Annotated in this window: 39 protein-coding genes (1 of these 39 running past the window's edge); 25 read left to right on the top strand and 14 right to left on the bottom strand. The window is 63.6% G+C overall.

Annotated features, from left to right (window positions below; genetic code table 11):
- The 3 genes from ACO1XS_RS13065 to ACO1XS_RS13075 form a co-directional block, all read right to left on the bottom strand.
- On the bottom strand, positions 1-887 hold an 887-nt coding region (locus ACO1XS_RS13065; protein ID WP_486390847.1), incomplete at its 3' end, for a cytochrome P450.
- An 88-nt stretch (positions 888-975) separates the two neighbouring features.
- Positions 976-1,722 carry a spermine/spermidine synthase domain-containing protein gene (locus ACO1XS_RS13070; RefSeq protein WP_331571134.1) on the bottom strand — a complete coding sequence of 249 codons (747 nt, stop codon included), beginning with the start codon at positions 1,720-1,722 and terminating at the stop codon, positions 976-978.
- A gap of 92 nt (positions 1,723-1,814) precedes the next feature.
- Positions 1,815-3,092 (bottom strand): hypothetical protein, encoded by a 1,278-nt coding sequence (locus tag ACO1XS_RS13075; RefSeq protein WP_486390848.1) that lies wholly within the window; start codon positions 3,090-3,092, stop codon positions 1,815-1,817.
- 441 nt (positions 3,093-3,533) lie between these two features.
- Here ACO1XS_RS13075 and ACO1XS_RS13080 point away from each other — a divergent pair, with 441 nt between their 5' ends.
- On the top strand, positions 3,534-5,183 hold the full coding sequence (locus ACO1XS_RS13080) for a hypothetical protein (protein ID WP_486390849.1): 1,650 nt from the start codon (positions 3,534-3,536) through the stop codon (positions 5,181-5,183).
- A 47-nt stretch (positions 5,184-5,230) separates the two neighbouring features.
- Here ACO1XS_RS13080 and ACO1XS_RS13085 read toward each other — a convergent pair whose 3' ends face one another.
- Both ACO1XS_RS13085 and ACO1XS_RS13090 read right to left on the bottom strand, forming a co-directional pair.
- A complete protein-coding gene (locus ACO1XS_RS13085) occupies positions 5,231-5,653 on the bottom strand; it encodes a type II toxin-antitoxin system VapC family toxin (protein ID WP_486390850.1) in 423 nt (140 codons plus the stop codon).
- Complete coding sequence (locus ACO1XS_RS13090; protein WP_486390851.1) at positions 5,653-5,976, bottom strand: hypothetical protein; 324 nt, start codon at positions 5,974-5,976, stop codon at positions 5,653-5,655. The genes ACO1XS_RS13085 and ACO1XS_RS13090 overlap by 1 nt, the downstream gene beginning before the upstream one ends.
- 353 nt (positions 5,977-6,329) lie before the next feature.
- Between ACO1XS_RS13090 and leuC the strand changes: the two genes are divergently transcribed.
- The 23 genes from leuC (at position 6,330) to ACO1XS_RS13205 (ending at position 38,321) form a co-directional block, all read left to right on the top strand.
- Complete coding sequence (leuC, locus tag ACO1XS_RS13095) at positions 6,330-7,739, top strand: 3-isopropylmalate dehydratase large subunit (protein WP_173256631.1); 1,410 nt, start codon at positions 6,330-6,332, stop codon at positions 7,737-7,739.
- 16 nt (positions 7,740-7,755) lie between these two features.
- Positions 7,756-8,406 carry a 3-isopropylmalate dehydratase small subunit gene (leuD, locus tag ACO1XS_RS13100; protein WP_331573247.1) on the top strand — a complete coding sequence of 217 codons (651 nt, stop codon included), beginning with the start codon at positions 7,756-7,758 and terminating at the stop codon, positions 8,404-8,406.
- A 78-nt stretch (positions 8,407-8,484) separates the two neighbouring features.
- Positions 8,485-9,552 carry a 3-isopropylmalate dehydrogenase gene (gene leuB / locus ACO1XS_RS13105; RefSeq protein ID WP_331573249.1) on the top strand — a complete coding sequence of 356 codons (1,068 nt, stop codon included), beginning with the start codon at positions 8,485-8,487 and terminating at the stop codon, positions 9,550-9,552.
- A 253-nt stretch (positions 9,553-9,805) separates the two neighbouring features.
- Positions 9,806-10,927, top strand: coding sequence for an aspartate-semialdehyde dehydrogenase (gene asd / locus ACO1XS_RS13110; RefSeq protein ID WP_331573251.1), 1,122 nt, complete (start codon positions 9,806-9,808; stop codon positions 10,925-10,927).
- A 281-nt stretch (positions 10,928-11,208) separates the two neighbouring features.
- Entirely contained in the window at positions 11,209-13,821 is a 2,613-nt protein-coding gene (locus tag ACO1XS_RS13115) for a motility hub landmark protein FimV (protein ID WP_486390852.1), read from the top strand.
- Between the two features lie 16 nt (positions 13,822-13,837).
- Positions 13,838-14,635, top strand: coding sequence for a tRNA pseudouridine(38-40) synthase TruA (gene truA / locus ACO1XS_RS13120; RefSeq protein ID WP_331568571.1), 798 nt, complete (start codon positions 13,838-13,840; stop codon positions 14,633-14,635).
- Position 14,636: 1 nt separating this feature from the next.
- On the top strand, positions 14,637-15,335 hold the full coding sequence (locus tag ACO1XS_RS13125) for a phosphoribosylanthranilate isomerase (RefSeq protein ID WP_331568569.1): 699 nt from the start codon (positions 14,637-14,639) through the stop codon (positions 15,333-15,335).
- A 61-nt stretch (positions 15,336-15,396) separates the two neighbouring features.
- Positions 15,397-16,590: a tryptophan synthase subunit beta gene (gene trpB / locus ACO1XS_RS13130; RefSeq protein WP_173256639.1), complete on the top strand. Its 1,194-nt coding sequence runs from the start codon at positions 15,397-15,399 to the stop codon at positions 16,588-16,590.
- A gap of 11 nt (positions 16,591-16,601) precedes the next feature.
- On the top strand, positions 16,602-17,510 hold the full coding sequence (locus ACO1XS_RS13135) for a DNA-methyltransferase (RefSeq protein WP_486390853.1): 909 nt from the start codon (positions 16,602-16,604) through the stop codon (positions 17,508-17,510).
- A gap of 64 nt (positions 17,511-17,574) precedes the next feature.
- Positions 17,575-18,375 carry a tryptophan synthase subunit alpha gene (gene trpA / locus ACO1XS_RS13140; RefSeq protein ID WP_331568567.1) on the top strand — a complete coding sequence of 267 codons (801 nt, stop codon included), beginning with the start codon at positions 17,575-17,577 and terminating at the stop codon, positions 18,373-18,375.
- Between the two features lie 145 nt (positions 18,376-18,520).
- Positions 18,521-19,393: an acetyl-CoA carboxylase, carboxyltransferase subunit beta gene (gene accD / locus ACO1XS_RS13145; RefSeq protein ID WP_486390854.1), complete on the top strand. Its 873-nt coding sequence runs from the start codon at positions 18,521-18,523 to the stop codon at positions 19,391-19,393.
- On the top strand, positions 19,390-20,700 hold the full coding sequence (gene folC / locus ACO1XS_RS13150) for a bifunctional tetrahydrofolate synthase/dihydrofolate synthase (RefSeq protein ID WP_486390855.1): 1,311 nt from the start codon (positions 19,390-19,392) through the stop codon (positions 20,698-20,700). Before accD ends, folC begins: the two co-directional genes overlap by 4 nt.
- 35 nt (positions 20,701-20,735) lie before the next feature.
- Positions 20,736-21,608 (top strand): SPOR domain-containing protein, encoded by an 873-nt coding sequence (locus ACO1XS_RS13155; RefSeq protein WP_331568561.1) that lies wholly within the window; start codon positions 20,736-20,738, stop codon positions 21,606-21,608.
- A 10-nt stretch (positions 21,609-21,618) separates the two neighbouring features.
- Positions 21,619-22,113, top strand: a complete 495-nt coding sequence (locus tag ACO1XS_RS13160) for a CvpA family protein (protein ID WP_331568559.1) — start codon at positions 21,619-21,621, stop codon at positions 22,111-22,113.
- A 24-nt stretch (positions 22,114-22,137) separates the two neighbouring features.
- Positions 22,138-23,685, top strand: a complete 1,548-nt coding sequence (gene purF / locus ACO1XS_RS13165; protein ID WP_331568557.1) for an amidophosphoribosyltransferase — start codon at positions 22,138-22,140, stop codon at positions 23,683-23,685.
- A gap of 225 nt (positions 23,686-23,910) precedes the next feature.
- The gene (locus tag ACO1XS_RS13170; protein ID WP_331568555.1) at positions 23,911-25,662 is read left to right on the top strand and encodes a hypothetical protein; all 1,752 of its coding nucleotides are present in this window, start codon (positions 23,911-23,913) and stop codon (positions 25,660-25,662) included.
- A gap of 72 nt (positions 25,663-25,734) precedes the next feature.
- Complete coding sequence (locus tag ACO1XS_RS13175; RefSeq protein WP_331568553.1) at positions 25,735-26,493, top strand: hypothetical protein; 759 nt, start codon at positions 25,735-25,737, stop codon at positions 26,491-26,493.
- A 33-nt stretch (positions 26,494-26,526) separates the two neighbouring features.
- The gene (locus ACO1XS_RS13180; protein WP_331568551.1) at positions 26,527-28,152 is read left to right on the top strand and encodes a hypothetical protein; all 1,626 of its coding nucleotides are present in this window, start codon (positions 26,527-26,529) and stop codon (positions 28,150-28,152) included.
- Positions 28,153-28,182: 30 nt separating this feature from the next.
- Positions 28,183-28,866 carry a hypothetical protein gene (locus ACO1XS_RS13185; RefSeq protein WP_331568549.1) on the top strand — a complete coding sequence of 228 codons (684 nt, stop codon included), beginning with the start codon at positions 28,183-28,185 and terminating at the stop codon, positions 28,864-28,866.
- 11 nt (positions 28,867-28,877) lie between these two features.
- On the top strand, positions 28,878-34,202 hold the full coding sequence (locus ACO1XS_RS13190) for an autotransporter outer membrane beta-barrel domain-containing protein (RefSeq protein WP_331568547.1): 5,325 nt from the start codon (positions 28,878-28,880) through the stop codon (positions 34,200-34,202).
- A 15-nt stretch (positions 34,203-34,217) separates the two neighbouring features.
- Positions 34,218-35,072: a hypothetical protein gene (locus ACO1XS_RS13195; protein ID WP_331568546.1), complete on the top strand. Its 855-nt coding sequence runs from the start codon at positions 34,218-34,220 to the stop codon at positions 35,070-35,072.
- Positions 35,069-37,027 (top strand): fascin domain-containing protein, encoded by a 1,959-nt coding sequence (locus ACO1XS_RS13200; protein WP_331568544.1) that lies wholly within the window; start codon positions 35,069-35,071, stop codon positions 37,025-37,027. The genes ACO1XS_RS13195 and ACO1XS_RS13200 overlap by 4 nt, the downstream gene beginning before the upstream one ends.
- Positions 37,028-37,130: 103 nt before the next feature.
- Positions 37,131-38,321: an O-succinylhomoserine sulfhydrylase gene (locus tag ACO1XS_RS13205; RefSeq protein ID WP_331568542.1), complete on the top strand. Its 1,191-nt coding sequence runs from the start codon at positions 37,131-37,133 to the stop codon at positions 38,319-38,321.
- On the opposite strand, the gene ACO1XS_RS13210 is transcribed toward ACO1XS_RS13205, so the two are convergent.
- Positions 38,301-39,134, bottom strand: coding sequence for a helix-turn-helix transcriptional regulator (locus ACO1XS_RS13210; protein ID WP_331568540.1), 834 nt, complete (start codon positions 39,132-39,134; stop codon positions 38,301-38,303). The genes ACO1XS_RS13205 and ACO1XS_RS13210 overlap by 21 nt on opposite strands.
- A gap of 59 nt (positions 39,135-39,193) precedes the next feature.
- Positions 39,194-39,535, bottom strand: a complete 342-nt coding sequence (locus ACO1XS_RS13215; RefSeq protein WP_173256657.1) for an FKBP-type peptidyl-prolyl cis-trans isomerase — start codon at positions 39,533-39,535, stop codon at positions 39,194-39,196.
- 187 nt (positions 39,536-39,722) lie between these two features.
- Here ACO1XS_RS13215 and ACO1XS_RS13220 point away from each other — a divergent pair, with 187 nt between their 5' ends.
- Positions 39,723-40,499: a sensor histidine kinase gene (locus tag ACO1XS_RS13220; RefSeq protein ID WP_440561452.1), complete on the top strand. Its 777-nt coding sequence runs from the start codon at positions 39,723-39,725 to the stop codon at positions 40,497-40,499.
- Between the two features lie 105 nt (positions 40,500-40,604).
- On the opposite strand, the gene treY is transcribed toward ACO1XS_RS13220, so the two are convergent.
- The 7 genes in view from treY to ACO1XS_RS13255 are tightly spaced (at most 53 nt apart) and all read right to left on the bottom strand, a layout consistent with a single transcriptional unit that may run on beyond the window.
- Positions 40,605-43,496 carry a malto-oligosyltrehalose synthase gene (gene treY, locus ACO1XS_RS13225; RefSeq protein WP_486390856.1) on the bottom strand — a complete coding sequence of 964 codons (2,892 nt, stop codon included), beginning with the start codon at positions 43,494-43,496 and terminating at the stop codon, positions 40,605-40,607.
- Positions 43,493-45,727: a 4-alpha-glucanotransferase gene (gene malQ / locus ACO1XS_RS13230; RefSeq protein ID WP_331568536.1), complete on the bottom strand. Its 2,235-nt coding sequence runs from the start codon at positions 45,725-45,727 to the stop codon at positions 43,493-43,495. Before malQ ends, treY begins: the two co-directional genes overlap by 4 nt.
- A gap of 8 nt (positions 45,728-45,735) precedes the next feature.
- Positions 45,736-47,685, bottom strand: a complete 1,950-nt coding sequence (gene treZ, locus ACO1XS_RS13235) for a malto-oligosyltrehalose trehalohydrolase (protein ID WP_486390857.1) — start codon at positions 47,683-47,685, stop codon at positions 45,736-45,738.
- A gap of 16 nt (positions 47,686-47,701) precedes the next feature.
- Positions 47,702-49,855, bottom strand: coding sequence for a glycogen debranching protein GlgX (glgX, locus tag ACO1XS_RS13240; RefSeq protein ID WP_486390858.1), 2,154 nt, complete (start codon positions 49,853-49,855; stop codon positions 47,702-47,704).
- A gap of 53 nt (positions 49,856-49,908) precedes the next feature.
- Complete coding sequence (gene glgB, locus ACO1XS_RS13245) at positions 49,909-52,152, bottom strand: 1,4-alpha-glucan branching protein GlgB (protein WP_486390859.1); 2,244 nt, start codon at positions 52,150-52,152, stop codon at positions 49,909-49,911.
- A 17-nt stretch (positions 52,153-52,169) separates the two neighbouring features.
- On the bottom strand, positions 52,170-55,634 hold the full coding sequence (treS, locus tag ACO1XS_RS13250) for a maltose alpha-D-glucosyltransferase (protein WP_331568529.1): 3,465 nt from the start codon (positions 55,632-55,634) through the stop codon (positions 52,170-52,172).
- Positions 55,624-57,671 carry the 3' portion of a maltotransferase domain-containing protein gene (locus ACO1XS_RS13255; protein WP_486390860.1) on the bottom strand. 1,420 nt of this gene lie beyond the right edge of the window, so the window shows 2,048 of its 3,468 coding nt (coding positions 1,421-3,468); its start codon lies off the right edge, out of view; its stop codon occupies positions 55,624-55,626. The genes treS and ACO1XS_RS13255 overlap by 11 nt, the downstream gene beginning before the upstream one ends.

The following is a 57,671-nucleotide window of genomic DNA, read 5'->3' on the forward strand; positions in this document are numbered from 1 at the left end:
ACATCCTCCATGGCAGTACGCATGGTCATCTGGACGGAGCCGTCATAACGCGTGCATTCGAGCACGGCATTCGGCATTTTCTCCGGATGCCGCTTAAGCAAATCGAGCTGCTGCGGATTGCGATGCAGCGCGATCAACGCGTTGCCGATCATGTTCGACGTCGTTTCGTGGCCGGCGATGAACAGCAGGATGACGTTGGAGACGATTTCGTCGTGGGTCAGCGTGTCGCCCGCTTCTTCGACGCGCAGCAGCATGGAGATCAGATCGCTGCCGGGGCGCATGCGGCGGGCTTCGGTGGTTTGACCGAAATACCGTGCGAGTTCGTCATAAGCGGCGCTTGTCTGCGCCAGCGCTTCGGCATTCATCGGTGCGGGATCGAAGACCTTCGCCACTTTGCCGACGGTATCGCCGAGCGCCGTTGCTTCTTCCACGGGAATATCGAGCATCCGGCAGATGATGAGCAGCGGAAGCGGAAAGGCGAATTCGGCTACGAGGTCGGCCTGTTTGCGCGGAGCGAGTCCGTCGACCAGTTCATGGGCCGTGGCGAGTGCCAGTTCGCGCATCGTTTCGACCTGTCGCGCGTTGAATGCCTTCATCATCAGCGCTCGCACGCGCGTGTGCGCCGGCGGATTGAGCATTAAGAACATCCTGCCGACGCCCTGAAACAGCGGCATATTCGGACCATCGTCGCCATAGCGCACGCGGACACTTTCCAAATAGCTCTTGCCCATCGACCTGTTTTGCAGCAGCGCATCGACAATGCCATAGCGCCCGGTCATCAACGCGTTCGGCGCGACGCGTACGAACGGGGCCTGTTCACGCAGTGTTTTGTAGAGCGGGTAGGGATCTTCGAGGAATGCGGGGGTGGACAGATCGGCTAGCTTCATCGAGGTTGGATGAAAAGGGATGGAGAACGTCACGCGGGCAGATGGCAATACGTGGCAACGATGAGCGCGATGATACCCGGCAAACGGTTCACTCGTTTTTCAAGCCATCGACAAATGCCGAAAAGCCGAGCCCGGTCTTGCTGTCCAACCGCGCTGCTCGATCGCCGATCGCGTCCCAATCGAGGTCGGGGCGGTCTTTCCAAAGTGCCATGACGCCTTGGACGGGCGAGATCGCAATGAATTTTCTGCACGTGAAGACGCTCGATACAGTCGACATGAATCGAGCGGCCCACTCGGCGGTCGGCTCGTAGACATTCACCGTCATCACACCGCCCGTGCGCAAGATTCGATGACATTCCCGGTAAAAGTCCGGCGTGTGCAACGCATCGACCGGGCGGTAGCCCTCGCCGAACGCATCCGACAGAATCAAGTCGCACTGTTCGTCGCCATGGTTTCGAACAAAGTCGGCGCCATCCTGGACCACTACACGCAATCGATCGTCGTCAGGGGGAAGCCCGAAATGCGTGCGCGCGAGTTCGACCACTTCTGCGTCTATCTCCAATCCAATCGTTCGCAGCTCGGGCAGGTATCGGTGAATGAATTTGGCCTGCTGGCCTCCGCCGAGTCCGATCAGCAACACGTCGGTCGCTGAGGGGATGAAGGCCAGCGGCAGCAACATCTTTCGCGTGTAGAGAGCGGGAAGATCGTTCGGCTGCGCGAGTTCCATGACCGTCATGGCACCGTTCTCGTCGTTCGCCAAATGCAGAAAGAGGCGCCCATCGCTCATCTGGACGCGATATTTCTCCGTCCTCTCCACGCAGGAATCGTCAGCCATCGTTCGGGTAGCCTCAGTCAGTGTTCGACATGAACGAACCCTAATCTGCGCGATGGATTGCTTCGCTGCCACGAGGCGAACATTGCGGTTCGTCAGCGAACCGGGCGCCAGCCGGAAGCGAGCAGCGTTTCCGACGCCTCCTTGACCTCCGCGATCGTCGTATCGCGCGTTGCCGCACGAATGCCCAATCCGAAGTGCCTCGCGACGCCTGCCGCACGGACATCCGCCATGATCGATGCTGGCTGATCCGTCGCACGCCCGGGCCGCGTTTGCGCGTCCCTTACGGCTTGAACGAATACATGGCTGAGTACCGACATCGGCGAATAAGCCCCGCGGATTGTCTCGAAGTTCACGCCGGGTCGCGACGCTAAGCGGACCCATTTCGATGTCGTACGCCGCGCGGTATCTTCGAACGTCCGCATGATTCGCCGATCGTTTTGCATCGCATTCGCCATCTTCCCGACGCCGCTCGCAAACAACCGGGCGCTCGGCTGGGTCAGGGCAAGGTCCAGCGTGACATCGCCTATGACGACCGGCTGATACGGGCTGCCGTCCTGCGTAGGCGGCGAATTCGACGCGACATGCGGCCCCTGACGACGAGAGTCCTCGGCAAGTATTGCGGGCCCCTCCGCCCATGAGTCGAGAATCACCTGTTGTCCTGCGCCGCGCCTTCGTTCGACGTTCGCCCACGTATGTGGAAAAGGCGAATAGGCCCCGACGATCGTCAGCATCTCTCGTGCGCCCGCTTTTGGCGCATGCTGGACCAGCGACACATAGGCATGAGCGTCGCAGTATCCGCTTTCGTTCACGATGGAGCCGGCGGCGAGCGCCATGTAGGAACCCATGGCGGCGACACGGCCTGGGGCATCCCCAGTCAGGCCAGTGATCTCTTCTTGCGGCAGCGTATTCGATAGACGCACGCCGGCCGGGTCTTTGCTACGGCTCTGGAGCACCGATTGCAGCGCGCGCTGCCCTTCGAGTGCGGCCTGCGAGCGGCCCACCGCCACGAAATTCGTTTTCCGGTTGTCGTCGATGACGTTGCCGCGCCCTTTGCCGAGGATCGCCCTGGTTTCCGTCAGCGTGTCTTGCCCGTCGATCAGCGAGGCGGCGTCTTGCGCATCGATCGTTCTTCGAATGGATGCTCGCGCATACAAATATCCGGCGAGCGGTAGACGGGCACGGCCGATCGCCGGTTGCGCGATCTGGGAACCGGATTCGCCCTCGGTGCGATCCGCGCGGGGCCGCAGATTCTCGAAGACGGACGATGTCGCGGCACGCGCCGCGTTGCCGCCCACATGCTGCGCGACGGCGTTCTCGATCGCCGGATTGCTGCTGCTCGTCTGTGAAGACGTAGCGCCTATTCTCTGCACATCAAGACTCCTTAGGACGGCGTCGGTCAAGCTGCCGCCCGGAGCCGATGGCCCGGTTTGCCGCGGGGGGCGTGGGCTCGACGTGCAGCGCGGCGCAAGGCGTCCAACGTAGCTTTGAATAGTGTGTCTATCGATTGCGCTCGGCGAAATAACGGAGAAAAACGCGAGATGACCGCGGTTGCAAACGCACCTCGACGACTGCCATTCGCCGAACTCCCATCTATTTCGCTCGTTGGCCCGAACGGACGCGTGCGCATTGCTAAGGTCGGTCCGTCATCGTTGTAGGCACCGGCCGTCAGCGCGGAGAAAAACATGAGCAAAGATGTGCGCCTTAGCTCTGCGCAACCTCTAACCAATGACGAATCCTCGATAACGAGCGAACGGCGGACTGCAGATAAGGGTGACGGGCGTTCATCGTCCCGGGCACGGAGCGTCTCATCGATGCTGGCGCGGCTCAATCCGCTGCGTCGCGCGGGCAAAAAAGCAGGTGCTGCCGAGAACCCTGGCCCGCTCGCTCAGCCAGTTGCGGCTGCCGCTCTCTTGCAGAGCCAGACGACCGGACGCCCTCGGGCTTCGCTACAAGATTTGCTTGAAGAAGAGGCGCGGCAAGGCACCGCACCTGCTGGAACGACCGGTGCTGCCGCCGAAGCGGAACAGGCGCAATCGGCCCATCGTTCGGATCTCATGACGCCGCAGGCAACGGCGCTCGGGCGCGGCACCGGTGGTCCGAGCCGGTCGCTCGATGTGCTCGCCGAGGACGATGAGGAGGAAGTCGACGATGACAGCGGCACCGAACACGGGCCACCATCCGCAGCCCCTTCGCCGACGCGCGACATGTCTCCACGCGAGGATTTCGGCCTCGCGGGTGGGGTGCATCTTCATCACGTCGAGCGACATGAGGAGCTCCCGCTAGCCGGCTATCTGCTGGCGCGCGAGATCGACGGCCGCGCCGTGCCGGAGCACGAGCTTGGGCGCCTGAGGTCCGCCCACGAAACCGTCGTGCAGACGCGCAAGCTCCTTCCATGGGGACGCGGCAACGTGCGTTCGGACGTCGAAGCCACCGGTGGCGAGTCTCTCGCGCGCGCGTATCTCGCTCAGGAACTGGCCCAGGACCTGGCGAAAGGCAAGGCACCCGGATTCGAAGATGCACCGAACGTTGCAGGTGCGGCGATGTTCGCGCGGGCCGGTGTCTGCAGCAACCACGCTGCTGTCGCCATGCATCTGCACGCTGGGAAGCTGGATGCCCCGGACGAAGCCGTCCATTTCGCAGGGCGCCCGTTGGTCGACCATGCCTGGAGCGAATTGCGCAAGGGCCGGGGCCGCAAGAACGTGATCGTCATGGACGCCTGGGCGGAAGGTTCCGCGGTGTACGCCGAAGACGCGCGCCACACCCGCGTGGCGCTCGGGGTGAAGAGCTACGGCCGCTATGGTGCTTCAAACGGTCCGGCCGCGGCCGACCGGGCCTTCGAGGCGGCGGCGAAACTCACCGAACTTGCGCCTCACGAAACGATCGATGAAATTCGTCACGCGCTCAAGGAGGAGCCGCCGAGCGACAACAAGATGCGCGACGCCCGAACGGTGCTGGACAAGCGGTTCACGCAGCGGGTCGAAAAGAAGATGGCCGCGCCGCTGACGGCGACCCAGGCCCAGCAGATCGGGCGCAATCGTTCGGGACTCGGCGGTGCATTGAAGGGCAGCCTCTCGGCGCTAGGCATCGCGAAGCGCGATCCGAGCGGGCGGCCGCGCGGCGCGGAACTCGAGCGGGAGGCTCGGCAAATTGCGACGCGACGCATGCAGCGGGCTTCGGGCGCGCCGCGTGGAACCGATTGGGCGACGGCTCAACGCGAAGCGAAAGCGCAACTGCGCACCGACTACGCGAAGGCAGAAAAGCGCTTTGCCACCGCGCAGGCAAGCGTTCGAAACGATATCAAGGCAATCGGGGTGGCTCGCTCGCTTGGCTGGGCGGCGACAGTGAAGGATGCCGTCGCCGATGCAAAGGAAATCGTTGCCGCGGCCCGTGATCCGGAGCGTGCGACGCGCGCGCAAACGCTGCCGAAAGCAGGGGCCCCGCAGCAAGACGAGGAGACATGAGCCGAATGCCGGCGCGTGTGGCACAAGTCGCCTTTGCGGCCCTCGGCTCAGTTTCGATAGAGCATATCGACCCCGCGTGCCGCGCAGACATCGTAAAAGTCGCCAGGGTTGAATCCGACAAACGCATCTATCGAAAGCTGGACATCCTGAATCATGGATCGAATTATATGGTCCGTTAAGCTGAACGTATGATTGGTTTCTTCAAGTACAAAATGCAGAGATTTGTGTCGATACGGCGAGTCGTCGACTAACGCGGTGCGCGGACGTAGTAGCAGTTGTTTGAATCGAATCGCCGAATCCTTTCGGCGTGCCAATCGGGTATCGACGCATTCAAATAGCGTGGGCCACGGAATCAAGAGAGTATGGATGGACAGATCGTCCTCCAACACTCGTGCGGTCGTGTGATGCCTGTCTCTTTCGTTGAACAGTGCAATCCAATACCCTGTATCGATAAGAATATTTTTTGCCATCAAAGGTCATCCTCGCCAGGCTCGATCTCCCCATATCCTTGCCATGGAGATGCTTTCCGCTTGCCGATGATGAACCGTCCTTTATTGGAGCCATCGCCATTCGTCCATACTATGTATACGCGATCTGTTTTCGAAAATTCAACGTTTGATTCGAGCTCCGTCTTGATGAAGTCCGGCACGGATTCGTTATCGGCGATATCGACCTTGAAATAGGCGACGCTATCGCCGCATTCCATGGCCTTTACGTTGTCTAGCCACCGATACAGATTGGCGTAATCGCCTTTGACACCGAGATCATAGGAAAGCCAAACCGTTTTTTGCATACGACCGAAACTCCCCAAAACAAATGACGATGCGCGCGTATCCCTGCTACGACGAGGCACTTCTGTCGCTTGGCAACGGTACGGGCTCCACGAGGGTCTCATGTTACCGTCGCTGGCGGAGCGGCGGAGGTCGACCGAAAGTACTAGTCAAATTGGACGTCCTGGTGCCGCGAAGCGCCAGTCCGGCGCCAGGCCCCGCAGACATGGTAGTAGCGATCCAGGTACCGCGACTACCACCATAACCCACTGTTTTTTATCACTTTTTTCATCCATCCAGTACCCCGCGAGCGGTCTGCGTGGCATAATCGACCGAACCGAAACGCCCGTGATTCGATTCACTTCCCCCGCATACCATGCCAAAGACTCTTTACGACAAGCTCTGGGATTCGCACGTCGTTCACACCGAAGAAGACGGCACCACCCTGCTTTACATCGATCGCCAACTGCTGCATGAAGTCACGAGCCCGCAAGCGTTCGAAGGCCTCAAGCTGGCCGAGCGTCCCGTCTGGCGCGTCAGCGCGAACCTGGCGGTGTCGGACCACAACGTGCCGACCACGGACCGCAGCCACGGCATTGCCGATCCGGTTTCGAAGCTGCAAGTCGATACGCTCGACGCCAACTGCGACGCCTTCGGCATCACCCAGTTCAAGATGAACGACCTGCGTCAGGGCATCGTTCATATCATCGGGCCCGAACAAGGCGCGACGCTGCCAGGCATGACGATCGTCTGCGGAGATTCGCACACGTCGACGCACGGCGCATTCGGCGCGCTTGCGCACGGCATCGGCACGTCGGAAGTGGAGCACGTGCTTGCCACGCAAACGCTGCTGCAGAAAAAGAGCAAGAACATGCTCGTCAAAGTCGAGGGGCAACTGCCGCGCGGCTGTACGGCGAAAGACATCGTGCTCGCGATCATCGGCAAGATCGGTACCGCGGGCGGCACCGGCTATGCCATCGAATTCGGCGGCTCGACCATTCGCGCACTCTCGATGGAAGGCCGCATGACCGTCTGCAACATGGCGATCGAAGCGGGCGCACGCGCCGGCATGGTCGCCGTGGACGACACGACGATCGACTACCTGAAAGGCCGCCCGTTCTCGCCGCAGGGCGCCGAATGGGACGTCGCCGTCGAGTACTGGCGCACGTTCACATCGGACCCGGGTGCCGTGTTCGATCGCGTGGTCGAACTCGATGCGACTCAGATCGTGCCGCAAGTCACGTGGGGCACCTCGCCTGAAATGGTCACGCCGATCGATTCGCGCGTGCCCGATCCCGAGCGCGAGAAAGACCCCGTCAAACGCGCGGCGATGGAACGGGCGCTGCAATATATGGCGCTCGAGCCGAACGTGCCGATGGAATCGATCAAGCTCGACAAGATCTTCATCGGCTCGTGCACGAACGCGCGCATCGAAGATCTGCGTGCCGCGGCGTATGTCGTCAAGAAACTCGGCCGCAAGGTGGCATCCAATATCCGGCTCGCGATGGTCGTCCCGGGCTCGGGTCTCGTGAAGGCGCAAGCCGAGCGCGAAGGGCTCGACAAGGTGTTCCGGGAAGCAGGTTTCGAGTGGCGCGAGCCGGGCTGCTCGATGTGCCTCGCGATGAACGCCGACAGGCTGGAGCCGGGCGAGCGCTGCGCCTCCACGTCGAATCGCAATTTCGAAGGGCGGCAGGGCGCGGGCGGCCGCACCCATCTCGTGAGCCCGGCGATGGCGGCTGCCGCGGCCATCGAGGGACATTTCGTCGATATTCGCAAGCTGGGCTGAGGCGGAGCAACTGAACATGGATAAGTTCATCGTACATACGGGCATCGTCGCTCCCCTCGATCGTGAAAACGTCGATACGGACGCGATCATGCCGAAGCAGTTTTTGAAGTCGATCAAGCGCGCGGGCTTCGGTCCGAATCTGTTCGACGAGTGGCGCTATCTCGACCACGGCGAGCCGGGACAGGACAATTCGCGCCGCCCGCTCAACCCCGATTTCGTGCTCAATCAGCCGCGCTATCAAGGCGCGTCGGTTCTGCTCGCACGCAAGAATTTCGGCTGCGGCAGCTCGCGCGAACACGCGCCTTGGGCGTTGGAACAATACGGCTTTCGTGCGCTGATCGCGCCGAGTTTTGCCGATATTTTCTTCAACAACTGCTTCAAGAACGGTCTGCTTCCGATCGTCCTGACGGAGCAGCAGGTCGATCACCTGTTCAACGAGACGTATGCGTTCAACGGCTATCAACTAACGATCGATCTCGCTGCGCAATGCGTTCGCACGCCGGACGGCCGCGAATATTCGTTCGAAGTCGACGCGTTCCGTAAGTACTGCTTATTGAACGGCCTCGACGACATCGGGCTGACGCTGCGGCAGGCCGACAAGATCCGCGCGTTCGAGGCGGAGCGGCTGGCAAAGCAGCCGTGGCTCGCTCACCGGATCGTCGGCTGAACTTCCCTCGGGGCCCGCGGTTCAAGTGGCTGCGGCAGTCCCTCAGACAACCCAACATCACGTACACAGGAAGGATGCATGAAGATTGCAGTGCTGCCCGGTGACGGCATCGGTCCGGAAATCGTCAAGGAAGCGGTCAAAGTGCTCGGCGCGCTCGGCGAGTCGTTCGAACTCGAGGAGGCGCCCGTCGGCGGCGCCGGCTACGAGGCACATGGCCACCCGCTGCCCGAGTCCACACTTGCGCTCGCGAAGGAGGCGGATGCCATCCTGTTCGGCGCCGTCGGCGATTGGAAATACGATTCGCTCGAACGCGCATTGCGTCCCGAGCAGGCCATTCTCGGTCTGCGCAAGCATCTGCAGCTCTTTGCCAACTTCCGTCCGGCGATCTGCTATCCCCAGCTGACCGGCGCATCGTCGCTCAAGCCCGAGATCGTCTCGGGGCTCGACATCCTGATCGTGCGCGAGCTCAACGGCGACATCTATTTCGGCGCGCCGCGCGGCATTCGCCCGGCACCCGACGGTGCATTCGAAGGGGAGCGCGAAGGCTTCGACACGATGCGCTACTCCGAGCCCGAAGTGCGCCGCATCGCGCATGTCGCGTTCCAGGCGGCGCAAAAGCGCGGCAAGCGGCTGACTTCGGTGGACAAGGCGAACGTGCTCGAAACGTCGCAGCTCTGGAAGGAAGTCATGATCGAGGTCGCCAAGGCGTACCCCGACGTGGAGCTTTCGCATATGTACGTCGACAATGCGGCGATGCAGCTCGTCAAGGCGCCGAAGTCGTTCGATGTGATCGTCACGGGCAACATGTTCGGCGACATCCTGTCGGACGAAGCGGCGATGTTGACGGGATCGATCGGCATGCTGCCGTCGGCTTCGCTCGACAAGAACAACAAGGGTCTTTACGAGCCCTCGCATGGTTCGGCGCCCGATATCGCGGGCAAGGGCGTGGCCAATCCGCTCGCCACGATTCTGTCGGCCGCGATGATGCTGCGCTATTCGCTGAACAAGGCGGAGCAAGCCGAGCGCATCGAAAAGGCGGTGCAAAAGGTGCTCGAAGCCGGATACCGGACGGGCGACATCGCGACACCGGGCTGCCGCCAGGTCGGCACGGCCGAGATGGGCGATGCGGTGCGCGCGGCATTGTAAGGACGTTTTCGTGTAGACTGTCGCGATGCTGCGAATCCCCTCTATCCCCTCGATAGCAACGCTCGTTGGCGCAACGCTCGGTGCGCAGGGATTCGCCATTGCCGGCGCCATTGGCGTGGCCGGCATCATTTCGATCAAAACGATTACCCCCAAAACGATCACGAAAAGCTGATCGTCCGCCGTGTCCGCCCGTCTTCCCCGCGCGGTCACGCCGGGCAAGGTTGCGGGGAAGCGTCCATTCGAAGGGATAATCATGAACGTAGGTCTCGTAGGTTGGCGCGGTATGGTCGGCAGCGTCCTGATGCAGCGTATGCAGCAAGAGGGCGATTTCGAGCTGATCGAGCCCGTTTTTTTCAGCACGAGCAACGCGGGCGGCAAAGCGCCGGCGTTCGCCAGGAACGAGACCCGGCTCAAAGACGCGACGAATATCGATGAGCTGAAAAAGTGCGATGTCGTCATCACGTGCCAGGGCGGCGACTACACGAACGAGGTCTTTCCGAAGCTGCGGGCGGCGGGCTGGAACGGATACTGGATCGATGCCGCATCGTCACTGCGGATGAAAGACGATGCCGTCATCATTCTCGATCCCGTGAACCTCGACGTCATCAAGGATGCGCTCGTCAAGGGCACGAAAAATTTCATCGGCGGCAACTGCACCGTCAGCTTGATGCTGATGGCGCTGGGCGGCCTCTTCCGCGAAAACCTCGTCGACTGGATGACGGCCATGACCTATCAGGCCGCATCGGGTGCCGGCGCGCAGAACATGCGTGAGCTGCTCGCGCAAATGGGCACGCTGCATGGCGCGGCCAAGGATGCGCTGGCCGATCCGTCGTCGGCCATTCTCGATATCGACCGCAGCGTGCTGGCGGCGATGACGAGCGACGCCATGCCGACCGACCACTTCGGCGTGCCGCTTGCCGGCTCGCTGATCCCGTGGATCGACAAGGACCTCGGCAACGGCATGTCCAAGGAAGAATGGAAGGGCGGCGCCGAGACGAACAAGATTCTGGGCAAGCCCGCGATGGGACAGCCGGGCTCGATTCCTGTCGACGGTCTTTGCGTGCGTATCGGTGCGATGCGGTGCCATTCGCAGGCGCTGACGATCAAGCTCAAGAAGGACGTCCCGCTCGACGAGATCGACGGCATCCTCGCGTCCGCCAACGATTGGGTGAAGGTCGTGCCGAACGAGCGCGAAGCGTCGATGCGCGAACTGTCGCCGGCCGTGGTCACGGGCACGCTTTCGGTGCCGGTCGGGCGGCTGCGCAAGCTGGCGATGGGCGGCGAATATCTATCGGCATTCACGGTGGGCGATCAGTTGCTCTGGGGCGCCGCGGAGCCGCTGCGCCGCATGCTGCGGATTTTGCTCGACAAGTGAAGCGTCATCGCAGGCTGGCGCGGTGGTCTTGCCGCGCTTCCTAACGTAAACTACGCGTTTGCGGCGTAGGACTGTAAAGGCGTCGCGCCGGTCGCGGCGCTTTTTTTTTGCCGATGGCGGTGAGCGCTTCTCCTGTCGGCCCGGAGGAAGTGCGGCAGGTGCTTCGAGCACCCATGGCCTCATGCAGAGCACATGTTCCAACCCATGCAAAGCTGCCGTATCAGATATTGTCCCTTTCCAAACGACATTCATGGCCGCGCCGCGATGCGCGGAACAACCACATGACAGCACGTTCGACCTCTCGCGCGCCTGTGTTGCGGACTGATGCCGATGCGCCGTACGCGCGCGGCGCGGCCGTTGGCATCGCCACTGCCACGGTGTTCGCGATTGCGGTCGCCACGACGGTCTTCGCGTCGCCGCGGGCCTTCGCAGCCGATTCGGCGAGCGCAGCCGCGGCGGCATCCGTCCCGGGTGCCGAGTCCGCGACCCAGGTTACGGTGAAGCCCGGGCAATCGCTGAACGACGTTGCCATTGCCGTCACGCAATCGCACGATCGCGCCGTGTTGTCTCGCGCGTCGAAAGCGATTTTCGATGCGAACCCTTCCTCGTTCATGCGAGGCGATCCGAGCCTCATGAAGCTCGGCGCGATCCTCACTATCCCGCCGCTCGATTCGACGGGGGCCGTCGTTGCCCAGGCTCCCGCGCCGGCGAGCGCGCCCAGCGCTGCCTCCGCGCCTGCCGCAACTGCGGCGAGCGCATCTCGCGGCGCAACGCCTGCGCCGTCAGGCGTTGCTGCGTCGTCGTCGGGCGCCAGCGTGCCCGCGCACGGGGCGCGCCCCGAAGCAAGCGCCGTGGGCGGGGCGGTGGCGTCGCCGAACGCCGCCAGCGCGCCGGGCGAGCCGGCGGCGCCTCGGGCCGCCGCGCAGTCTCCGAACGGTGCGGCGCCGGCAAGCACTCCGGCGGCGCCGGCCGCGGGCGCTCACGCCTGGACTGGAGCTATTCAGCAGGCGCCGACCGTTCCGGCGGCGTCCGAGGCATCGGGGGCTGGCGCGAGCGGGTCAGCCGCATCCGTGCCCGGCGCCGCATCGACGGCAGCGGTCGCGACGGCGCCGGCTAGCGCTCCCGCAACGGCGGCACGCCCGCATCCGTTCTCGAGTCTGCAGCAGCTGCTCGCGTTCAAGAACCGCGTGTTGATGGATCTGCAACGGCACGGGTTCGGCTCGAAAGCCGCACGGGAATCGGGCAGCTCAGCGGCTGCGAGCGGCGCGTCGGTTGCCGTGCCAGCGCAGGCCCCCAAGCAGACCGGGCCGGCGGCCGTGCCGGCGCCGCGTGCGCCGCAATCGGGCGAGCGTTTCATCGGTATCGGCGGCTACGGCATCAGCGTCGCGCGCGCGTCGGTACCGGCGATCGCAGCAGTTGCGTCGGCTGTCGTCGCGGCGTTGCTCGTCCTGATCGTTGCCCTCGCGATGAGCGGGCGCAAACGCCGTGCGGCGCGCGCGACGGCCGCGCCGGCACCGGCACCGGCGTCGGGAACTGCGTCGGCAGGTGCAGCCGTCGAGCGCGAGCCCGTACCGGCGCACGCCGAGGGGCCGCGAGACCCGGTCGAGGCCGAGCACCTGTCCACGCTGGCGCGCACGCCGACGAGCAAGCGCGCACTGATGGGTCTCGCCGGACATTACGCCGAACGCGGTAACGCGCGCGGCTTCGACGAAATCGCCCAGCGCATCATGCATTTGTCGGGCGGACGCGGGCCGAATTGGCTGCATATCGCGGCGCTCGGGCGGCAGCTCGACCCGCACAATCCGCTGTACGCCATTTCCGCGGAGCAGACCGAGGATACGCTCGACGAATCGGTGGCCGGCGAGGACGTGCTGCCGCCGCATTCGGCGCGAGCTCAAAGCGACGAGCACGAGTCGGACGTCGAAGTGAAATTGTCGGGAGCCGGGTATCCGGATTTGCCGGCGGAATCGTCGACTATCGAGACGGAGGAAGCCGAATCGAGCACGCATGCTGCCGCCGAGGCGCCGCGCGAGCCGCATGAGGACGAGGCAGCCGTCCGCCCCGCGCCATCGCCCGAGGCCAGCGAAGAGGCCCCGACCGTCCAGCGGGCCGCCGGTCCGGAGGAACGGACAGTGGCAGGCATGCGCGAGCCGCGTTTCCCCGAAGAAGCGATTGCAGCACTCAACGATCTCGATCTGGGGCTGCCGCCGCGCGTCGAAGCGGCGCCGGGGCACGGCGCGGAACCCACGCGGCATGAGGACGGAATGGCGCAAACGGGCGCTGCCGAACGGATCGAGCCTGGGTTCACGGCCGAGCCGGAAGACGCGCGCGGTCCAGAGCCGGAGCAGGAACCGCACGATGCTCAAGCGCATCTCCCAGCGCACGACGCTGAACCCGGGCACCCGCCCGGATTCGCGGATCATGTCGAGCACGAGCACGAGCACGAGCACGAGCACGAGCACGAGCACGAGCCGGAACCCGATCTCGATCGCGACCCCGAGCCTCACGCGGCGCCCGCGTCCGAAGCCATTGGCGAACCCGAATCCCCGCCAAAGACCCAGCACGAGCCGACCCACGAGCCGGCCGCGGCCATGCCCCCTGCCGTAGCCGGTCTCGGGGCGGCGCGTTTCGGCCCGCTCAAGCTCGCATTCGACCTGGACCTGCCGGCTGACGATTCAACCGGGGCCGCGGCGTCGACACCGCCGCAACCCGCGTTCACCCCCGAAGAGATTGCGAGGATCGCACGCAACAAGCTCGAGCTGGCGGCTGAATATATCGAGCTCGGCGATCTGGGCGGCGCCCGCACGCTGATCCATGAGGTGATCGAATCGAACGATCCGGCGACGCGAGACGACGCGCGTGCGCTGCTCGCGACGCTCGCGCCGCTTTCCTGAAGGACCGCGTTCGCCAATGCGCATCGCTCTGGGCATTCAATACGACGGCACGGCATTCAACGGCTGGCAATCGCAGCCGCACGGCAAGACCGTTCAGGACGTGCTCGAGCGCGCATTGGCCGAGTTCGCGCGTACGCCGCTGCAGACCGTCGTGGCCGGGCGAACCGATACGGGCGTGCACGGCCTCGGGCAGGTCGTTCATTTCGATACCGAACTCGACCGGACGGCATTTTCATGGGTGCGGGGCACGAACGCGTTCTTGCCGCGCACGGTAGCCGTGCAATGGGCGAAGCCCATGCCGGATACGTTTCACGCGCGGTTTTCCGCGTTCGAGCGCACCTACTACTATGTGTTGCATGTGCATCCGGTGCGCTCCCCGATGCTCGCGGGCCGCGCAGGCTGGATCCATACGCCGCTCGACATCGACGCGATGCGCGAGGCGTCGCGATGTCTGATCGGCGAGCACGATTTTTCGGCGTTTCGTTCGTCCGAGTGTCAGTCGAAAACGCCGGTCAAGCATCTGTATCAGATCGACATCCGGGCCGCGGGCGAGATCGTTCATTTGCGTTTTCGAGCCAACGCGTTCCTGCATCATATGGTGCGCAACCTGATGGGTTGCCTCGTGGCGGTCGGGCGGGGGCGCTATCCCGCCGCCTGGATGGCCGATGTGCTGGCGAGCCGGGACCGCGGCCGCGCAGCGCCCACTTTCATGCCCGAGGGGCTTTATCTGGCGCGCGTGGGATATCCCGAGCCGTTCGCGGTGCCGCCCGCGTCGCTCGGCAGCATGCCTTTCGGCGGTATTTGGAGCGAATGACATGAACTCAACGACAGCAGCCTCGCCGGAACCGGCAGGCCACATGCCGCATCGCACCCGCATCAAGCTGTGCGGGCTGTCGCGTCGCAGCGATATCGCGCTCGCGGTCGAGTTGGGTGCCGACGCGATCGGCCTCGTCTTCTACCCGCCGAGCCCGCGGGCGGTCGGCGTGGCCGAGGCGATCAACCTCGTGGCGGGATTGCCGCCTTTCGTGACGGCCGTCGGGCTGTTCGTCAACGCCACCGAGGAATGGATCGGCGAAGTGACCAGCAACGTGCCGCTTGGCATGCTGCAGTTCCACGGCGACGAGACGCCGGGGCAATGCGAACGGCTCGGCAACGTCGCCGGTTTGCCGTGGCTGCGCGCGCTACGCATCGCGGCCGAGACAACGCCGGCCGATTTGGTAGAATCGGCGCTTAACTATTCAGCAGCCGGCGGCCTGCTTTTCGATACCCATGTCGAAGGCTATGGCGGCGGCGGGAAGACTTTCGATTGGTCACTTATCCCTGCAGAGCTCGCGCGTCGGGCCGTTTTGAGTGGTGGGTTGAACGCGCAAAACGTCGGTGAGGCGATTCATCGCTTGCGCCCGTATGCGGTCGATGTCTCCAGCGGCATCGAAGTGCCGGGCGCCAAGGGCATGAAGGATCCTGCCCGAATGGCGGCATTCGTGCGCGCGGTGCGCGAGGCGGATGCTCAGTGAATCGACGCGGCGCGGCAAAGCCTTCAGTGGCCCGCGCGCCGCTTCTGCAAGAGTGACGAATATGTACAACCTTCCCGATCAGCAGGGCCATTTCGGCCCGTATGGCGGCACGTTCGTGGCCGAGACACTCGTTCACGCGCTCGATGAGCTGCGTGCTGCCTATGAACATTTTCGCCAGGACCCGGCGTTCATCGCCGAGTACGAGCGCGAGCTCAAATATTTCGTCGGCCGTCCTTCTCCGATCTATCACGCTCAGCGCTGGAGCGAGCTGCTCGGCGGTGCGCAGCTCTATTTGAAACGTGAAGATCTGAATCATACCGGCGCCCACAAGATCAACAACGTGATCGGTCAGGCGCTGCTGGCCAAGCGCATGGGCAAGGCACGTGTCATTGCCGAAACCGGCGCCGGCCAACACGGCGTGGCCACAGCGACGATCGCGGCCCGCTTCGGCATGGAGTGCGTCGTCTACATGGGCGCGGAAGACGTACGCCGGCAAGCGGCCAACGTCTATCGGATGAAGCTGCTCGGTGCGACGGTCGTCCCGGTCGAATCGGGCTCGCGCACGCTCAAGGATGCCCTCAACGAGGCGATGCGCGACTGGGTGACCCATGTCGAAAACACGTTCTACATCATCGGCACGGTGGCCGGGCCGCACCCGTACCCGATGATGGTGCGCGATTTCCAGCGCGTGATCGGCGATGAATGCCGCGTGCAGATGCCCGAGCTGACCGGCCGCCAGCCCGATGCCGTGATCGCGTGCGTCGGTGGCGGCTCGAACGCGATGGGCATCTTCTATCCTTACATCGACGATACCGCCGTGAAGCTCATCGGCGTCGAAGCAGCGGGCGATGGGCTCGAAACGGGGCGCCACGCCGCATCGCTGATCGGCGGCAGCCCGGGCGTGCTGCACGGCAACCGCACGTATTTGCTGCAGGACGACGACGGGCAGATCATCGAAACGCATTCGGTCTCGGCGGGGCTCGATTACCCGGGCGTCGGCCCTGAACATGCGTGGCTCAAGGATAGCGGCCGGGCGCAGTATGTCGCGATCACCGACGAAGAGGCGCTCAAGGCGTTTCACGACTGCTGCCGCATCGAAGGGATCATCCCGGCGCTCGAATCGAGCCATGCGCTTGCCTATGCAGCCAAGCTCGCCCCCACGCTGGCGCGTGACAAGTACCTGCTCGTGAACCTGTCCGGTCGCGGCGATAAGGACATGCACACGGTGGCCGAGCGCTCGGGCATCCGCTTTTAGAGCGCGCCGCGATGCGTGAGGTGATCGACGACTTCGAGGAGCCGCAGCCCGGCGCGGGCGGCACGCCCATGCCGACGCCGGGCCGGGCGGCCGATCGCCCGCTTGCGGCCGCGCAAGCGGCCCATGCGGGCATCGAGCTGCACAACCGCGATTTTCTGGTCGATGCGGCGAATCTGCCCGATGCATCGGTGGACCTCATCGTGGCCGATCCGCCTTACGCGCTCGGCAAGGACTACGGTAACGACTCGGACATGCTGACGGGTGAGGCATTCCTCGCCTGGACGCGCTGCTGGCTGGAGCTCGCCATCCCCAAGCTCAAAGCGACGGGTTCGCTCTACGTTTTTTGCACCTGGCAGTACGCGCCCGAGATTTTCTCGTTTCTCAAGACCAGGCTGACGATGGTCAACGAGATCATCTGGGACCGACGGGTGCCGAGCATGGGCGGCACGACGCGGCGTTTCACTTCGGTGCACGACAATATCGGGTTTTTCGCGGCATCGAAGCAGTATTACTTCGATCTCGATCCCGTCCGGATTCCGTACGACGCCGCAACGAAGAAAGCGCGTTCGCGCAAGCTGTTCGAAGGCAGCAAGTGGCTCGAGGTCGGCTATAACCCGAAGGATGTCTGGTCCGTGTCGCGCTTGCATCGCCAACATGCCGAGCGTGTCGATCACCCCACGCAAAAGCCGCTCGAGATCGTCGAGCGCATGGTGCTCGCAAGCTGTCCGCCGGGCGGACGCGTGTTGGACCCGTTCATGGGCAGCGGCACGACGGCCGTGGCCTGTGCGCGTCACGGACGCGAGTTCGTCGGCTACGAGATCAACGAAACTTATTGCGCAATCGCGCGCGAGCGTGTGGGCGCGGTCAGGCGCGAGCCTTTGGCTGCAACCGCCGCGGTGCCTGAGTCGATGCCCCGATGACCCGCGGTGCCGCTTCGTTCACGCCCACGGCACGACCGGCGCAACCCTTACAAGAGAACTCATCATGTCCCGTATTGAAAAAACATTCGCGGCGCTTGCCGAGCAAGGCCGCAAGGGGTTGATCCCGTTCATGACGGCGGGCGACCCCGATCCCGCCCGGACAGTCGAATTCATGCACGCGCTGGTGGCGGGCGGTGCCGATGTCATCGAGCTCGGCGTGCCGTTTTCGGATCCGATGGCCGATGGCCCCGTGATTCAGCGTTCGTCGGAGCGCGCATTGGCGCGAGGCGTCTCGCTGCGCAATGTGTTGGACGACGTGAAGCGCTTTCGCGAGCGCGACAGCGAGACCCCCGTGGTGCTGATGGGCTATGCGAATCCGATCGAGCACATGGGCACGGCAGCGTTCGCGGCGGCCGCGACGAAAGCCGGTGTCGACGGCGTGCTCGTCGTCGACTATCCGCCCGAGGAGTCGATCGATTTCGCGGCGGCGATGCGCTCGGCCGGCATCGATCCGATCTTCCTGCTTGCGCCGACTTCGACGGACGAACGGATTGCATCCGTCGGCAAGGTGGCGAGCGGTTACGTCTACTACGTCTCGCTCAAAGGCGTGACGGGAGCGGCAAATCTGGACGTTTCCAGCATCGCGAGTAAAATCCCGGCCATCAAGTCGCATGTTCGGCTGCCGGTCGGCGTGGGTTTCGGCATCCGCGATGCCAGTACGGCTCGTGCGGTGGCCGAGGTTTCCGATGCCGTCGTGATCGGCAGCCGTATCGTGCAATTGCTCGAAGAAACACCGCCCGAGGCCGCCGCGAGCGCGCTGACGGCGTTCGTCGCCGAGGTGCGTCGCGCCCTCGACGGACAGTAGCCGCGAAAAATCACAAATGGGGCGGGATCTTTTCCGGTCCACGCGACGCACGAGCGGTGCCCGAAGAATGCCAAGAACGTTAACCGACGCCGGCCTGCCCGAGACGGGGCAGGCCGCGGCCGGGAGACCATTGAAAGGAACGAGTATGAGCTGGCTCGACAAACTGCTGCCACCGAAGATCAAACAGACCGACCCGAAAAGCCGCAAGGGCATTCCGGAAGGGCTCTGGGTGAAATGCCCCTCGTGCGAAGCGGTGTTGTATCGCAACGACGTGGAAGCGAATCTGCATGTTTGCCCGAAGTGCAGCCATCACATGCGTATCGGCGCGCGGGCGCGACTCGATGCACTGCTCGATGCCGAAGGCCGCTATGAAATCGGTCAGGAGATCGTGCCGGTCGACGCGCTCAAATTCAAGGACAGCCGCAAGTACCCGGACCGCATCAAGGATGCGATGGACGACACGGGCGAAACCGACGCGATGGTGGTCATGGGCGGTGCCATTCATACGCTGCCGGTCGTGATCTCCTGCTTCGAGTTCGCGTTCATGGGCGGCTCGATGGGTTCGGTCGTCGGCGAGCGCTTCGTGCGCGGGGCCCAAAATGCGCTCGAGCAGCAGGTGCCGTTCATCTGCGTGACGGCGTCGGGCGGTGCTCGCATGCAGGAAAGCCTGTTGTCGCTGATGCAAATGGCGAAGACGACGGCCATGCTGACGAAGCTGTCCGAGGCCAAGCTGCCGTTCATTTCCGTGCTGACCGATCCGACGATGGGCGGCGTGTCGGCCAGTTTTGCGTTCCTGGGGGATGTGGTCATCGCCGAGCCGAAGGCGCTGATCGGCTTTGCCGGCCCGCGCGTGATCGAGCAGACAGTGCGCGAAAAACTGCCGGAAGGGTTCCAGCGCGCCGAATTCCTGCTGCAAAAAGGTGCGATCGACATGATTGTCGACCGGCGCAAGCTGCGCGAAGAGCTGGCGCGGCTGATCGCTTTGCTCACGCGCCAGCCGGCGGATGCGGTCGCGTGACGACTTACGCCAGTCTCGACGCCTGGCTCGCGCATCTCGAGTCGGCGCACCCCGTCGGCATCGACATGGGGCTCGCCCGGATCGGCAAGGTCAAGGAGGCGCTCGGCCTGAGCTTCGCGTGCCCGGTCATCACGGTCGGCGGCACGAACGGCAAGGGCTCGACCTGCGCGATTCTCGAATCGATTCTGCTGCGCGCCGGCTATAAGGTCGGATGCCATACGTCGCCGCACCTGCTCGAGTTCAACGAGCGCGCGCGCATCAACGGGGAAAACGCGGCCGATGCCGTGCTGCTGCCGCATTTCGAGGCAGTCGAGGCGGCACGCACGAGCCTGCCCGAGCCGGTTTCGCTGACCTACTTCGAATTCACGACACTCGCGATCATGCATTGCTTCGCGGCGAGCGGGCTCGATGCGGTGATTCTCGAAGTCGGGCTCGGCGGGCGGCTCGATGCGGTCAATATCGTGGATGCCGATTGCGCGGTGGTGACGAGCATCGATCTCGATCATGTCGACTATCTCGGCGATACGCGCGAGAAAATCGGCTTCGAGAAGGCCGGGATCTTCCGGGGCGGCAGGCCGGCGATCTGCGCCGATCCGGCGCCTCCGCAGACGCTCGTCAACCACGCGGCCGCCATCGGCGCCGAGCTGTGGCTCTTTGGACGCGATTTCCGCTACGAAGGCCAGGCCGGCAGCGAGCGCCAGCAATGGAGCTATGTTGGACCGACGATGCGACGCTCCGCGCTCGCCTATCCGGCGTTGCGCGGCGCGAACCAGCTGATCAACACATCGGCGGCGCTGGCTGCGCTCGAGGCGCTGCGCGAGCGGCTGCCCGTTTCAGCGCAGGACGTGCGCCTCGGACTGGCCAACGTCGAATTGCCGGGACGCTTTCAGGTGCTGCCCGGACGGCCGGCGATCGTGCTCGACGTCGCCCACAACCCCCACGCGGCTGCCGCGCTTGCGCAAAACCTCGGCGGCATGGGCTTTTTCCGCTACACCTATGCCGTGTTCGGAGCCATGCGCGACAAGGATATCGCCGGTGTCGTCAAGCATCTGAAAGGTGAAGTCGACCACTGGTGCGTGACGGATCTGCCGACACCGCGCGCCGCTTCGGCCGAAGCGCTCGAAGCCGAACTGCGCGGCCTGGGCATCGCCGATGGGCCCGACAGCAGCGTCAAGCGCTTTGCAACGCCGGCGCTGGCGTTCGAAGATGCCGTAAGCCGAGCGACGGACGATGATAGAATCGTGGTTTTCGGCAGTTTCTTCACGGTCGGCGGCGTGATGGCCTACCGCAAGTCGCGGCAACATTGACCGGATTCGGGCGCGGGCCAGGATTTCAGCAATTCATGGGACTTTTTTCGTTCGGCAATAAAGACGACGCGCCGCGTCGGCGTGGCGCCAATGTCCGATCGGCGCGCACCGAAGGCAGCCGCCGTCGCACCGAGCGCGCGGCCGATGCGGACGCGATGCTGCTCGATCCCACACTTCCCGAAAAGCAGCGTGCTCGGCGCCGGCTCGTCGGCGCAATTGCGCTCGTGATCGGGGCCGTCGTGGTTCTGCCGATGGTGCTCGATTCGCACCCGAGGCCTGTAACTGACGATATCGCCATCGATATCCCCAACCGCCCCGCCACGGTGCCCTCGCATGCAAACGACGATACGGCTCGCAAACGCGACGTGACGGCGGACGTGGCACCGGATAGCGCGAGCGGCGCGGCTGCCGCAGCGGCAAGCGCGTCGGCGGCACGCTCTGTAACCCGCACCGAGGAAACCGGCGGCTCGGACAAATCCACTCCATCCGACAAATCGGACAAAGCGGCGCAGCCCGCCGTGAAATCGGCCGGTGCGGCCCGTAGCCAAGGTTCCTCGAAAGCCGCTGGGTCGGCCGCAAAGACCTCGTCCGGCAAAGAGGCCACCGCCGCGGCCGATGCCACGAACGCGACGACGAATGAGCCGAATACCGGTTCGGCAGCGGCAACGGCCGCGCCGGGTGCGCGCTTTGCGGTGCAACTCGGCGTATTTGCCGACGACGCGAACGCGAAGCGGTGGGAAAGCAAGCTCAAGGCGGCCGGCGTGCCGGCCTATATCGAACATCGCAAGCAAGCGGATGGCTCGACACGCTCGATGCTGCGCGCGGGGCCGTTCGCCGATCGGGCGGCGGCGTCCTCGGCCATCGCCAAGGTGCGTGAAGCCGGGCTGACGGCCAATTCGGCGCAGTGACGGCGTGGCGATGCTGACTGCGTTCGATTATGCCGCGCTGGCCGTGATCGGCCTGTCGGCGCTGCGTGGCGCGTGGCGCGGCCTGCTTGCGGAGGTATTTGGGCTGATTGGCTGGGTGGCGGCTTTTTTTGTGGCCAGCCGCTATGTTGGGGTCCTGGTGCCCTATATTCCAGCTAACTGGCCGGGTGGCGCGTTGACGCAGTGGTTATTGGCGTTCGCGGCGGTCATGGTGGGCGTGGTGCTCGTCGCCGGCATCGTGAGCGCGCTGATTTCGCGCCTCGTTGCGGCAAGCGGGTTGGACGGCGTGGACCGTTCGCTCGGCATGATGTTCGGGATCGTGCGCGGGATCCTGCTGGTTCTCGTGCTCGTCGTGCTGGCGGGGTTGACCGATCTGCCGAAACAGGAATTCTGGCGTAACGCTTTGCTGCGGCCCTATGCCGTGGAAGGCGTGCACAAGCTGAAACCGCTGCTTCCCGAGGCGCTTGCTCAGTACGTGCGAATCTGATTTCGTATCTTTGAAGGACCTGCCATGTGCGGCATCGTAGGCGTAGTCTCTCACTCTCCCGTCAACCAGCTGATCTACGACAGTCTGCTGCTTTTGCAGCATCGCGGCCAGGACGCAGCCGGCATCGCGACGGCGAACGGCAGTACATTCCACATGTCGAAAGCCAACGGAATGGTCCGCGACGTGTTCCGCACGCGCAACATGCGCAGCCTGCCGGGCACTTCGGGCATCGGGCAGGTGCGCTATCCGACGGCCGGCTCGGCATCGAGCGAAGAGGAGGCCCAGCCGTTTTACGTGAACGCGCCTTTCGGCATCATCCTCGCGCATAACGGCAATCTCACGAATTGGCAGCAGCTGAAAGACGAGATGTTTCGTATCGATCGGCGCCACGTGAACACGAATTCCGACACCGAAGTCTTGCTGAACGTGCTCGCGCACGAGGTGCAGCTTGCGACATCGGGCCTTCAGCTCGACCCGGCGACGGTTTTCAAGGCCGTTGCCGGCGTGCATCGCCGCGTACGCGGCTCCTACGCCATCGTTTCGTTGATCGCGGGCTACGGCCTGCTTGCCTTCCGGGATCCGTTCGGCATTCGTCCGCTTTGCATCGGCAAGCTCGAAACGGACGAGGGCGTCGAGTGGATGGTGGCCTCGGAATCGGTTGCCGTCGAGGGCATCGGCTTCGAATTCGTGCGCGATGTTGCGCCCGGCGAAGCGATCTTCATCGATCAGGAAGGCCGGCTGCACGCTCAGCAGTGCTCGGACAAACCGAGCCTCAATCCCTGCATCTTCGAATACGTCTATCTCGCGCGGCCCGATTCGGTGCTCGATGGCGTGCCGGTCTATAACGTGCGGCTGCGCATGGGCGATTATCTTGCCGAAAAGATCAAGCGCGAGTTGCCCGATGTGCCGATCGACGTAGTCATGCCAATTCCCGATTCGTCGCGGCCTGCGGCGATGCAGGTGGCCGCGAAGCTCGGCATCGAGTATCGCGAGGGTTTTTTCAAGAACCGTTATGTCGGCCGCACGTTCATCATGCCCGGTCAGGCTGTGCGCAAGAAATCGGTCCGCCAGAAGCTCAACGCCATGGCGATCGAATTCAAGGGCAAGAATGTGCTGATCGTCGACGATTCGATCGTACGCGGCACGACCTCGCATGAAATCGTCCAAATGGCGCGCGATGCGGGCGCGAACAAAGTCATCTTTGCCTCCGCGGCACCGCCGGTGAAGTTTCCGAACGTCTACGGCATCGACATGCCCACGCGCGGCGAGCTCGTCGCGCATGGCCGTACGGATGATGAAGTCGCGAAGATCATCGGCGCGGATCACCTCGTTTATCAGGATGTCGAAGCGTTGAAGCAGGCGGTGCGCGATATCAATCCGTCGCTTGCCCGTTTCGAGGCATCGTGTTTCGATGGCGATTACATCACCGGCGATATCACGACCGAATATCTCGACGTCATCGAACGCGCACGGACGGAGCCGGCATCGCAAGCCGACCGCGACTCGGCCGGGGATGTCAACGACAGCACCGTGACACGGTCCCAGCTGCATTTGCAGTTGTCGGTGGAGTGAGTCGGACCGGGATCATACCCGGGCCGTTCGCCTGAACGATTTCAACGAAGCCCGCTTCGGCCAATGCCGAAGCGGGCTTTTCTCATGTATGGCTCGGCATTTCAAGTCCGGCCGGATCGTAGGCGATTGCGCCGCGAATCTCGCGCCGGTCGCCAGACTCCGCAAATAACGATCCTATTAAAACCGTTGGGATAGATCCACTTCAACCGGATGTATCGTGGTTCCATGCCGTCGAAAATCGGCGCCGGGCCTGGAATCCGCGCAGGCTCGCTCCAGCAAAAGGATTGCTGGCAGACCTTTCCGGAGATCGAGAAAATGGAAGACCAACAAGTGGAATCTAACGGTTCGACGAGCGCAACGATCGAGCACCGGGCCGCTACGTCGAAGGCGCCAGGCGGCAACCCCCTCGGCGATCCGACACCTCGCGTTGATACGATTGTGTACGAAGGGCAGAAAGTGCCGATCAGTATCAACACGAATAACCTGGCCGGCGATAGCTATACCGACGTCCAATTCTGCGTGGCTGTGGATGACGAGAAACATCCATTGCAGAATCCAGATGGTATAAGCCCGACGGGCACTGCGGTCCATCCGGATTCGATGGGTAAGTTGATTCAGCCAGTGGTTGCCGGTCAATCTGACTACGGAATCGACATTGTTATCCAAGGCAAAGGGGGTGAAATTGCGACTTGGAACGTCTATATCACGGGGAGTGGGGCAACCCCCCCGACCCCGCTGAAATATAATCCCGACGTCCAATATGTAACCAAGGATGTGTCTCTCAACCCGCTTTGGGCGTATGAATTCTTGCTGCCGGGAAACAATACGCAGGCGACTAACGATGACGGACTGCACATCAGCGCTTACCAGGTCATGGACGAAACGGGCGCTGCGGTGCAGAAGCCGTTTTCCGCGAGAATCTTCCTGAGCCCGGGTAGCGAGCAAGCTGATCTGACGTGCCTCCACTTCTTCGACGCAAGCAAAACCGAAATTCGCCCCACTGCCGACAAGCAGTCGGTATGGATCGATAGCGACGCGCAGGGCGTACTCGACTTCTACGTTACAGCGAATACGCCGCTCACGAGTTGGAACCTCGTGACGCTGACCATGGACGTCGGAACGGAGGGCATCGTCCTTCCGGGGCTGATCATCGTCGATCTCGCACAAGTTCCGAAGGATGCGCAAGTGGATCCCCCGGCGATCGACGGGGCGAGCGGTCAGGTCAATATCGACCCGTCCGGTCCGCCGATGGGTGTCATCGTGCCAAGTACCACCATTTCGAATGGGCAAATACACGTCGACGATACATTGTTCCTCGGCGTCAATGGAACCATCCTGCCGGAAACGGGAAAGAAAGTCGTGCCCAACGACAAAAATTTGATCCTGAGCAACCAGCCATTTTTTCAAATCGCTCCAAGTTTGTTGAACTATTCGAATACGGGTGGCGATAATAAGATGCTGATTTTGATCGTCAGACCGGAAAATGGAGCGGTCAAATCGACAGAATACACGTTCTCTGCATTTGGGGATGAAGGTGATTCTGGAACTGTCTCGCCATTCCCGGTTGGTGATCAGAAATTTCCTCCGTTGAGCATTGTCGAGTTTAACGCGAGCCATGTCATCAATGCGCAAGATATCAAAAATGGTCTTACCGCAAAAATCAGCTGGGCATCATGGTTGCCGCAATACAAGCCTAGCTTGAATGACACGTTTACGATCTATGGTCTGATCGCAGGATATGATCGCTTTAGTAATTTTACGCCTGTGATCTTTAATGTTACGAGTCTCCCTGTAACGCAGGACAATCTCAACAGTGACTCTATCGAGACGCGGATCGACTCGCCAAGCCTGCGAGGATGGAGCGTTGGTCCTAATGGAGAGAAATCCACCATCATTTTCCAATTCAAGGCGGGCAACGAATACTCGAAAGCAACGCCTCAATACACGATCTATACGCTCCGTGCCGGCGGGGTATGACAAACGTATCGCGGTGCGGCCTGCAATCGAGGTCTTTTGACGTCGGCGGCTGCACTATTGACGGGGCGGATCATGAGAGTTGCGTTCAACGGTCCGGGCGTGGGCCAGAACACCTTGTTGTCGCCGCCGGGTCTGCCGCAGGCCCAAGGCGGGATCCTCGATCTCGGGTCGCCGGACATCACGGCCGAGGGTGCGATAAAGGTGGAGATACCGGCCTACGCGCAGCTCGGATGGGGCGATCGCGTAACGGTCGTATTCAGAGATGAATACGACAGGTCGATCGTCAGACTCGCATATCTGCCGAATCCGGCGCAATTCAAGGACGAAGCGTACGTTGCCGAAGTGCGTGTCCGTCCGTTATCGGCGTTGGCGTCCGGCAGCTATCACGTTGCGTATTCGGTTGCGAGCCGGACAGGAAACATCTCGAACTCGGAGGCGATCCCGGTGACAGTCACCCATTCGTCGTATGCCGGTGGCGGGCCCGTGACCACCGTCGGTACGGCATTTTTTGGCACCTATGTCTGCGGCGTGATCGGGAGCTGGGTTGTGCCCGCGGACTATTCGCTCTCGACGAATAGCGACATAGTCGTGCGTTCGTTGAACGGATTCGCCCCGCCTGGGGCGACCACCACCGACGTTCGGTTGAAGATTCAACGAATTCCTCCCGATGGTGGGACCGAGTCGATTGCCGTCGTGCAATCGAGCGACGGCAATGAATGGACGGTGAGCGCGGTGGGCAACACGAATGTCGACCTTCATAAAGAGGACCTCATTTCCATCGAACTGGATGGGCTGAGTAACGCGCGCTTCTTCGTTGCACTGGCGCTATAGCGGAGCAGGTTTTTCATTTTCGACGAGAGATTCATGCCGCTGACGCTTACAACGGATTGCCTTTCGCAGGAGACCGGCGGGGAATACGCCTTTTACAACTATCAACGCGTGATATTGACGGCAACGCTCGATCACGCGGAAGGCGACATCGTCGACGGTACGCTCGTATATTTTTCGCACGTTGGCGAATACGAGCAGCTGCAGCCGGTCGGCAACAATTGGGTGCCCGTGGACGGTGAGTTCGCTGTCGGTGTGCCGCTACTGAGAGCGCCCGATGCCGGAGAAAAATGGTACGCAAAACTGGTTGTTCGGGTGACAGGCCGGGATCTCGGCAATGGCATGACCTACGCCTATCTCGACAACAGCCGTCGATCCGCCGATCTGCCCTATACGATCAACCCTGTTTCCTGCGTCTGCCCGAGCTACATCGACGGATTCGGGCTGGCTTATCCCGAAGAGAATCAATCGTCCGACTTCTGGCTCGATTATGCCGAGCAGGATCAGTCGCCCGATAACCCGGGCAACAACTATCTCTACTATCGCTTTCAAGTCACCGATCCCGAAAGCCAGGTGGGCCTGCCCAACGTCTTCGTGCGGGTGACCTCGAGCATGTCCACTCCGGAGTTGATCAAGGGCAGGCAGATTCTCTTGTACGACCGCTATAGCGGAGCGCGCGCGCTGAACGGCGATGCGGCTTATGACGACGACTCCGTCTACCTCTATACCGACGATAACGGCGTGGCGGAGCTCTATCTGTGTCCGAAGGGCAAGACCTCGAGTATCGGTGCGTTGACGTACCAGATCGGGACGAACGCAGGCGGATTGGGACCTTATCTGATCGTCGATCCGAATGCTCAGTGGTCGACCCTCGAGTCGCCTCAGACCGACGACCCGGTTCAACTGAGCGGGCCCTCCTACGAGTTGGCGGACATCCCTCAATACGTGGACATCGGTGCGGATCAATGGCTCTTCCTGCTTTGCAACGGCAGGTTTCAAAGCTCGAAAAGGCTCCGGCAAGCAGACATCGGGGGCGACGCCGACATTACGATGCCGTTCCAGAATTCCGTGCTGCGCTCGCAGACGGCCCCGTTCGACGACGCCACGCGAAATTCGATGATCTATGTCGTCTATAGCCTGGTCATACGCGTATCGAGCAGTTGGGACTTCAACGCAACCGGTACGCCTCCGCCCGCATCCTCCAATGAGGAAGGGAATCGAACGCTGAATGCGCCGCAGCTTCGCGAGAGCCTGGACGGTTGGCCCATCAACGCCGCGCTGCTGTCGCGCGAATTGCATATCCGTGTGCCACTCGATCAGGCACAAATCGAAATCGGCGATGAAATTCGTATTCACATCTATTTGAACGCTTACCGGCGCGGTTCGGATGAACCGCTGGGTGTATCCCTCGGCGGCCCGTTCAATTGGTATGTCACGCGGTTCGACATCGAGAACGGGTTCGTCGAGTGGCCGTTCCTGCCGCAGCCGTTCTGGGGCCTGGGCCAGGAGCAGTCTACGGGCGACGTCGGAACGATCCGTGTGAATTACGACGTGGTGCGCGGCACCCACGTGGAAATAAAACGCATCGCCTATTCGTCTCAGGACCTTTTGATCGGCATCGACACCATTTTGCCGAACGGATACACCGCCGAGCTGTTTTGACGAAGCGATCGATTCCGTCATGGGGGAACAGTGAAAATCGAAGCCAACGCTGCACTGCCATCGGTCCGGCTTTTTCAAGCCACGGACGGCGTGCTCGATCTGCAGCGCCTCAATCCGCCCAACCCCGATATCGTCAACGACCCTGGCGACCCGGTGGTGGTCAGCGTTCTCGTGCCGTACGGGCAAGGAGGAGAAGTCGTCGTTTGGTTCGGCGACAAGAGCCAGAATTTTCCGGTTAACGATTCGAAGCGCGCCGTACAGGATATCTGCTTTACCAAGGATCGATTGCCGGCACCAGGGCAGTGCTACGACGTTTACTACGAATTCGGCGGGAAGCGTTCGGAGCCCGTTCAAATCACGCTGATCGATTCGGGCGAGCGGCCTCCCGTCGTGGCGCGTCACACGTGCAGCCTCTTTGGCACCTACGCCAAAGGCGTCGTCGCGGCCTGGGTGATCCCTGCGCCGCGGACATTGACGAGTGCCGATCCGGTCATTCGCTCGCTTCCAGGCGGCAGCCCATCGGAAGGCGCCAGCCTTGCGCTGCTTTTGCAGTCGGAAGCGAGCCAACCCGCCCGGATCGGCGAAATCGTTTATGGGCACGACGAATGGTCGATCACGCTCGATCAAGAGGTCATGCAACTGAACCGTTCGGATGTTTTGGCCTTGCAGGCCAGTGCCGATCGGACCTTTTTGAATTTTTCTCTCGACATGTAGCACGACCTGCAATGCGAAACAAAACCCCACATCGTCAACGATTGAAATATAGCGCGCTCTTTGCATCGCTGATTTCAGCCGGCGTGGTCTATACACCGGCACGAGCGGCATGCACAAACGGCTACACGTGGGTCGGCAATTCGGTAACGAGCAATCTAGGCGTGTGCCAGGCGGTCTATTTCAGAGACACGCGGACGCAGAACCTTTTCTCGAACGACGACACCGGGACGACGATTACCGCGAGCGGCGACGACATGTACACGGATCAGCGTGGACCCAACGCCGGCGATGGTGCGTCGGCCGTTGCGACGTTCATCGCCGTCAACTCGAATTCGCTGAATACGGCGATCGAGTTGCAGGGCTCGCAAAAGATTGTGGGTCTCGCCACGAGCGGCACGGAGACGGGGATATCCGTTGGGGGCTCGAGTGCCGGTTCGACGGCAGCGTTATTGCTGAACGGCGCGGACTTGCAGATCAACCTGCTTACGCGCGCGGGAACCGGGATTTTCATTTCGGGGAATGGTGTTGCTCCATTGGCCGGGCCCTACTCGGCGTCTGCCACGCTGACGGGGGGCACGAAGGTGGCAATCGATGCATGGCTTCTAGGCATCTACGTGGAGAAGGGCGGGGCATGGAACGGCAACGATCCGACGGGCTCGTTGACGATCGGCGCGGCGATCCCGCCCAACGACGGGATCAAGCTGGTGAACGCGGGCAGCTTCGTGTCCACTTCGAGCATCAACGTCAATGCGAATCACAGTGGCATATCGGTGGGCAATGCCGAGCGGTTCTCGTTGGACGGCGGAGATCAGACGAGGAGTGCGGTCAATGTTCGCGGCTGGAGTGCGAGCGGGACATACGCTTACGAAACCGGGATCGACTATTCCGACGCGGGGATAGCGACGGGACTCGTCAAGAACGTGACGATCAATATGCTCGATATCGGAGCCAACGGCTTTTACGGCAACGGATACGGCGTCAATATGCAACAGGGCAGCCTCGCGCTCGATCACGTGACGATCAATTCGCAAAATATCGACGGTGCGGCAGTGACCGGTATCGGCGGTACGCTGAATGCCACAGCGCTCACGATCAACGCGCAGGGTAAGGGAACAGCGGGCATTCAGTCCGAGCGTCACTCGCCCAATTCGATGTCGTTCACGCTTGGCGGTGCGACGACGAACACGGTGCAAACAAACGGCGACGCCGATCCATCGAGCACGGCATTCGGCAACTATAAATACGCAGCGGGCATCAATCTGCTCGACGGGACCGTCAATGTTTCGAATACGAACGTCATCACGACCGGGACGCAGGCCTATGGAATCTATCTAAGTCAGGGGAGACTCAATGCTCACTTGTTCGCGGGGCCAGGAACGGGAGTCAGCATTCAAACGAGCGGGGCGGGTGCGGACGGTGTGGTTTACAACCCGCAGAATGCGAATACGGCGGGGCTTTCCGTCGCGTTCGATCCGAGCACGAAGATTTCGACAACAGGCGAGAACGCCAATGGCTTCGCGGCTGACGGCGAAAACCTGAACCGTACGACGAGCCCGTTCTCGCTCTCGTTCGATTCTCTCGGCCTCGATTTCGCGAGCTTCTCGCTTTCGGGTGCCGGCGCGGCGGCAATCGACGCACGCAACGGCGCTGAGGTCGTGCTCGGTACGGGCAATCTCGGCGCGGCGACGCTATCGCCCGGTGCGTTCGGCGCCAAGGCCGAAGCGCTCGGCAAGGTGACGTTCACCAACGCTACCCGCACCGGTGGCGCGGCGCTGTGGGCAGCGCAAGGCGGTACGCTTGCCTTCAATGGAACGTCGGATGCGTCAGGCTCGACCATCGTGCTCGATCAGGGCGCGAACTCGCAAGGTGGTGGGCTGCTGGATCTCAGCAGCCGGAGTTCCGATCTGACGGTCGGGCTGCTCGAATCGAACGGATCGGGCGCGCTCGATGGCGTCGTCAATCTGGGTAGCAACAGTCTTGTCCTCGACGGCGCCGGAGTCGCATCGCCGTTTCAGGGAGCGATTCAAGGCTCGGGTGGACTGACGATGGCCGGTACCGGCACGCAGGTCCTATCCGGTGCGCATGTGTTCGATTACACGGGTGCCACCCGCATTCAGAGCGGCACGCTTGCTGTGCAAAACGCCGCGATCGGCAAAGACGCGGCCGGCAACTGGAAAGTGTTTCAGATCGGTGCGCCGGGGCAGCCAGGCGGTACGCTCGATGTCAGCGACAACGGCGGCGTGTTCGAGTTGGGCGGCATTTCCGGCGCAGGCACGGTCAAGCTCGGCACGATGGGCAGTCCCGTTTCGACGCTCGCACTGGCGGATGCCGGTACGAGTCTGTTCTCCGGGACGATCGCGGGCGATGGCGGCGTGACGCTGCAAGGCGGAACTCAAACATTCTCCGGTTCGAATGTCTTCGACTACACGGGTGAAACCCAGATTGCCGGGGGCACGCTCAAGGTCGGCGGGGCCGGCGGCAACCACGTGGCATCGAGCCTCTTCCGTTTCACATCGACGGGCGGCACGCTCGACGTCAGCGGCGGTGGTTTCACATTGGGCGGCATCGCTACTGACGATGGCGCCACGAATGCAACGGTCACGCTCGGCAGCCCGAGCGCACCGGCGAATTTGACGATAGCGGGATCCGGCAACTACGCCTACGCCGGCACGATCTCGGGCACCGGCGATATCGTCAAGAGCGGCACGGGTGTCCAGACCCTTTCCGGCACTGCCGCCTTTGCGAACACCGGCAAAACCGTCGTGCAAGACGGCGTGCTCGAAATCCGAAACATCAGCAATCCGGCGCAGTTCAATTACACGGTCGAGTTGAACGGTGGCTGGCTCGATCTATCGGACAGCTCGTTCGATCCAACCGGTGCGACAGCGACGCAGTGGGCCCAATTGCATGTCACCGATGGCGCGAACGCGGCGCGCGGCGGCATTCTCGCCGGTAACGACAAGATCACGCTGGGCCAGAACGGTGCGGATCAAAGCGAAGCGGCACAGATCGGCGGGGACGGCTCGAACGTGAACCAGCAGGGTGTGTTCGTCGTCAAGTCGGGCTCGAATACCGTCACGCTCGCGGGCGATAACCATTACGTCGGTTATACGCGTATCGCCGGCGGGACCCTGAAGGTCTCGCAAGACAGCAATCTCGGCGAGACGAATTGCTCCGTCAGCACCGCATGCGAGCGCGAGGTGATACTCGACGGCGGCAACCTCGAGATTGCCGGCGACTTCACGTCGCAACGTCAACTCCAATTGCGGCAAGACGGCCAGGTTCGCGTCGATGCACCCGGCGTGGCAGCGACGACCGCCACATTGGGCAGTGTCGCGGGTGAGGACAGGAAGCTGACGAAAACCGGCGCAGGCACACTGGTTTTGACGGGCGAAAGCTTCCTCGGCCACGCGGATGTGCAGCAAGGGGCGCTCGACTTGGGGCCGGCCGTCGTCGATGCGACGAAGATGGCCGGCTCGAACGCGATCACGCAAGCCGAGGGTACGACGGTCAACGTCGCGAGCGGCGCCATTTCGAGCGCGACCGACGCCATCGTGGCCAATGGAACGAGCACGGTCAATCTGTCGAGCGGGACGACGGTGACGGCGGGCGTGGGCAGTGCGCTGTATCGCGTGACCAGCGGAACGGGCACGCTGAACGCGACCTCCGTCGAATTGACCGGCCTCTTGCAGGCGCAGGGGGCGGGCAGCCAGCTCGCGCTTCATCTCGCGGGAGGCAGCGTCTATACCGGCACGCCGAGCGTGGTCAACGGCGCAACGGCGAGCTTGTCGACCGATGCCACGAGTACCTGGAACGCGACCGGGGATGCGGCGCTGACCGGGCTCGACAATCAAGGCACGATCGTCTTTGCGGATGCAGCCGCTACAGGACAAGGCGTCGGCCGCGCCGCAATGAAGGCCGCGCAGACGAGTGTGCCGGCTTATCACGCCATTACGGTCGACGGCAATTACACCGGTGGCGGTACGGTGAAGATGCGGACCGATCTGAGCAACATTGCGACGGCTGGGAATCCCAATACCGACCGTTTGCTGATCTCGGGCAGCGCAAGCGGGCAAACCACGCTCAGCGTATCGGTCTCCGGAAGCGGTGCCATCGTGGCACCTGCGTCCACCGGACAGCCCACGTCGACGCAAGGCATCTCGCTCGTGCAGGTCGGCGGGTCCGCCGGTGCGAATTCGTTCAAGCTGGCGGGCGACTATGTCGCCGTGCCGGGCAGCCCGTTTCAGTATCGGCTTTTCTCCTACGGTCCAAGCGGCGAGGGTCTGCCTGATTACACGCAGAGTGCCTTGCCCGCAGGGCAGGCGCAGCAGTGGGACTATCGGCTCGAGGCCGCCTACGACGATCCGACGCCCACGTCGGGGCGGCTCGCGCTCGTGCCTCAAGGCAGCACCTATTTGACTGCGCCGCTCGCGCTCCAGCACTACGAGGCAACGATCGTCGACAACCTGTATCGCCGCCTCGGCGATATTCGTCATGGCGTGTCCGATCCCAGCGGCGCCGAGGCCGAAGTCTTTGCGCGAACGATCGATTCGCGCAGCGCTTATCACAGCGACCTACCGTATCAAAGCTACGGATTCAACTTCAACCAAACCATTACCGCACTGCAATTCGGCGGCGATTGGCTGCACCGATCGAGCCCAGACCACGACATGCGTCTCGGCGTTGCTTTCACGCTGGGCCACACGTCGGTGACGCCGCAGGCCGCAGCGGCGAGCGCGAGTACCGCCTCCATCGACACCTACGGGCTTGCGCTGACGGGCACATGGCAGCGCCACGACGGGTGGTATGTCGACGGTGTCCTGTCGGTCGGGCGGTACGTCGGTACGGTGAACTCGGAGCAGCGAGGCGAGGTGGGCCGCTTTTCGGCGAACGGATACGACGCGTCGGTGGAGACCGGGCGCACGTTCGGTTTGCCCTATGGCATCGAAATGGAGCCGCATGTGCAGTGGCTCGCTCAAGCCCTTCGATTCGACAGTGGAAAGGATAAAGACGATGTCGTCGACTCGACGAGCGACCTCTTCGCATTGACCGGGCGGCTCGGCGTGCGCTTTTCCGTGGCGGCTCCAGGAACGCTTTCGTGGAGACCGTATATGCGCATCGACCTGTTGCATACCTGGATGAACTCGCCGAAGGCCACGCTGTCGGGCCAATCGTTCGAGATCGGCAAGCCGGGCAGCGCCATGGAGCTCGGCATTGGTGCAACCGGCATGCTCACGCCGGCATTGTCGATCTATGGCGAATTTTCGGGAAGACAGCGGCTCGGGCGCGGATTCAGCGATATCGGCGCAACGCTCGGCGTGCGTTATTCGTTTTAAGCGAGGAGAACATCGATGTTGCCAATTGCCACAAAGAACGACTTGGGTGCGGTGAAGATTGGGGCAGGGCTGCAAACGGATGACGCGGGGACGTTGAGTGTGGTCGACGAGGGCAGCGCACACAGCGTGATGTCGATGATCGTGACGTACGGCAGCCCCCGAGCCGATCCTTCGATGGCCACGTGGCTTCCGGCCAACATCGTCAGCGTGTATGGACCGCCGGGCCTGCCGGTGCTCGTTACCGTGACCGACGGTGCCACGCTCGTCGACCCCGATCCCGGTTCCGCCGACATGAAATCGCTGCAGCTCTCGGCTCGGGGTACGGCGCAGGCTCAGGTCCAGCTCGCAGCCGGTTCCGGCGACCGTGCGGTATCGGTCGTTGCCGCACCTTATATTCAGCCCGCGGACGTAGTCGGCGCCGAAGTGCTTGCGGCGCTGGCCGTCGCCGGCCCCGTGCAATGCCCGGCGTTCTTTTATCCGACGATGCATGACGCGTCATGGACGTTCTTCGAGACGTTCGGCTATACGCGAGGCGCGCCGAGCGATGGCGTGACCCCGTGCGTGGTCACTGTGTTCGTGGACTTTCTCTCGGCCAAGGACAGTGACATCACGAAGCTCCAGATGCAAGTGACGAGCGGCGACGCCGTGTTCGATATGGATAAGGGATCGCAAACCGCCGCTCCCGCAATCATCCAGGCTACGCAGGATTTCGGCATGGCAACGGCGAATATTTATAGCGCGTCGCCGGGGGGTTCGACGATCGAGGTTTCCGTGCCCAACGATGTTTTTCCTGACAAGGCGCTCGTCTATGTGTCATTCGTCGCGCCGCCGGTCAATGAAGCAGTCCAGCATGTATCGGAGGACGTGTGAACGACGACCGCGATTTGCAAATCAAGCTCGATATCCGAAACGATCCTCAACCTGCCGATGACACGAGCCTCATCTGGATCAGGGCGCAAGTCTATACGGTTGTCGGGAGCGAGACGTATATTCCGCCGCCGCAGGACGTGACGTTCAAAATCGAAGATGGCGCCGAGGGACAAAGCAATGCCGAGTTCGTGGGCACTGGCACGAAACAAGCCCATGGAAAAAGCAATGAAACGACAGGCTGGACGTCGTGGCAGTACTTCAAGAGCGGGCAGGACGGCATCGGTACCGTGAAGGCGTCTCTGACCGCGAATACGAGCGTGTTCGATACCAAGCCGTTTTCGTTCGTGCCGGTCGTCGGGATCTTGCCGTCGAGCGGGATCCTGGAAGTGTTCGGGCAAGCTTATTACTGGACGAGCGAGTTCTCCTACTTACCGAATATCATCGGCGCATACGCCCCGAACCGGTACGCCGCCTCCGCGTTCTTTTTCGAGCCAGCGGGAACGAATGCGGTGAAGATTCGGGATTCGCGCAATCGCTACGTGAACGTGAGTTCCGGTCAGTCACTCCTCACCATGGACGGGCCAGGAACCGCTTTCACGGTCGGCGTCGTAAAAGGTCAGAACGCCGTTATGACGCTCGAGGCGAACGGTCGTTATGTCTGTGCTTACTCGGCGAAAGATGACGGTTGGGATGGTTACAATCTCCTGGCGATCGGCACGAACCCCGACGATCAGGCGGCGTTTTTCCAGGTTCAGCCTAAGCCCCTGCCGCCGTATGACCTGAAGATCACGAGGTGTCCCGGTGCGATGAAATTGGGCGAAAGCGCCCAGGTATCGGGCACGCTCACGGGGCCGAACGGTCCGGTGGCATCGGCCGTTTGCAACGTGAACTATCGAAACACGTTGAAGGGGCCCTCGACGACGCAATGCACCGATGGGAAGTTTTCATTTACGGTTACCGCGGATGCAATGCCCGAGCAATCGGAAGCCTTCGTCGCCGTCAGTTATCAGACACCCGAATATACGGCGGCGGACGCAAGATGGATCAAGATCATTGCGCGGCAAGTCGCGATTCACCTGAAGGGAACGCCTTACTACTGGTCCTGCTCGCAGGACCCGTTCACGCCGGGAAAGATCGTTGCCGACGCAACGAGTCCGGCGGACGCGCGAGCCAAATTCACGTTGGAGATCGTACGGCAGGTCGCGCCGGACGTTCAGGCAGTCAAGATTCGAGACGACAAGGCATGTTACGTCAAGGTGGAGGGCAACGTTCTCTACGCGACTGGCCTCGACGCGACGGTCTTCCGGATGGCGACCGTCAATGGCTCGACAGTCAGGTTTCAGCAATCCAACGATGAATATGTGTACGGAATCGCAAAGGGCGCTGACGACGGTTATGACCTCTACGCGGACGGGCGAGGCGGCGACGGGGCGCTCATCGATTTCGAGCTCGTCGATACGTCGATGCCGACTTCGATTACGCTCCAGTCGGTTCCGCTCCAACTGGGGCTGCACGGTTACGCATCGAACTTTGGGTTAGCCAATGTCATCGCCGCCGACACTGTTGCCGACCCGGCAGGCAGCGTGTTTCAGATCATTGACGCCGGTGGCGGAAACATTGCGTTGAAGGCCAGCAACGGTCTATTCATCGGTGCCTTCGATGGATCCTCGGGTGCGCTCATGCCGATTTGCTACAACGATGTCATGTGCGCGAACGTCGAGTCGAGCGACGATCCGAATGCTGCTGTGCGCGTCGATGTCGTCAGCGGGGATCTCGGGTATGGAAGTGTCGTCAGGCTCGTTCACCAACAGTCAGGCAAGTATTACAAAGTCGTCCTGTATCGAAACGACTACTGCGTCCAGGCCATAACGACCGACCCCGATGATGTTTTCACGCAGTTCCATATCGGCAACCCGAATGCCGTATCGGCTGCAAGCGAAGATTCGGACAGTTAGCATGGCAGCGGGGCGGGGCACCGTCATGGCGCCCCGCATGGCCTGCCGTGGTGCGAGGAGGTATCATCCCCTATTCGCCGACTCTCTCGTAGCCATTGCGACCATGAACGACCCTTTTAATCTGGACACGCTCGCCGTGCGCGCCGGCACGGTTCGCACCGAATACAACGAACACTCCGAAGCGCTATTCCTGACATCGAGCTTTTGCTTCAAGAGCGCGGCCGAAGCGGCCGAGCGCTTCAAGCATTCCGAGGACTACTACACGTACTCGCGGTTCACGAACCCGACCGTCACGATGTTCCAGGACCGTCTTGCCGCGCTGGAAGGCGGCGAGGCTTGCATTGCGACGGCCTCGGGCATGAGTGCGATTCTTTCGGTGGTGATGGCGGCGCTGCAAGCCGGCGACCACATCGTCAGCTCGCGTGCGTTGTTCGGCTCCACGCTCGGTCTGTTCACGCAGATCTTCGGCCGCTTCGGCATCGCAACGACCTACGTCGATCCGAACGATCTCGACGCGTGGCGCGCTGCCGTACGTCCTGAAACGAAGCTGTTCTTCGTCGAAACACCGTCGAATCCGTTGACCGAGTTGTGCGATATCGAGGCCATCGGCCAGATTTCGAAGGCGGCCGGTGCACTGTTCGTCGTCGACAATTCGTTTTGCAGCCCAGCCGTTCAGCAGCCGTTGAAACTCGGCGCCGATGTCGTCATGCACTCGGCCACGAAGCTCATCGACGGGCAAGGGCGCGTGCTCGGCGGGGCGCTCGTCGGTACGCGCCAGTTCATCATGGAGAAAGTGTTTCCGTTCGTGCGCACGGCGGGCCCGACGCTGTCCGCCTTCAACGCGTGGGTTTTGCTCAAAGGCCTCGAGACGCTTTCCCTGCGGGCTGAGCGCCATTCGGCCAGTGCCCTGACGCTCGCGCGCTGGCTCGAAGCGCATCCGCGCGTCAAGCGCGTCTACTACCCGGGACTCGAGTCGCACCCGCAGTATGCGATCGCGCAACGACAGCAGCGCTCGGGTGGATCGGTGCTTGCGTTCGAAGTCATCGGCGACACACCCGATGCTCAACGTGCGAATGCGTGGCGCGTCATCGACGGTACGCGATTGTGTTCGATCACGGCCAACCTCGGCGATACGCGCACGACGATCACCCATCCGGCCACGACGACGCATAGCCGTATCACGCCCGAAGCGCGGGCGGCCGCGGGGATCACCGAAGCGCTGCTGCGCGTGGCCGTCGGACTCGAGGATGCGGGCGATATCTGCGCGGATCTCTCACACGGTCTCGGTGAGTGAGCGGTTCCGTTCCACTGTCCGGGCTCCGGGCGTGGCTCGCCATTGCCCGGGCGCGATGCCGAAGCGGCGCGTGAAGGCATGCGTGAACGCGCTTTGATCGCCAAAGCCGACGCCAAGCGCCACCTCGGCCAGCGAGTTGCGCGGATCGCGCAATAGTGCGAGCGACGTGTCGAGCCGCAATCGCTGCAAATAGCGATGTGGCGTCGTGCCGAACGCCTCGTCGAAAAGCTGATGAAAACGACGCACACCGAAGCCGCAATACGCCGCGAGATCGGCCACGCGCAGCGGCTCAGATAAACGTGCGCGCAGCCAGCCGTCGATGCGTGCGAAGTCGAGCCCCGCAGCCGGCGCGGCGTCGGTCAGGCCACCCAGCGTGGCGAGTGCCGAGGCGAGACGTGTGGCGGCCTCCCATCCGAATCGACGCGCCGGCCACGATCGGTCGGTGTCTGCCGCGCCCGCCAGCCCCATCTGCGCACGCGCTCGCACGACATCGGCAACGAGCGCCGTCATCGCCTCGTCGAGCGTCAATACCAGCGCTCGCGCAAAGAGCCGCTCGGGAATGGCGAGCGAGGCAGGCGGTAGATCGACCACGAGTTGCCGGTTCTCGCCGATGCCGGCGTACTCGTGCAATGCGCCTGCGGGAACGAGCCAGGCGCGGCCGCGGTCGATGCGCTCGCCGATGCCATCGACCGTCATCTCCATCGCACCATCGGAGCCGATGACGACCTGATGGAACGCATGCTCGTCGCAGGCGCGGGATTGCCCGAAGCGCCGCAGCGAAACGCCCGGTGACGAAAGGACGGGTGTGCTCATATCAGCCCGCGCGATGGCGATATGCGGATCGATACGAATCGCGACGAATGGACCGTCGATCAGACGTCCAGCAATTCCACTTCGAATACGAGCGTTGCATTGGGCGGAATCACGCCGCCGGCGCCGCGTGCACCGTAACCGAGCTGCGGCGGAATCGTCAGGCGTCTGACCCCGCCGACCTTCATGCCTTGCACGCCCTCGTCCCAGCCCTTGATGACCATTCCGCCGCCGAGTACGAATGCGAATGGGTCGTTGCGGTCCTTGCTCGAATCGAATTTTTGTCCGTCGGTCAGCCAGCCGGTGTAATGGACGCTGACGGTGCGGCCGGCCGTGGCTTCGGCGCCGCTGCCTTCGGTCAGATCTTCGTATTGGAGGCCCGACGCGGTGGTCACGCTCGACATGAGATTGCTCCTCGAATCGCAATGGAAAACCGCCATTGTAGGCGCTTGCCGTCAGGCAAGGTGCCTATAATGTGGTTTCCCGACATACCCGGGTCCTTCGGGAGTCGCCGACGCCAATGTCGCGATCGTGCCGCGCAGGGGCGCGCAACTCGGGGCAACCGGACACCCATCCATCCAGAGGCCGATCGTGTCGACGTCTTTCAATGCCGTTGCCGCTGCCACATCCGATGAACGCTTCGCGCGCATGCGCGCGGAGACGGCGCTGTTCATGCGCGATCACGTACTGTCGATCGTGTCTCACGATCTGCGCAGCCCGCTGAACGCGATTCATAGTTGGGCGTATGTGCTCGAACGCAAGATCGATCCGAACGATCCGGCTGGGCTGCGCGCCCTCGCGGGGATCCGTTCCGGTGTCGAACAACAAGTCAAGCTGCTCGAAGACGCTGTCGACGGTACGCGCGCCGAGACGAAAGCGTTGCCCATCGAGCGTGCCGCTTTCCAGTTGCGCCCGGTGCTCGAACGCGGCCTCGACGAGCTCAGGCGCTCGCTTGCCGAGGCGCGAGGCGTGTCGTTCAGTTTCGATTCGCCGCTCGACGGCGAGCAATGCGATGGCGACAAGGAGCGCCTGCTGCAAGCCGTATGGGTGATGCTCGCGTTCGGCGTCGAGGGCAGTGCGCCCGGCACGGTCGTGACGCTCCAAAGCAGTATCGACGGCGGCTTTTGGCGCACCGAGGTCAGCCATACGATCAACGCGGCCGCGCTGACGGATGCGGAACTGCCGCACGCGTTCGAGCCGTTCGCGCGCAAGCAGGTGTTGCTGCCGCGCGAAGCAGGCCGCGTTGCGTGGGTGCTCGCGCTGCCTCAGCGCGTGGCGCTCGCGCACGGCGGCACGTTCGAGCAGAGCGGCGCCGGTGAGGGCGAAATATCGCGGCTTTCGCTGCGCGTTCCGCTGATCGCGGTCTGACAGCCGGGGGGCGGATGTCAGCCGCCGTTATCGCCTGACGAAACGCGCAAACGTGCTAACGCGCAACGCGCGGACGCACGGCGCAGCGCACGTTGCGCCGGGCCGTCATCGGCCCGGCACGCCTTCCTCGACAAGCAACGCAACGGGCAATGCGCTCAGCACATCGCGCACGAAAAGGCGGCCGTCGTCGCCCACCTTCGGCGCCGCGGGGCTCAACCAATCGAATAGCGCACGGCCGGCTAGCGCGAGCGGCAACTCGATCGACGTATCGTCCCACCGCAGCGGATCGACGAGCGGCAGATCGCGTTGCGGCGAAAGCAGGGCGGCGGCGAGCCGTGTTCCGACGACGATGGCATAGGCATCGCCGTGTCGGCGCGCGAATGCGACCACGTGCCGCGCGCCGCTGCCATGCACGCGCAACGGTAGATAGGCACCCGCGAGAAAGAGCGCCGGCGAGACGGCGCGCAGCGCCAGCGCGCGGTGAACGATACCGAGCTTCACGCGCGCATCGCGCCACGTGCCAAGTCGTTCGCTCGGTGGCGTATCCGCGAGTGCGGCACGGCGTGCCTCGAAGTCGACGGGCCGGCGATTGTCGGGATCGACGAGGCTGAAATCCCAAAGCTCGGTGCCCTGGTAAAGGTCGGGGACGCCCGGCGATGCAATGCGCACGATGGTTTGCAACAGACTGTTCACCGCTCCCGCGGGCGCGATGCGCGCGACGAACGAGGCAAGCTCGTTCAAGAAGCCGTCGCGGCGCTGCGGAGCGAGGATATCGAAGAGAAATGCGCGCGAGGCTGCTTCGTAGTCCAGATCGGGCGCCTGCCAGCTCGTGCGCAGCTTGGCCTCGCGCAGGGCTTTCAGTTGCCACGTGGCCACTCGCTCGGCGAAGGCCTCGACGCCCCGAGCGTCGGACGGGTCGAGCTCGAGCGGCCAGCAGCCCACGAGCGTCTGATAGAGCATCGCCTCGGCGCACGCGCCGGGCGCCCACTCGCGCGATGCGGCCGCTCCAGGCGCGGCCGCATCGGCGGCCAACTCCCCTGTCGCGGTACGTCGATGCGGCGCGTTGAGTGCCGACCACGCACGCTGTACGGCGCACCATTCGCTCGCGATTTCACTGAGCACGGCGAGCCGCGCCCGTACATCCTCGCCGCGCTTGTGGTCATGTGTGGCAGTTGTGACAAGACCGTGCGGGAAGCGCTGGGCACGCTCGAGGTTCGCCGCATGGAATTGCTCGACCGTGAACGCGAATACGCCGGGGTCGGCGCCGACCTCGTTGCGCGACAATAGCCGTCCATAGCGGTAAAACGCCGTGTCTTCGACGGCCTTGGCGGCCAGCGGCGCGCTCAGTTGCGCGAAATAGGCGCAGGCTGTGCGGCGTTCCCGGCCCGCTGCGCCGGCGCCCGCGCCGGCGCTTGGAGTGCCCGCCTGCTCGTCGCGTCCATCGTGTCCGCCGAGCCACAGATCGATTTGATCGAGTACGGCCGAGTAGCTTGCCGGCAGCGATGCGCGCGCACCGTCCAGCGCCGCTTGAAAATACGGTTCGTCATCCAGCGTCCGGACGCCGTTGCTCGGATAGACCCGATAGACGCGAAGATGCACGGCCAGCTCGGTCAACGCGCGCCGAATCGCGGTGAACGTGAAATCGCGCGTGGCGGGATGCTCGCGTGCCAACCGGTGCAGGGCGCGGCTTGCGCGATCGAGCTCGGCCGAGAGGTTCTCCGCAAGAATCTTTCGACGGGCCGCACGCGCTGTCTCGATGAACGACGTTTCGCTGCCGGCGAGGTCGTTCCACGCGGCAGTGAGCGGCGCTTCGCCGTTCGGGTCGTGCAACAGCGCACCGATCAGATCCATGAAGTCGTAACCGGACGTGCCGTCGGCGTCCCAGTCGACAGGTAGCGTTTCGTCTGCCGCCAGGATTTTCTCGACGATCAGATATGCGCGCGCATCGCCGAGCTGGGGCGGGCGTTGCCCCTGTCGCTCCGCGAACCGCTCGCGCAAGCGGTGGCAATACTCGCGTGGATCGACGAGGCCATCGATATGATCGATGCGCACCCCGTCGATGACGCCCTCGGTATAAAGCCGCAGGATGAGCGCGTGCGCTGCCTCGAAGACTTCGGCGCGTTCGGTGCGAACGGCGGCGAGCGAGCCGATATCGAAAAAGCGCCGCCAATTGATTTCGTCGGCGGCCGTGCGCCACCAGGCGAGGCGATAGAACTGGCGCTCGAGCAGCCGATGCAGGCGCTCGCGCGATGCACCGGCATGCGGTGCATAGGCGGCGAGCGCGTTCTCGATCGCCTGTGTGCCGTGCGTGACGACATAGGCTTGCAAGCCATCGAGGGCGCTCGATGCGCGCGTGCGGTCCTCCGGCTGCGGCGTGAGGTTGTCGAAGCGTTCGGCGATCGCAGCCAGCGCCGAGTCGGGCGCGGCTTCCGCGGTTGCCCCGCCCCGCAGGATCGCCGCGTAGTCGACGGGGCAAATTGGAAAGACATGCTCCGCATAGCGTGCGGCGAAGCGCGCGCGCTGGGCGTCGAACACGAGCGTAATGCGGCCAGCCGCGAGCTCCGCGCCATATTGCGCGCCGAGGCATGGAGCGAGGACCTTGCCGCGCAGGGCCGGATCCGGCGAGTGCCAGTCGATGTCGAAGTGGCGGGCGTAGGTGCTGTGGCGACCCCACTGGAGCACATCGAGCCACCATTTGTTGCCCGCCTGCCAGATGCCCATGTGATTGGGCACGATGTCGGCGACGATGCCCATTTGCCGTGCGTGCAGCGCATCGGCCAGGCGCTTTAGCGCGGCTTCGCCGCCGAGCTCCGGATTGACGATGCCGTAGTCCACCACGTCGTAACCATGCATCGAGCCGGGCGCGGCCGTCGTCAGCGGAGACAGATAAAGGTGGCTGACACCGAGCGCCGCGAAGTAGTCGGCGTTGGCGGCCGCATCGTCGAACGTGAATCCGCGGTGCAGCTGCAACCGAAGCGTGGAGCGCGGCAGCGTCATGATCGGCGGGGCGCCCCGTGCGGGGCTCGCGCGGGCGGCGCCGTGCCGGCGTTACCGGTGTTGGCGGTGTGGGCGGTGTTGCGTGGACGCGCATGGGCGATCGCGCGCAGCCTGACGTTGAGCCCGTCGTCGGCGAACAGCGCATCGATCGATACCGCGAGACGGCGCCGCCAGTTCGGATGTTCATCCACGGAACCGGGCAGATTGGGCTGCTCGGCGAGGCCCATGAGGTCTTCGAGCGGATAGACGACGAGCGGTGCCGGCGTGGCGCAGACATAGGCCAGCGCTTCGTCGATGGGCGGCTGCTCCGGCGGTGGTGCCTCGACGGCGCGCGGGGCGATGCCCGCCTGCTGGAGCGCGCGCCAGAGAGCATCGCGATCGGCGGCGCGTTCCGCCTTTGCAAGCGCGACAGGATCTCGGCGATCCGGTCGCGCCGCCGTTTGTCCGATGCGGTGGCGCCAGTCGATATCGTGACCTTGCCACCAACCCGCGATCGTGGGCAGATCGTGCGTTGTCGTCGTGGCGAGCGCGCCCTCATCCCATTGCCCGGGCGCGGCAAAGCCTTTGCCGTCGGCGGTTCGCTCAAACCAGAGCACGCGCATGCCCAGCACGCCGTGATGCGCGAGGCGATCGCGGAAGCCGGCCGGCACCGTGCCGAGGTCCTCGCCGATCACGACGGCATGATGCCGCCACGATTCGAGCGCGATGAGCCGCAGCAGGTCGTCGAAGGGATAGGCCAGGTAGGCGCCGTCGGCTGCCCGCGCGCCTTCCGGTACGAGCCATAGCCGTTTGAGTCCCAGCACGTGGTCGATGCGCAGGCCGCCCGAATGAGCGAAGGCGGCGCGCAGCATGTCGATGAACGCGGCGTAGCCTTGTTGGTTCATGGCGCGCGGTGAGAATGTCGTCAGCCCCCACGCTTGCCCGGCCTGATTGAACAGATCCGGAGGCGCACCGACGGAGACGCCCTGCAGCATCTCGTCCCGATACGACCACGCATGGCTGCCGGCGCCATCGCAGCCGACGGCGAGGTCGGCGATCAGGCCTATCGCCATCCCGGCATCGCGCGCGGCGTGTTGCGCGTAGTCGAGTCCTTTGGCGGCCAGCCACTGCAGGAACAGGTGAAAGTCGATCTCTTGCCGCTGCTCGCGTGCGAAGGCTTCGGTTTGCGCACTGCGCGGATGCCTCAACTCGGCTGGCCAGTCGCGCCAGTGATCGTGGCCGTGGCGGGCGCGCTCGAACGCATCGATCGCTTCGAAACGCGCGTGATCCTCCAGCGGCTGTCCGCCGCGCGCGCAAAACGCCTCGAAGTCGGCCGCATTCGGTGAGCTGCCGGCCCGATCGCGCAGACAGAACCGCTCGAACAGCGCCCGCAGCACGATGAGCCGCAGCCCCACGGCATTCGGCCAATCGACTAGCGGCTCGGCCTCCAGGGCTGCCCACGCCCGCGTCGCTCCGACGGCCTGCAGCGCGCTCTGGGCAGCATCGCGCCCGAGCACGGCCGCGGGATCGATATGCGCGACGTTCAAAAAGAGGCGCGACGACGGGGAGTACGGACTGAACTTGGTCGGTGCCGCGCTGAACATCGCATGCGTCGGGCTGATGGCCAGTGCATGCGCGCCGCGGCGCGCACTCTCGATCGCAAACGCGGCGAGCGCGGAGTAGTCGCCGATGCCGCCGTCCCCGTCGCGGCGCAGGCCATACAACTGCGCGGCGATGCCCCATAGCGCCGGGTGCGCTGCCTCGAGGCCGGCTGCGCGGCAGGCGTCGGCCACGGTATGGCAACGGCTGGGCGCAACGGCCAGCTGCACGCAATGATCATCGACGCAAAGCGTGTGGTAGCCGGGCTGCGAGACAGGGGCAAGCAGTGCCGTTTCACCCCTCGGGGTGCCGAGACGCCCTTCGATCGATTCGCCGCCTTCGAGCTCGATCCGATATCGGCTGGTCGGCTTTACCGCGCGTGCGGGCAACGCGATAGCGTGGCCGCATTCGGCGGTGATGAGCGGCGGCAACGTGTGCGCGGCTTGCTCCGCATCCAGCATGGCAAGGCTCGCTTGCGCTTCGCGGCGCGTGCGGCAGGGCAGCCCCAGTGCATCGAGGAGCGTGGCGAGCGTGTCGTGCGGCACTCGATGCTCGTGGCCGTTGGCGTCCTCCCATCGCACTTCGAAGCCGGCGCGGGTGGCAAGGCGCTCGATCGCGTCGTGTTCCGATCGGTTGGGCGGGGCCTTTGCCATGATCGCGCTCACGTGTCGCGCCGCTGTGCGTCGACGGCGCGCGCATCGTGCCGCAGCGCATAGCTGTTGACGTCGCCGGTCAGCCAGGCGATGCAGGCGTAGGGCGGCAGCTCCCCGGCGTCCACGGCATCGCGCGTGCGCGGCGGTGTTTCGAAAACGACCATCCCGTCGGGCCGTTCGGGAAATGGTAGTGGATCGGGTGTGAGATTCAGGGCGATCGACAAGATCTCGCCGTCGGCGAGCCGCCAGCGCGCGACGAGCGCATTGGCGTCGAGTCCGCTTGGCATTTTCAACACCGATGCGCCGAGCGCGCGCGAATGCTCGATGCGCTGCGCGATCAGTTTGGCGCGCACCGCCAGCGCGGAGCGATAGAAGTGCAACCAGGCGTCGTGTTCGCCCACGGGGCTCCTGCGCGGTGCCGTTTGCGTCTCGCAGACATCGTCCGGTGCCGGCGGCGAAGACAGGGCGAACGTCTGCGCGGCATTCGGATCGGGAATGCGGGCGCGCCGTTCCGGATCGCTGAAGGCGGCGAACTTCGCGAACTCCTGCCGCCGCCCTTCGCGTACCGCGTCGGCGAGTTCGCCTGCGTAATCGGTGAAATAGAAGAACGGTTGCGTGGAGCCCGATTCTTCCTCCATGAAAATCAGCGGAATTTGCGGTGCGAGCAGCACGAGCGCGCTCGCGGCGAGCAGTGCCTGCGGCGCGCACAGCGTGCGCAGACGCTCGCCGAACGCGCGATTGCCGACCTGATCGTGATTCTGCAAGAACATCACGAACGAGGTGGGCGACAGATGCGCGCTCGGTTCGCCGCGCGGTGCGCCGTCATGGATGGGCGAGGGCTCGCCCTGGTAGGCGAAACCTTCGGCCAGTACGCGCGCGAGCTTCTCGATCGGCTTGTCGGCGTAGGCGCGGTAGTAGCCCTCGTGCTCGCCGGTCAACAGTACGTGCAGCACGTTGTGCGCATCGTCGTTCCATTGGGCGTCGAACGGACCGTCCAGCAGGCTGGCCGTGTTGCGCTCGTTCTCGAGCACGAGATGGACATGGCGACCGGGCTCGATCGAGCGGCGCACGCGTTCGCCCAACTCGCGCAGCCATTCGTCGTTGCCGATGGCATGCACGGCGTCGAAGCGCAGGCCGTCGAACCGATATTCGTGCAGCCAGTAGAGCGCGTTCTGACAAAAGAACTCGCTGACTTCCATGCGAGCGAAGTCGATCGCGGCGCCCCATGGCGTTTTGACGTCGCTGCGAAAGAACGACGGCGCATAGCGCGGCAGATAGTTGCCTTCGGGACCGAAGTGGTTGTACACGACATCGAGGAAAACGGCGAGGCCGTGACCATGCGCTGCATCGATCAGCGCCTTGAGGTCTTCCGGGCGTCCGTAGGACGAATCGGGCGCGAACGGCAGTACGCCGTCGTATCCCCAGTTGCGGTGGCCGGGAAAATCGTTGAGCGGCATCAGCTCGATGGCCGTGACCCCGAGCTCGGCGAGCCGCGGCAGGCGCTTGGCGATACTCGCGTAGCCGCCCAGCGCGCCGACGTGCATCTCGTAGATGACCGTTTCTGCCCAGGGCCGGCCTTGCCATTCGGCGTGTTGCCACGCGTAGGCGCGCGGCGCGATGACCTCGCTCGGACCGTGCACGTCTTCCGGTTGAAAGCGCGAGGCCGGGTCCGGTACCGCGAGGCGGCCGACGCCGTGGTCGCTGTCGATCAGATAGCGATAACGCGCGCCCGCGCCACACGCGGCTTGCGCCTCGAACCATCCGTTGCCGGTCGCATGCATGTCGACGAGATCCGTCGACGCGTTGTATTCGATTTCAACGCGCACCGCCTTGCATGCCGGCGCCCAGAAGCGAAAACGGGTACGCGGTTGCGCGCCCGCTGCGGTATCGAGCAAGTGCGCGCCGAAGGGCAGACAGTGCGCGTGTCGGACGGCGCGGTCGAACGGATGTTCGTGCATGAGACTGATCCTTCGTTCAGCGATGAGTGTCGACCGCTGCGGTGCTATCGTGCGCGGCGGACGCACCGGCTTGCGGCGGCTGCGCGCAAAGAACGGCAAACCCGTGTTCGCCGAGAACGAGCGTTTCGCCTTCGAGGCGATGAGCGGGAACCTCCGGCTCTGTACTATCGATCAGCACGTTCCATTCCAGAGCGGGCTCGGGTGGCGTGAACGCGAGCGGCATCGGGCCCCCGTTGAGCATCAGCAACAGCACTTCGGTCTCACCGGTCATGCCCGCTCCTGCACGGCGCAGCGTGAGCGCCCGACCCTCGGGGTCCTGCCACGCTTCGTCCGTCAGCGGTTGGCCGCGCTCGTCGAACCAGCCGACGTCCTTGATGCCGGGCAACACATCGTCCGCGCCATGTAGAAACCGCGTGGAGCGCAGCAGCGGGTGGCGCTTGCGCAGCGCAATGAGCCGCGCGACGAACGCGACGAGCGCCGCGCCTTCGCCGCTTTCGGCCGCGCGCCAGTCGAGCCACGACATTTCGTTGTCCTGACAATAAGCATTGTTGTTGCCGCCTTGTGTGCGGCCGAATTCGTCGCCGGCCGACAGCATCGGCGTGCCGAGCGAGGTGAAGAGCGTCGCCAGCATGGAACGCGTGACGCGAGCGCGAGTGGCAACGATCTCGGGATCGTCGGTCGGGCCCTCGGCACCCCAGTTCGCGCTGCAGTTTTCGTTGTGCCCGTCGGCGTTGTTTTCGCCATTGGCTTCGTTGTGCTTTTGCTCGTATGAGACGAGGTCGGCCAGCGTGAAACCGTCGTGCGACGCGAGAAAGTTGACCGACGCCCATGGCCGCCTGAAGCGATGATCGAACAGCTCGGCCGAACCGGCGACGCGCGCGGCAAGCTCGGCGCGCACATTCGAATCGCCGCGCCAGAAGCGCCGTACGCAGTCGCGGAATTTATCGTTCCATTCGGCAAAGCCGGGTGGATGCCGGCCGACCTGGTAGCCGCCCGGGCCCACATCCCAAGGCTCGGAAATCAGCTTGCGTTGCGAGAGTACCGGGTCCTGGCGAATCACATCGAAAAATCCCGAGCCGGGATCGAAACCGGTGCCTTCGCGGCCGAGCGTCACACCGAGATCGAAACGGAAGCCATCGACGTGATAGGCATTCACCCAGTACCGTAGCGAATCCATGACCATCTGCAGCACACGCGGGTGCGAGAGATTCAGCGTATTGCCGCAGCCCGTATCGTTGATGTAATGACGCTCGTCGCCGGGGATCAGACGGTAGTAACTCGCATTGTCGAGACCGCGCCAGCAGACGGTCGGCCCGAGCTCGTTGCCTTCGCACGTGTGGTTGTAGACCACGTCGAGTATCACTTCGATGCCCGCGGCGTGAAATTGCCGCACGGCGATGCGGATTTCACTGAGCCGGCGCGTGGAGAGGTAGGCGGGGTGCGGTGCGAAAAAAGTCGCCGTGTTGTATCCCCAGTAGTTCGACAACTGACGCTCGAGCAGGAAACGTTCATCGAGAAACGCATGGATCGGCAAGAGCTCGATCGTGGTGATGCCGAGTTTATGCAGATGATCGATCAAGCGCGGCGATGCAAGCGCGGCGAAGCTGCCGCGTTCGTGGGGACGAATGTCATCGTCGGTCATCGACAGGCCTTTGACGTGCGCCTCGTAGACGATCGTTTCGGCCCACGGAACCTCGGGGCGCACGTCGTGCGACCAATCGAATGCTTCGTCGATGACGACGCACTTCGGCATGGCCGGTGCCGAATCGCGCCGATCGATCGACAGATCGTGGCGGTTCGAATGGACGCGATAGGCAAAAAGCGCATCGGACCACCGAAACGCGCCGGCGAGCTTCTTCGCATAGGGATCGAGCAACAGCTTCGATGGATTGAAGCGATGACCGTCATAGGGATGATAGGGGCCATGTGCGCGAAACCCGTACACCGTGCCGGGATGGGCGCCGGGAAGATAGCCGTGCCAGACCTCGTCCGTGCATTCGGGCAACGGGTAGCGCGCGAGCTCCTTATGGCCTGTCGGATCGAAGAGACAAAGATCGATTTGCTGCGCGTTGGCCGAAAAGACGGCGAAGTTGACGCCGAGTCCGTCCCACGAAGCCCCAAGCGGATACCCTGCACCGGCCTCGAGTCTCTCGGGTAATGCGTTCGCCATGCCCCGTCATCCTTTTCGGTTCATATGGTTCGTATCGTGGGGTGCCGCTCACGTCAGTCCGCGCGCAGCACGATCGTCGCGAGCGGCGGCAGCGTCAGCACCAGCGACTGAGGCTTGCCGTGACTCGCGACGTTTTCGGTCACGGCGACACCGCCGTTACCGACATTCGATCCTCCGTAGATGTCCGCGTCGGTATTGATGATCTCGTGCCACGGGCCCGCACGCTGCATGCCTATTCGATAGCCGTGACGGGGGACCGGCGTGAAGTTGCAGACCACGGCGACCTCCCTGCCGGCGCCGTCGCAGCGCCGGTACGCGAACACGCTGTTTGCGCTGTCGTCGCCGACGAGCCATTCGAAGCCGCCCGGCTCCGAATCGAGCGCATGCAGTGCCGGCTCCGCGGCATACACACGGTTGAGGTCGCGTACGAGCAGTTGCACGCCGCGGTGCATCGGGTCGTCGATCAGATGCCAGCGCGGCGAGCCGTCATGATCGAACTCGGTGTCCTGCGCAAACTCGCCGCCCATGAAGAGCAGCTTCTTGCCGGGATGGGTCCACATGAAGCCGAAATACGCACGCAGATTGGCGAAGCGCTGCCACCGGTCGCCCGGCATTTTGCCGAGGAGCGAACCCTTGCCGTGTACGACTTCGTCATGCGAAAGCGGCAGTACGAAACGCTCGGAATACGCGTAGACCATACCGAACGTCATGTTGTGATGGTGGTAGCGTCGATAGACCGGGTCTTCCTGCACGTAGTGCAGCGTGTCGTGCATCCAACCCATGTTCCATTTGAAATTGAAGCCGAGTCCGCCATCTTCGACGCGCGCCGTGACGCCGGGCCATGCCGTCGATTCCTCCGCGATGGTGATCGCACCGGGTACCCCCGGTGCGTAGCCCACTTCGTGATTGACGCGTTTGAGGAACGCGATGGCTTCGAGATTCTCGCGGCCGCCGTAGATATTGGGCACCCATTGGCCTTCGGCGCGCGAATAATCGCGATAGAGCATCGAAGCCACGGCGTCCACGCGCAAACCGTCGACGTGATAGCGCAGCAGCCAGGCGAGGGCGGAAGCGATGAGGAACGCGCTGACCTCGTGGCGACCGAGGTTGTAGATCATCGTGTTCCAGTCCTGATGGTAGCCCTCGCGTGGATCGGCATGCTCGTAGAGCGGGGTGCCGTCGAATGCCGCGAGACCGTGCGCATCGTTCGGGAAGTGCGCGCTGACCCAGTCGAGAATGACGCCGAGGCCCGCTTCGTGCGCGCGATTGACGAATTCCGCGAAACCTTCCGGCGGCCCGAAGCGGGCCGACGGGGCGAACGGCGAAAGCGGCTGGTAACCCCAGGAGCCGCCGAACGGATGCTCCGCGATCGGCAGGAATTCGACATGCGTGAAGCCCATGTCGAGCGCGTAGGGGATCAGCCGCTCGGCCAGCTCGGACCAGTTCAGCCCGCGATGCCCAGCTTCATCGATGCGCAGCCACGATTCGGGATGCACCTCGTAGATCGAAATCGGCGCGTCGGGTGTTTGCAACGATCCACGGTTCGCAATCCATGCGCCGTCGGTCCAGCGAAATTGCTCGATACGCTCCACATCGGCCACGACCGATGCGGTTGCCGGTGTGCGCTCCGTTTGCATGGCGCAAGGATCGGCCTTCAGCGGCAGCGTGTGGCCGTCTCTCGCGATGATTTCGTATTTGTAGGTCGCGCCTGCCGCGAGGCGCGGAACGAAGAGCTCCCATACCCCGGCGACGTGCCTGAGCCGCATGGGGTGACGACGGCCGTCCCATGCATTGAATTCGCCGACGACCGAGACACGCCGCGCATTGGGCGCCCACACGGCAAAACGCACCCCCGGTATGCCGTCTTGCGTGCACGGCCGCGCGCCGAGGCACTGTATGACTGCGTAGGGGTCCGCCCGCGCGAGCCGTTGCAGTGCGTCTTCGTCGAGCACGGACCCGAACGAGTAGGTGTCCTCGATTTCTTGCTCGACGCCATGCCAGTCGATGCGCAGTCGGTAGGGGACGGCGCGCTCGACGAAGCCCGCGAAGAGGCCGCCCGCGGCGATCTCGGAGAGTTGGCCGAGCACAGCGCCGCTCGCGCGGTCGACGACAGCCACGTGCGCCGCGCCGGGCAGCAGGACGCGCACGACATGGCCCGCGCTCGTCGAATGCATGCCGAGCCGCGAGAACGGATCGGGATGGCGGGCGTCGACGAGCGCCTCGATGTCGACGGGATCGAGCCCGATCGACGGATTGCGGTCGGCACCGGAGTGGCGGGGGAAGGATGTATCGTTCATGAGTACACCGAAGCAAATCAAGGCGACGCGGGCGAGCCGTCGGCGTGGCCGTCGTCACCCGCTGCGCTGGTTTTGCCGCCGCCGCTGCCGGCTCCGGACACCGGTACGCCGATCAGCCGGTCTGCGAGCGCGGCAAGGCCGCGCACGGGCAGCGCCAGCCAGGTCGGCCGATTGGCGGCTTCGTAGCGGACCTCGTAGGCGGCTTTCTCGATCAGGAAAAGATCGAGCAGGGCGGCCTGCGTCTCCTCGGTGACGAGCGGTTTCACCGCTTGGTCGATCGCCTCGCGATAGCCGGCCAGGAAGGCTTCCTCGCCGCTCGTGCGGAAGCGCTCGAACAGCATGCGCTTGCGATCGGCGGTCGGCGCCGGCGCGTTTTCGAGCGTCGGCTGCGCGGCGGCGCTTGCATAGGAGAGCGAGCGCAGCAGGCCCGCCACGTCGACGAGCGGGCTTCTCTTCATACGCCGCTCCTCGAGCGACCGCGCGGGCTCGCCTTCGAAGTCGATCAGATAGACATCGTTTTGCGCGATCAGCACCTGCCCGAGGTGGAAGTCGCCATGCACGCGAATGCGCAACGCGTCGACGGTCTCGGGAACATGCTTCTCGATCGCCTCGGTGAGCCGTGCGCGAATCGAGACGAGGTGCTCGGCTGCCGCGCGCGTATCGGGCAAAAGATGCTCGCCGGGTTTGGCGAGCTCCGCGGCGAGGACATCGAGCGCCGCCGCCAGCATCGTTTTCACGCCGTCGACCCACCCGCGCACGTCTTTGCGCGTGGCGGGCTCCGGTGCGAAGGCCGGGTTGTCGCTGGGCGCCGCGAGTGCCGCGTGAAGCTCGCCGAGCCGGCGCCCGATCGTTCCAGTGAGGCCGCAATAGGCCGCGAACTTGTCCGCTTCCTGTTCCGGCTCCTCGGTTTCGGCGGCGAGCGCGAGCTCGTCGACGACCCGGCGCAGATAGTCGAGGGCCCAGTTCCACGCGTCGCCCTGGTTTTCGATGAAGCCTTGTAGGAGGACGAGCGTATGCGGTACCCCCTCGGGATCGACACGCACGACTTCGCCGTAAAGCGGTGCCGTGTTGGCGTAGCCGATGTCGGTCAGATAGCGGCTCATCTCCGCTTCGGGGTGAACGCCGCCGACGACGCGCCGCACGAGCTTGAGCACGACGCGCTCGGCCACGATCAGCGAGCTGTTGCTCTGCTCCGCGGCCAGCCAGCGGATCTCCGCGGATTCGCCGATATCCTCGAGTTCGTCGAAGCGTGCAGTCGGCGCGAAACGGATTTCGCTCTTTTGGACCGTCTGCACGATGGCGCGCTCGCGCAGTTTTTTCAGTACGCCATGCGCGAACTGCGGCAGCGCGAACGCATCGGTCAGATGTCCGATGTTGCGGCCACGTCGCACACGAGCGAGCGCGAGCTGCATGAAGAGCGGCACGGTGGTATCCGAGCCCCAGGTGATGCCGAGCGGCAGCACGTAGCGCTCGGTATGGCTGCCGACATCGGCTTCGATTTCCGTGAAGGCGAAACCGGCATCGGGAATGGTGGTGAGGGCGGCGAGCCGGACTGCCTTGAGCTTCTGGTCCTTGGAGGCGAACCAGCGCCGACGGCTCAGATACGACGGCAGCACTTCCGATTCGAGCAGCCGCACGTTTTCGGGAGTCGGTCCCGTCTGCTCGGACCGAATGACGAGCGTGACGAATTCCGGCAGTTGCTCGGAACCGGGCTGGCTCCACGACGGACGGTCCTCGCGCGAGCACAGCGAGAACCAGAGGAAGCCGTAGGGTGGGAACGTCAGCAGATAGCTGAGCTGCCCGATGGCCGGAAATACGGAATCGGCCGTCATTTCGACGGGGACGCGTCCGGCAAACTCCGACAGATCCAGCTCGACGGCCTGCGGCGCGCGCGAAAGATTCGCGACGCAAAGGATCGGCGGCTGCCCTTCGAGCTCGCGCAGGTAAGCCAGAATCTTGCGATTCGCGGGCCGCAGGAAACGGATGCTGCCGCGCCCGAACGTGTGGGCCGAACGGCGCGTCGCGAGCATCCGGCGCGTCCAGTTGAGCAGCGAATGCGGATCGCGCGTTTGCGCTTCGACGTTGACTGCGTCGAAGCCGTAGAGCGAACCCATCAACGGCGGCAGTACCAGTTGCTCGGGATCGGCCCGCGAAAATCCGCCGTTGCGGTCGGACGACCACTGCATCGGCGTGCGCACGCCATCGCGGTCGCCGAGATGGATGTTGTCGCCCATGCCGAGCTCGTCGCCGTAATAGATGACGGGCGTGCCCGGCATCGACAGCAGCAGCGAATTGATGAGTTCGATGCGGCGGCGGTCGCGTTCCATGAGCGGAGCGAGCCGCCTGCGGATGCCGAGATTGAGCCGTGCGCGACGATCGCTCGCATAGGTGTTCCACAGATAGTCGCGCTCGGAATCGGTCACCATCTCGAGCGTGAGCTCGTCGTGGTTGCGCAGGAAGATGGCCCACTGGCAAGTGGGCGGCAACTCAGGGGTTTGCCGCATGATGTCGGTGATCGGGAATCGGTCCTCGCTCGCGATCGCCATGTAAAGACGCGGCATCAGCGGGAAGTTGAATGCCATGTGGCATTCGTCTTCGTTGCCGAAGTACTCCTGCACGTCCTCGGGCCACTGATTCGCTTCGGCAAGCAGCATCCGGTTCGGATACTCCGCATCGATCGTCGCGCGAATGCGCTTCAGGATCGCGTGCGTCTCCGGCAAATTCTCGTTGTTGGTCCCTTCGCGCTCTACGAGGTACGGTACGGCGTCGAGCCGCAGCCCGTCGATGCCCATGTCGAGCCAGAAGCGCATGACCTGCAGCACTTCGCGCATCACGGCGGGATTGTCGAAATTCAGGTCGGGCTGGTGCGAATAGAAGCGGTGCCAGTAATACGCGTTCGCGACCGGGTCGTGCGTCCAGTTCGACGGCTCGGTGTCGATGAAGATGATGCGCGTGCCGGCGTACTTCTTGTCCGTATCGGACCAGACATAGTAATTGCGATAGTTCGAGCCCGGTTTGGCGCGCCGCGCCCGCTGAAACCACGGGTGCTGATCCGACGTATGGTTGATGACGAGTTCGGTCACGACACGGATGCCGCGCGCGTGGGCACCCTGGATGAAGCGGCGCACATCGGCGAGCGTGCCGTAATCGGGGTGCACGTCGCGGTAATCGGCGATGTCGTAGCCATCGTCGCGGCGCGGAGAAGGATAGAACGGCAGCAGCCAGATCGTATCGACGCCGAGACCGGCAATGTAGTCGAGCTTCGCGATGAGGCCCGGAAAGTCGCCGACTCCGTCGTTGTTCGCATCGAAAAACGACTTCACGTGCACTTGATAGATGATCGCGTCCCGGTACCAGAGCGGATCGTCCGTCAGCGGCGATTGCTTTGCGCGACGGCGGGCCCGCTCGCGCTTGCGGCTCGCGTCCGGGGCACGGTCGGCCTCGGCGGTGGCCGGGTCGACGTGATGATCTTCACGCTTCATGATGGGTCTCCGCGGCGGCGGGCCGGCCATGTTCGAGCTGCGCGCGCGTATCGCGCGGCAACCCCGTTGCAGGCGCGATGCGCAGTATCGCGAACGGCAGCGTGTCGGGCTCGATCCGGATGTGCTGATGGCGGCCACGCCATTCGAAGCGTGCGCCGCTGACGAGATCGGTCACGGCCAGTGCATCCCCGTCGAGCATGTGCCAGTGAGCGAAGGTGTGCCACGGCAGCTCGACATCCGCCTCCTGCGGCGAAAACGGATCGAGGCAGATGGCGACGAGGATCACGTTGTCGCGCGCTGGGGTCGCCTTTTCGAAAAAGAGAATGCGCTCGTTGTGCGCGCTCAGGAACGTGAGTCCGAGATGCGTTTGCAAGGCGCGGTTGGCGCGGCGGATCCGATTGAGTGTCGTGACGACATCGACGATGTTGCCGGGCCTGTCCCAATCCCAGGCACGCAGCTGATACTTCTCGGAATCGAGATACTCCTCGCTGTTGGGCAGCGCCTTCGATTCGCAGAGCTCGAACCCGCTGTATACGCCCCATAGTCCCGAGAGCGTCGCCGCGAGCGCGGCCCGGATCATGAACCCCGCTCGCCCCGACGCTTGCAGGTGACGCGGGTTGATATCGGGCGTATTGACGAAAAAGTGCGGGCGGAAGAATTCGCGCACGTTCGTCTGTGTGAGCTCGGTCAGGTAGTCGGTGAAGTCGCGCTTCGATTCGCGCCACGTGAAGTACGTGTACGACTGCGAAAAGCCGATCTTCGCCAACCGGTACATCAGACGAGGACGCGTAAATGCCTCGGACAGGAAGATGACATCGGGATGCGCGGCACGAATATCGCCGATCATCCACTCCCAGAACGGCAACGGCTTCGTATGCGGGTTGTCGACGCGAAAAATCCGTACGCCCGCATCGATCCAGAACCGGATGACGTCGCGCAGCGCGAGCCACAATGCGGGCTTCGCATCGTGCGCGTAGAACTCCGGGTTCACGATGTCCTGGTACTTCTTCGGCGGATTCTCGGCGTAGCGCAGCGAGCCGTCGGGGCGCCAGGCGAACCACGAGGCATGTTCGGCGAGCCACGGGTGATCGGGCGAGCACTGGATCGCAAAGTCGAGCGCGATTTCGAGGCCGTGCTCGTGCGCGGCAGCCAGCATGCGCTTGAAGTCGTCGAGCGTGCCGAGCTCGGGATGAACCGCCGTATGCCCGCCTTCCTGGCCTCCTATCGCGTAGGGGCTGCCTACGTCGCCGGGCTGCGCGTTCAGCGTATTGTTGCGGCCCTTTCGATTCGTTTTACCGATCGGGTGAATCGGCGGGAAGTAGAGTACGTCGAACCCCATGTCGCGTACGCGCGGCAGCTTTGCGATGACATCGTCGAAGGTACCGTGACGCGCGGGATCGTCGCTCATCGAGCGCGGGAAGATTTCGTACCAACTGCCGAAGCGGGCCGCGGACCGTTCCGCGTCGATGCGGTAAATCACCGGGTCGCGCGAAAGAAACGGGCGGTGGCGGGCCAGCGCAACGGCGCTTTCCGTTTCCGGCGAGAGCACGATGTCGAGCCGAGCCGCCGGGTTGGCCTGCGCGAATCGCCGGGCCAACTCCTTGAGGCGCGCGATCGCATCGCGCTGCGCTTCTTGGGCGTCATGCTGATCCCGATGCGGATCGGCGTCGGCCGTATCGGCTGTCTGAGCCTCGGCCAGCACGCGGGCGAGCAGATGACGGGCTTCTTCGAGCTCGAGATCGACCGCCTGATCGGCTTTCAGTTTTTTGCGGATGTGATCGACCAGCGAGGCGAAATCGTCGCGCCATGCGATCACCGTGAATTCATACCGCCCGACGCGCCCCAGCGCGATCTGCGCGCGCCAAAGGTCGAGTCCCGCGGGTTCGGCCGGGACCATCCGCGTCTCGCGCCACTTGGGCTCATCGGCGGCACGCCAGATGACAGCTGCCGCAATCTTGTCGTGTCCTTCGCCGAAGATCGCCGCGCTGATCTCGATCGGCTCGCCCACGACGCGCTTTGCGACGAAGCGGCCGCCGT

The organism is Trinickia sp., assembly GCF_057351765.1.

Excerpts from the sequence above, each read along its gene's own strand:
- accD (WP_486390854.1), top strand. The coding sequence starts at position 18,521 with ATGAGCTGGCTCGACAAACTGCTGCCACCGAAGATCAAACAGACCGAC.
- ACO1XS_RS13180 (WP_331568551.1), top strand. The coding sequence starts at position 26,527 with ATGCCGCTGACGCTTACAACGGATTGCCTTTCGCAGGAGACCGGCGGG.
- leuC (WP_173256631.1), top strand. The coding sequence starts at position 6,330 with ATGCCAAAGACTCTTTACGACAAGCTCTGGGATTCGCACGTCGTTCAC.
- ACO1XS_RS13175 (WP_331568553.1), top strand. The coding sequence starts at position 25,735 with ATGAGAGTTGCGTTCAACGGTCCGGGCGTGGGCCAGAACACCTTGTTG.
- ACO1XS_RS13170 (WP_331568555.1), top strand. The coding sequence starts at position 23,911 with ATGCCGTCGAAAATCGGCGCCGGGCCTGGAATCCGCGCAGGCTCGCTC.
- leuB (WP_331573249.1), top strand. The coding sequence starts at position 8,485 with ATGAAGATTGCAGTGCTGCCCGGTGACGGCATCGGTCCGGAAATCGTC.
- ACO1XS_RS13085 (WP_486390850.1), bottom strand. The coding sequence starts at position 5,653 with ATGGCAAAAAATATTCTTATCGATACAGGGTATTGGATTGCACTGTTC.
- malQ (WP_331568536.1), bottom strand. The coding sequence starts at position 45,727 with ATGGCAAAGGCCCCGCCCAACCGATCGGAACACGACGCGATCGAGCGC.
- ACO1XS_RS13155 (WP_331568561.1), top strand. The coding sequence starts at position 20,736 with ATGGGACTTTTTTCGTTCGGCAATAAAGACGACGCGCCGCGTCGGCGT.
- ACO1XS_RS13205 (WP_331568542.1), top strand. The coding sequence starts at position 37,131 with ATGAACGACCCTTTTAATCTGGACACGCTCGCCGTGCGCGCCGGCACG.
- glgX (WP_486390858.1), bottom strand. The coding sequence starts at position 49,855 with ATGGCGAACGCATTACCCGAGAGACTCGAGGCCGGTGCAGGGTATCCG.
- treZ (WP_486390857.1), bottom strand. The coding sequence starts at position 47,685 with ATGCACGAACATCCGTTCGACCGCGCCGTCCGACACGCGCACTGTCTG.
- trpA (WP_331568567.1), top strand. The coding sequence starts at position 17,575 with ATGTCCCGTATTGAAAAAACATTCGCGGCGCTTGCCGAGCAAGGCCGC.
- ACO1XS_RS13195 (WP_331568546.1), top strand. The coding sequence starts at position 34,218 with ATGTTGCCAATTGCCACAAAGAACGACTTGGGTGCGGTGAAGATTGGG.
- ACO1XS_RS13210 (WP_331568540.1), bottom strand. The coding sequence starts at position 39,134 with ATGAGCACACCCGTCCTTTCGTCACCGGGCGTTTCGCTGCGGCGCTTC.
- ACO1XS_RS13135 (WP_486390853.1), top strand. The coding sequence starts at position 16,602 with ATGCGTGAGGTGATCGACGACTTCGAGGAGCCGCAGCCCGGCGCGGGC.
- purF (WP_331568557.1), top strand. The coding sequence starts at position 22,138 with ATGTGCGGCATCGTAGGCGTAGTCTCTCACTCTCCCGTCAACCAGCTG.
- asd (WP_331573251.1), top strand. The coding sequence starts at position 9,806 with ATGAACGTAGGTCTCGTAGGTTGGCGCGGTATGGTCGGCAGCGTCCTG.
- truA (WP_331568571.1), top strand. The coding sequence starts at position 13,838 with ATGCGCATCGCTCTGGGCATTCAATACGACGGCACGGCATTCAACGGC.
- ACO1XS_RS13115 (WP_486390852.1), top strand. The coding sequence starts at position 11,209 with ATGACAGCACGTTCGACCTCTCGCGCGCCTGTGTTGCGGACTGATGCC.
- glgB (WP_486390859.1), bottom strand. The coding sequence starts at position 52,152 with ATGAACGATACATCCTTCCCCCGCCACTCCGGTGCCGACCGCAATCCG.
- treY (WP_486390856.1), bottom strand. The coding sequence starts at position 43,496 with ATGACGCTGCCGCGCTCCACGCTTCGGTTGCAGCTGCACCGCGGATTC.
- trpB (WP_173256639.1), top strand. The coding sequence starts at position 15,397 with ATGTACAACCTTCCCGATCAGCAGGGCCATTTCGGCCCGTATGGCGGC.
- leuD (WP_331573247.1), top strand. The coding sequence starts at position 7,756 with ATGGATAAGTTCATCGTACATACGGGCATCGTCGCTCCCCTCGATCGT.
- ACO1XS_RS13125 (WP_331568569.1), top strand. The coding sequence starts at position 14,637 with ATGAACTCAACGACAGCAGCCTCGCCGGAACCGGCAGGCCACATGCCG.
- ACO1XS_RS13160 (WP_331568559.1), top strand. The coding sequence starts at position 21,619 with ATGCTGACTGCGTTCGATTATGCCGCGCTGGCCGTGATCGGCCTGTCG.
- ACO1XS_RS13080 (WP_486390849.1), top strand. The coding sequence starts at position 3,534 with ATGCTGGCGCGGCTCAATCCGCTGCGTCGCGCGGGCAAAAAAGCAGGT.
- ACO1XS_RS13090 (WP_486390851.1), bottom strand. The coding sequence starts at position 5,976 with ATGCAAAAAACGGTTTGGCTTTCCTATGATCTCGGTGTCAAAGGCGAT.
- ACO1XS_RS13215 (WP_173256657.1), bottom strand. The coding sequence starts at position 39,535 with ATGTCGAGCGTGACCACCGCGTCGGGCCTCCAATACGAAGATCTGACC.
- ACO1XS_RS13070 (WP_331571134.1), bottom strand. The coding sequence starts at position 1,722 with ATGGCTGACGATTCCTGCGTGGAGAGGACGGAGAAATATCGCGTCCAG.
- ACO1XS_RS13190 (WP_331568547.1), top strand. The coding sequence starts at position 28,878 with ATGCGAAACAAAACCCCACATCGTCAACGATTGAAATATAGCGCGCTC.
- treS (WP_331568529.1), bottom strand. The coding sequence starts at position 55,634 with ATGAAGCGTGAAGATCATCACGTCGACCCGGCCACCGCCGAGGCCGAC.